The 57,671-nt window shown below is 51.7% G+C and carries 52 protein-coding genes and 1 tRNA gene (1 of these 53 running past the window's edge); 44 read left to right on the top strand and 9 right to left on the bottom strand.

Going from position 1 to position 57,671, the window contains the following annotated elements; all coding sequences use genetic code 11:
* From gltB to VMW30_06110, 5 genes are all read left to right on the top strand, one after another.
* A protein-coding gene (gene gltB, locus VMW30_06130) for a glutamate synthase large subunit (protein HUW87933.1) crosses the window boundary here: on the top strand, positions 1–4,018 show its 3' portion. It extends 497 nt beyond the left edge of the window; 4,018 of the gene's 4,515 nt are visible here — the last part of the coding sequence; its start codon lies off the left edge, out of view; the stop codon is at positions 4,016–4,018.
* The gene (locus VMW30_06125) at positions 4,011–5,459 is read left to right on the top strand and encodes a glutamate synthase subunit beta (protein ID HUW87932.1); all 1,449 of its coding nucleotides are present in this window, start codon (positions 4,011–4,013) and stop codon (positions 5,457–5,459) included. The genes gltB and VMW30_06125 overlap by 8 nt, the downstream gene beginning before the upstream one ends.
* Before the next feature lie 9 nt (positions 5,460–5,468).
* Positions 5,469–6,908, top strand: a complete 1,440-nt coding sequence (gene pyk / locus VMW30_06120) for a pyruvate kinase (GenBank protein HUW87931.1) — start codon at positions 5,469–5,471, stop codon at positions 6,906–6,908.
* Positions 6,909–6,956: 48 nt separating this feature from the next.
* Positions 6,957–7,029, top strand: a tRNA-Leu gene (locus VMW30_06115).
* Between the two features lies 1 nt (position 7,030).
* Positions 7,031–7,639: a response regulator gene (locus VMW30_06110; GenBank protein HUW87930.1), complete on the top strand. Its 609-nt coding sequence runs from the start codon at positions 7,031–7,033 to the stop codon at positions 7,637–7,639.
* Between the two features lie 19 nt (positions 7,640–7,658).
* Here the strand turns inward: VMW30_06110 and VMW30_06105 are convergent, their stop codons facing one another.
* Positions 7,659–8,078: a hotdog fold thioesterase gene (locus tag VMW30_06105; GenBank protein ID HUW87929.1), complete on the bottom strand. Its 420-nt coding sequence runs from the start codon at positions 8,076–8,078 to the stop codon at positions 7,659–7,661.
* Between the two features lie 34 nt (positions 8,079–8,112).
* Here VMW30_06105 and polA point away from each other — a divergent pair, with 34 nt between their 5' ends.
* Positions 8,113–10,704 (top strand): DNA polymerase I, encoded by a 2,592-nt coding sequence (polA, locus tag VMW30_06100; GenBank protein HUW87928.1) that lies wholly within the window; start codon positions 8,113–8,115, stop codon positions 10,702–10,704.
* On the opposite strand, the gene VMW30_06095 is transcribed toward polA, so the two are convergent.
* A complete protein-coding gene (locus VMW30_06095) occupies positions 10,705–11,931 on the bottom strand; it encodes an MFS transporter (GenBank protein ID HUW87927.1) in 1,227 nt (408 codons plus the stop codon).
* A gap of 121 nt (positions 11,932–12,052) precedes the next feature.
* Between VMW30_06095 and rpsA the strand changes: the two genes are divergently transcribed.
* From rpsA to VMW30_06030, 13 genes are all read left to right on the top strand, one after another.
* A complete protein-coding gene (rpsA, locus tag VMW30_06090; GenBank protein ID HUW87926.1) occupies positions 12,053–13,423 on the top strand; it encodes a 30S ribosomal protein S1 in 1,371 nt (456 codons plus the stop codon).
* A gap of 90 nt (positions 13,424–13,513) precedes the next feature.
* On the top strand, positions 13,514–14,116 hold the full coding sequence (gene coaE, locus VMW30_06085) for a dephospho-CoA kinase (protein HUW87925.1): 603 nt from the start codon (positions 13,514–13,516) through the stop codon (positions 14,114–14,116).
* A 19-nt stretch (positions 14,117–14,135) separates the two neighbouring features.
* Complete coding sequence (gene uvrB, locus VMW30_06080) at positions 14,136–16,220, top strand: excinuclease ABC subunit UvrB (GenBank protein HUW87924.1); 2,085 nt, start codon at positions 14,136–14,138, stop codon at positions 16,218–16,220.
* 4 nt (positions 16,221–16,224) lie between these two features.
* Positions 16,225–19,086: an excinuclease ABC subunit UvrA gene (gene uvrA / locus VMW30_06075; GenBank protein ID HUW87923.1), complete on the top strand. Its 2,862-nt coding sequence runs from the start codon at positions 16,225–16,227 to the stop codon at positions 19,084–19,086.
* A complete protein-coding gene (uvrC, locus tag VMW30_06070) occupies positions 19,083–21,020 on the top strand; it encodes an excinuclease ABC subunit UvrC (GenBank protein HUW87922.1) in 1,938 nt (645 codons plus the stop codon). The genes uvrA and uvrC overlap by 4 nt, the downstream gene beginning before the upstream one ends.
* A gap of 24 nt (positions 21,021–21,044) precedes the next feature.
* Positions 21,045–21,917, top strand: coding sequence for an RNase adapter RapZ (gene rapZ / locus VMW30_06065; protein HUW87921.1), 873 nt, complete (start codon positions 21,045–21,047; stop codon positions 21,915–21,917).
* Positions 21,917–22,864 (top strand): uridine diphosphate-N-acetylglucosamine-binding protein YvcK, encoded by a 948-nt coding sequence (gene yvcK, locus VMW30_06060; GenBank protein HUW87920.1) that lies wholly within the window; start codon positions 21,917–21,919, stop codon positions 22,862–22,864. The genes rapZ and yvcK overlap by 1 nt, the downstream gene beginning before the upstream one ends.
* Before the next feature lie 4 nt (positions 22,865–22,868).
* Entirely contained in the window at positions 22,869–23,846 is a 978-nt protein-coding gene (gene whiA, locus VMW30_06055) for a DNA-binding protein WhiA (protein HUW87919.1), read from the top strand.
* Positions 23,847–24,069: 223 nt separating this feature from the next.
* The gene (gap, locus tag VMW30_06050) at positions 24,070–25,068 is read left to right on the top strand and encodes a type I glyceraldehyde-3-phosphate dehydrogenase (GenBank protein ID HUW87918.1); all 999 of its coding nucleotides are present in this window, start codon (positions 24,070–24,072) and stop codon (positions 25,066–25,068) included.
* Complete coding sequence (locus VMW30_06045) at positions 25,068–26,252, top strand: phosphoglycerate kinase (protein HUW87917.1); 1,185 nt, start codon at positions 25,068–25,070, stop codon at positions 26,250–26,252. Before gap ends, VMW30_06045 begins: the two co-directional genes overlap by 1 nt.
* 36 nt (positions 26,253–26,288) lie before the next feature.
* Positions 26,289–27,062, top strand: a complete 774-nt coding sequence (tpiA, locus tag VMW30_06040) for a triose-phosphate isomerase (GenBank protein HUW87916.1) — start codon at positions 26,289–26,291, stop codon at positions 27,060–27,062.
* A 59-nt stretch (positions 27,063–27,121) separates the two neighbouring features.
* Complete coding sequence (gene secG / locus VMW30_06035; GenBank protein HUW87915.1) at positions 27,122–27,349, top strand: preprotein translocase subunit SecG; 228 nt, start codon at positions 27,122–27,124, stop codon at positions 27,347–27,349.
* 62 nt (positions 27,350–27,411) lie between these two features.
* On the top strand, positions 27,412–27,756 hold the full coding sequence (locus VMW30_06030; GenBank protein HUW87914.1) for an RNA polymerase-binding protein RbpA: 345 nt from the start codon (positions 27,412–27,414) through the stop codon (positions 27,754–27,756).
* On the opposite strand, the gene VMW30_06025 is transcribed toward VMW30_06030, so the two are convergent.
* Genes VMW30_06025 through VMW30_06010 form a run of 4 tightly spaced genes read right to left on the bottom strand, consistent with a single transcriptional unit; the run spans position 27,753 to position 33,334 of the window.
* The gene (locus VMW30_06025) at positions 27,753–29,291 is read right to left on the bottom strand and encodes a hypothetical protein (GenBank protein HUW87913.1); all 1,539 of its coding nucleotides are present in this window, start codon (positions 29,289–29,291) and stop codon (positions 27,753–27,755) included. The two genes, VMW30_06030 and VMW30_06025, sit on opposite strands and share 4 nt — an antisense overlap.
* A complete protein-coding gene (gene tal, locus VMW30_06020) occupies positions 29,288–30,385 on the bottom strand; it encodes a transaldolase (protein ID HUW87912.1) in 1,098 nt (365 codons plus the stop codon). Before tal ends, VMW30_06025 begins: the two co-directional genes overlap by 4 nt.
* Positions 30,382–32,436 (bottom strand): transketolase, encoded by a 2,055-nt coding sequence (tkt, locus tag VMW30_06015; protein HUW87911.1) that lies wholly within the window; start codon positions 32,434–32,436, stop codon positions 30,382–30,384. Before tkt ends, tal begins: the two co-directional genes overlap by 4 nt.
* A 7-nt stretch (positions 32,437–32,443) precedes the next feature.
* Positions 32,444–33,334: a COX15/CtaA family protein gene (locus tag VMW30_06010; GenBank protein HUW87910.1), complete on the bottom strand. Its 891-nt coding sequence runs from the start codon at positions 33,332–33,334 to the stop codon at positions 32,444–32,446.
* 127 nt (positions 33,335–33,461) lie between these two features.
* Here VMW30_06010 and VMW30_06005 point away from each other — a divergent pair, with 127 nt between their 5' ends.
* The 9 genes from VMW30_06005 to VMW30_05965 are packed head-to-tail and all read left to right on the top strand — an operon-like array spanning position 33,462 to position 41,662.
* Positions 33,462–34,160 (top strand): metalloregulator ArsR/SmtB family transcription factor, encoded by a 699-nt coding sequence (locus tag VMW30_06005; protein HUW87909.1) that lies wholly within the window; start codon positions 33,462–33,464, stop codon positions 34,158–34,160.
* A complete protein-coding gene (gene sufB / locus VMW30_06000; GenBank protein ID HUW87908.1) occupies positions 34,157–35,566 on the top strand; it encodes a Fe-S cluster assembly protein SufB in 1,410 nt (469 codons plus the stop codon). The genes VMW30_06005 and sufB overlap by 4 nt, the downstream gene beginning before the upstream one ends.
* On the top strand, positions 35,566–36,657 hold the full coding sequence (sufD, locus tag VMW30_05995; GenBank protein HUW87907.1) for a Fe-S cluster assembly protein SufD: 1,092 nt from the start codon (positions 35,566–35,568) through the stop codon (positions 36,655–36,657). Before sufB ends, sufD begins: the two co-directional genes overlap by 1 nt.
* Positions 36,658–36,660: 3 nt before the next feature.
* On the top strand, positions 36,661–36,957 hold the full coding sequence (locus tag VMW30_05990; GenBank protein HUW87906.1) for a non-heme iron oxygenase ferredoxin subunit: 297 nt from the start codon (positions 36,661–36,663) through the stop codon (positions 36,955–36,957).
* A gap of 27 nt (positions 36,958–36,984) precedes the next feature.
* Positions 36,985–37,737, top strand: a complete 753-nt coding sequence (gene sufC, locus VMW30_05985) for a Fe-S cluster assembly ATPase SufC (GenBank protein ID HUW87905.1) — start codon at positions 36,985–36,987, stop codon at positions 37,735–37,737.
* The gene (locus tag VMW30_05980) at positions 37,738–39,006 is read left to right on the top strand and encodes a cysteine desulfurase (protein ID HUW87904.1); all 1,269 of its coding nucleotides are present in this window, start codon (positions 37,738–37,740) and stop codon (positions 39,004–39,006) included. It begins immediately after the preceding gene.
* Positions 39,006–39,440, top strand: coding sequence for an SUF system NifU family Fe-S cluster assembly protein (locus tag VMW30_05975; protein ID HUW87903.1), 435 nt, complete (start codon positions 39,006–39,008; stop codon positions 39,438–39,440). Before VMW30_05980 ends, VMW30_05975 begins: the two co-directional genes overlap by 1 nt.
* A gap of 32 nt (positions 39,441–39,472) precedes the next feature.
* On the top strand, positions 39,473–39,784 hold the full coding sequence (locus VMW30_05970; GenBank protein ID HUW87902.1) for a metal-sulfur cluster assembly factor: 312 nt from the start codon (positions 39,473–39,475) through the stop codon (positions 39,782–39,784).
* A gap of 3 nt (positions 39,785–39,787) precedes the next feature.
* Positions 39,788–41,662, top strand: coding sequence for an ABC transporter ATP-binding protein (locus VMW30_05965; protein HUW87901.1), 1,875 nt, complete (start codon positions 39,788–39,790; stop codon positions 41,660–41,662).
* Here VMW30_05965 and VMW30_05960 read toward each other — a convergent pair.
* Both VMW30_05960 and VMW30_05955 read right to left on the bottom strand, forming a co-directional pair.
* On the bottom strand, positions 41,639–42,364 hold the full coding sequence (locus VMW30_05960) for an SURF1 family protein (protein ID HUW87900.1): 726 nt from the start codon (positions 42,362–42,364) through the stop codon (positions 41,639–41,641). The two genes, VMW30_05965 and VMW30_05960, sit on opposite strands and share 24 nt — an antisense overlap.
* On the bottom strand, positions 42,339–42,605 hold the full coding sequence (locus VMW30_05955; GenBank protein HUW87899.1) for a DUF3099 domain-containing protein: 267 nt from the start codon (positions 42,603–42,605) through the stop codon (positions 42,339–42,341). The genes VMW30_05960 and VMW30_05955 overlap by 26 nt, the downstream gene beginning before the upstream one ends.
* A gap of 68 nt (positions 42,606–42,673) precedes the next feature.
* Here VMW30_05955 and fabG point away from each other — a divergent pair, with 68 nt between their 5' ends.
* Both fabG and fabI read left to right on the top strand, forming a co-directional pair.
* Positions 42,674–43,381, top strand: coding sequence for a 3-oxoacyl-ACP reductase FabG (gene fabG, locus VMW30_05950; GenBank protein HUW87898.1), 708 nt, complete (start codon positions 42,674–42,676; stop codon positions 43,379–43,381).
* A 1-nt stretch (position 43,382) separates the two neighbouring features.
* Positions 43,383–44,150 carry an enoyl-ACP reductase FabI gene (gene fabI, locus VMW30_05945; protein HUW87897.1) on the top strand — a complete coding sequence of 256 codons (768 nt, stop codon included), beginning with the start codon at positions 43,383–43,385 and terminating at the stop codon, positions 44,148–44,150.
* Between the two features lie 40 nt (positions 44,151–44,190).
* Here the strand turns inward: fabI and VMW30_05940 are convergent, their stop codons facing one another.
* On the bottom strand, positions 44,191–44,400 hold the full coding sequence (locus VMW30_05940) for a hypothetical protein (GenBank protein HUW87896.1): 210 nt from the start codon (positions 44,398–44,400) through the stop codon (positions 44,191–44,193).
* Between VMW30_05940 and infC the strand changes: the two genes are divergently transcribed.
* Genes infC through tyrS form a run of 14 tightly spaced genes read left to right on the top strand, consistent with a single transcriptional unit; the run spans position 44,356 to position 57,656 of the window.
* Positions 44,356–44,940: a translation initiation factor IF-3 gene (gene infC / locus VMW30_05935; GenBank protein HUW87895.1), complete on the top strand. Its 585-nt coding sequence runs from the start codon at positions 44,356–44,358 to the stop codon at positions 44,938–44,940. The genes VMW30_05940 and infC overlap by 45 nt on opposite strands.
* A 40-nt stretch (positions 44,941–44,980) precedes the next feature.
* Positions 44,981–45,178 carry a 50S ribosomal protein L35 gene (gene rpmI / locus VMW30_05930; GenBank protein ID HUW87894.1) on the top strand — a complete coding sequence of 66 codons (198 nt, stop codon included), beginning with the start codon at positions 44,981–44,983 and terminating at the stop codon, positions 45,176–45,178.
* A gap of 14 nt (positions 45,179–45,192) precedes the next feature.
* Positions 45,193–45,549: a 50S ribosomal protein L20 gene (rplT, locus tag VMW30_05925; GenBank protein ID HUW87893.1), complete on the top strand. Its 357-nt coding sequence runs from the start codon at positions 45,193–45,195 to the stop codon at positions 45,547–45,549.
* Between the two features lie 18 nt (positions 45,550–45,567).
* Positions 45,568–46,374, top strand: a complete 807-nt coding sequence (locus VMW30_05920) for an RNA methyltransferase (GenBank protein ID HUW87892.1) — start codon at positions 45,568–45,570, stop codon at positions 46,372–46,374.
* Between the two features lie 48 nt (positions 46,375–46,422).
* Positions 46,423–47,451: a phenylalanine--tRNA ligase subunit alpha gene (pheS, locus tag VMW30_05915; GenBank protein ID HUW87891.1), complete on the top strand. Its 1,029-nt coding sequence runs from the start codon at positions 46,423–46,425 to the stop codon at positions 47,449–47,451.
* Positions 47,451–49,928 carry a phenylalanine--tRNA ligase subunit beta gene (gene pheT, locus VMW30_05910; protein HUW87890.1) on the top strand — a complete coding sequence of 826 codons (2,478 nt, stop codon included), beginning with the start codon at positions 47,451–47,453 and terminating at the stop codon, positions 49,926–49,928. Before pheS ends, pheT begins: the two co-directional genes overlap by 1 nt.
* Positions 49,929–49,984: 56 nt before the next feature.
* Positions 49,985–51,004: an N-acetyl-gamma-glutamyl-phosphate reductase gene (gene argC / locus VMW30_05905; protein ID HUW87889.1), complete on the top strand. Its 1,020-nt coding sequence runs from the start codon at positions 49,985–49,987 to the stop codon at positions 51,002–51,004.
* The gene (gene argJ / locus VMW30_05900) at positions 51,001–52,146 is read left to right on the top strand and encodes a bifunctional glutamate N-acetyltransferase/amino-acid acetyltransferase ArgJ (protein HUW87888.1); all 1,146 of its coding nucleotides are present in this window, start codon (positions 51,001–51,003) and stop codon (positions 52,144–52,146) included. The genes argC and argJ overlap by 4 nt, the downstream gene beginning before the upstream one ends.
* Positions 52,143–52,943: an acetylglutamate kinase gene (argB, locus tag VMW30_05895; protein ID HUW87887.1), complete on the top strand. Its 801-nt coding sequence runs from the start codon at positions 52,143–52,145 to the stop codon at positions 52,941–52,943. Before argJ ends, argB begins: the two co-directional genes overlap by 4 nt.
* The gene (locus VMW30_05890; GenBank protein ID HUW87886.1) at positions 52,940–54,121 is read left to right on the top strand and encodes an acetylornithine transaminase; all 1,182 of its coding nucleotides are present in this window, start codon (positions 52,940–52,942) and stop codon (positions 54,119–54,121) included. Before argB ends, VMW30_05890 begins: the two co-directional genes overlap by 4 nt.
* The gene (locus VMW30_05885) at positions 54,114–54,638 is read left to right on the top strand and encodes an arginine repressor (GenBank protein HUW87885.1); all 525 of its coding nucleotides are present in this window, start codon (positions 54,114–54,116) and stop codon (positions 54,636–54,638) included. Before VMW30_05890 ends, VMW30_05885 begins: the two co-directional genes overlap by 8 nt.
* Positions 54,638–54,952 carry an argininosuccinate synthase domain-containing protein gene (locus VMW30_05880; GenBank protein HUW87884.1) on the top strand — a complete coding sequence of 105 codons (315 nt, stop codon included), beginning with the start codon at positions 54,638–54,640 and terminating at the stop codon, positions 54,950–54,952. The genes VMW30_05885 and VMW30_05880 overlap by 1 nt, the downstream gene beginning before the upstream one ends.
* A 2-nt stretch (positions 54,953–54,954) precedes the next feature.
* Entirely contained in the window at positions 54,955–56,382 is a 1,428-nt protein-coding gene (gene argH / locus VMW30_05875) for an argininosuccinate lyase (protein ID HUW87883.1), read from the top strand.
* Positions 56,379–57,656 carry a tyrosine--tRNA ligase gene (gene tyrS, locus VMW30_05870; GenBank protein ID HUW87882.1) on the top strand — a complete coding sequence of 426 codons (1,278 nt, stop codon included), beginning with the start codon at positions 56,379–56,381 and terminating at the stop codon, positions 57,654–57,656. Before argH ends, tyrS begins: the two co-directional genes overlap by 4 nt.
* Positions 57,657–57,671 lie beyond the last annotated feature (15 nt).

Here is a 57,671-nt window from a genome sequence, read left to right as displayed (position 1 = left end):
TCGCAAAAGGGCCGAACACTCTCTCAAAATTTATTTTCCGTCGCTGTCCTCTCAGACAATCGTTTACAAAGGCATGCTGACCACGGGTCAACTTGAAGTATTTTTCCCAGATCTTTCTGACCAACGGGTGGTTTCTCCGCTCGCCGTGGTCCACTCTCGTTTTTCGACAAACACTTTTCCATCGTGGCCATTGGCCCACCCATACCGCTTCATTGCGCATAACGGTGAAATTAATACCGTCAAGGGAAACAGAAATTGGATGCGCGCACGCGAAGCCTTGCTCGCGAGCGATCTCTTTAAAGGTGATATTTCAAGAATTTTCCCCATTGTCGATATGCATGGAAGTGATTCAGCCTCATTTGATGAAGTTCTCGAACTCCTCTATCTGGGCGGACGCTCACTCCCGCACTCTATTTTGATGATGATTCCGGAAGCATGGGAGAATCATGCATCCATGTCGGAAAGCAGGAAAGATTTCTATGCTTTTCATGCCTCACTGATGGAGGCCTGGGATGGCCCTGCCTGTGTGACGTTTACGGATGGTAATCAGGTTGGTGCGGTACTTGATCGAAATGGATTGCGTCCATCTCGCTTCTGGGTGACAGAAGACGGTCTAGTAGTTCTTGCTAGCGAAGTCGGAGTTCTTGATATCGCAACCGAGCGAATCGTCCGTAAGGGTCGACTACAACCTGGCAAAATGTTCTTGGTAGATATTGAAGCGGGCCGAATTATCGAAGATGAAGAGATTAAAGAGGAATTGGCAACCGCTGCGCCATATAGTGAGTGGTTGCACGCGGGCATGGTTCGACTTGTTGACCTGCCTGCGCGCGAGCACATTGTCTATCCACATTCCTCCGTCATCCGTCGCCAACGTGCATTTGGGTACACCGAAGAAGAACTTCGCATCCTCATTTCACCCATGGCAAGAAATGGCGCTGAACCACTCGGATCCATGGGTACAGACTCTCCAATTGCTGCCCTCTCTGAGCGTCCTCGGCTTCTCTTTGACTACTTTTCGCAATTATTTGCGCAAGTGACCAATCCACCACTTGATGCGATTCGAGAAGAGTTGGTCACTTCCCTGGGTGGTGCGATCGGCCCAGAACACAACCTTCTTGATCCTGGCCCTGCCTCCTGTCGACAGATTGCATTGGACTTCCCGATTATTGACAATGACGAATTGGCAAAGATCATTCATGTGAACGCGGACGGAGATCATCCCGGATTTGCAGCGCACATCGTGCGTGGTCTCTTCCCTATTGCAGGTGATGGAGAATCGCTTCGAAAGAGACTCGATGAGATTCGCGCCGAAGTCTCCCAGGCTATCGCCGAAGGTGCGCACCTCATCATTCTGTCAGATCGAGATGGAGATGCCGACAACGCACCCATTCCCTCACTTCTACTGACCGCCGCGGTCCATCACCATTTGATTCGCGAGAAGACTCGTACCAAAGTCGGTTTAATTGTTGAAGCGGGTGATGTCCGTGAAGTTCACCATGCTGCCGTGTTGGTGGGCTATGGCGCGGCCGCCATTAATCCATATCTTGCGATGGAGAGTGCGGAAGATTTAGTCATCCAGGGAGTGATCACTGGAATTACGCCAGAGAAGGCGGTACGCAATCTCATTAAGGCCTTAGGAAAAGGCGTCCTTAAAGTAATGTCTAAGATGGGGATCTCTACTATTGCCTCGTATACGGGTGCCCAAGTATTCGAAGCAATTGGACTTTCTCATGAATTGGTAGATGAGTATTTTGTTGGTACGACCTCGCGCCTCGGCGGAGTTGGACTTAATGTGATTGCAGAAGAAACGATTGCACGCCATCACATTGCCTATCCACCCGGGGGGGAAGTTCCGGGAACGAAGCGATTGCCAATCGGCGGGGAGTATCAGTGGCGGCGGGAAGGAGAACCGCATCTTTTCAATCCCGAAACAGTTTTCACCCTCCAGCATTCGACGCGCAATAAGAGATTTGATGTTTTCAAACGTTATACACGTCAGGTAGATGATCAGAGCAAGGCTCTGATGACCTTGCGAGGGCTTTTCGATTTTAAAGAGGACGTTCGTTCGCCGATTTCAATTGATGACGTGGAACCTATCGAAAGCATTGTGAAGCGATTCTCTACCGGTGCCATGTCCTACGGTTCAATTTCACAAGAAGCGCACGAAACCATGGCTATCGCGATGAACCGGTTAGGTGGAAAGTCGAATACAGGTGAAGGTGGCGAAGATCCTGAACGCTATATCACAATGCCTAACGGCGATTCCAAGCGTTCCGCAATCAAGCAAGTTGCTAGTGGTCGGTTTGGTGTAACGAGTGAGTACTTGGTTAATGCTGATGACATTCAGATAAAGATTGCCCAAGGAGCAAAGCCGGGCGAGGGCGGACAATTGCCTGGCGGCAAGGTCTACCCATGGATTGCAAAGGTGCGATATTCGACACCCGGGGTTGGATTAATTTCACCGCCTCCTCACCATGATATTTATTCCATTGAAGATCTTGCTCAGTTGATTCATGATCTTAAGAACGCAAATAGGAATGCTCGAATCCACGTCAAGTTGGTTGCCGAAGTGGGAGTCGGAACTGTCGCAGCAGGGGTGAGTAAAGCGCATGCTGACGTAGTGCTCATTTCCGGCCATGATGGTGGAACTGGTGCATCGCCGCTCACATCCTTGAAACATGCGGGCGCGCCGTGGGAACTCGGTTTGGCCGAGACCCAGCAAACTCTCCTTCTCAACGGTCTACGAGACCGAATTGTCGTTCAAACGGATGGTCAACTGAAAACTGGTCGAGATGTCATGATCGCTGCCCTGTTGGGTGCTGAAGAATTTGGCTTTGCGACTGCTCCGCTCGTTGTTTCGGGTTGCATCATGATGCGGGTGTGCCACTTGGACACATGCCCAGTGGGAGTCGCCACTCAGAATCCAGAACTTCGTAAGCGGTTCTCTGGCAAGCCTGAGTTTGTTGAAACATTCTTCCAATACATCGCCCAAGAAGTGCGCGAGTACTTGGCGCAACTTGGCTTTCGTACCCTGGAAGAAGCGGTTGGACACATTGAGATGCTGGAAACTCAAGATGCAGTCAATTATTGGAAGGCGAGCGGGTTGGATCTTTCTCCACTGCTCACTCGCCCGGCAGGAGATGGCCCGTTTCATCAGACTATTAACCAAGATCACGGTTTAGATGCCGCCTTGGACAATCAACTCATCGAACTATCGCAACCCGCGCTCGATAATCGCGAACAGGTGAAGATTGATCTTCCTGTCCGCAATGTCAACCGAACGGTGGGAACCATGCTTGGTTCAGAGATCACTCGACGATTTGGGAGTGCGGGATTGCCCGCGGATTGCATTGACATCACCCTGCGCGGTTCGGCGGGACAATCCTTAGGCGCTTTTATTCCGCAAGGACTTACATTGCGGCTAGTCGGCGATTCCAATGACTATGTTGCAAAGGGAATCTCGGGTGGGCGCGTCATTCTTTCTCCGAGCGCAGATGCCAATTTCGCATCGCACGAAAACGTGATTGCAGGAAACGTGATTGGTTATGGCGCAACATCGGGTGAGATCTTTATCCGCGGTGTTGTCGGGGAGAGGTTCTGTGTGCGCAATTCAGGCGCAACGGCCGTGGTTGAAGGTATCGGTGACCACGGGTGCGAATACATGACGGGCGGGCTCGTCGTCATACTCGGACAGATCGGGCGTAACTTTGCCGCTGGCATGTCAGGGGGAAGGGCATTCGCCCTCGACTTGGATCACGCCCTGGTCAATACCGAGATGGTAGATATCGTCTCAGTGCCACACGACCAACGTGATTTGCTCTACTTAATAGTCTCCAATTTCTACGCTGAAACTGGTTCTCAAGTTGCTTCTGAATTGCTTGCAGACTGGGAATCCACGCTGCCTCGAATTTCGATGGTTATGCCCCGAGATTATGCGCGCGTCCTGGAGGCAATGAAGAGAGCCTTTGAAGAAGGTGCTCCATCCGACAAATATGTAATGGAGGTTGCACATGGCTGATCCCAAGGGTTTTATGACTACACCACGAGAGTTGCCTACCCGGCGTCCAGTGGATGTGCGCATTCAAGATTGGAAAGAGGTGTATGAGCCTCAACCTTTCGATCAGTTGCAGAAGCAAGCCGGGCGATGCATGGATTGTGGAATTCCGTTCTGCCACCAGGGCTGCCCACTAGGAAATTTAATTCCGGAATGGAACGATCTGATCTGGCGCGGCGATAAGAGGGAAGCGCTCGCCCGCTTGCATGCAACGAATAATTTCCCAGAATTTACCGGCAGGCTTTGTCCGGCTCCCTGCGAAACTGCCTGTGTTGTCGCAATAAATTCAACTGCAGTCACGATAAAGCAGGTGGAACTTCGAACTATTGAAGAGGCATTCGAAGCAGGAGAGGTCCAGCCACTTCCACCTGATCGGCTCACGGGTAAGACAATTGCAGTCATTGGCTCTGGGCCTGCTGGCCTTGCGGCAGCTCAACAACTCACACGTGCTGGTCATACGGTGGCTGTATATGAGCGCGCTCCAAAGATTGGCGGACTACTTCGTTTTGGAATTCCTGAGTTCAAGATGGAGAAATCAGTTCTTGATCGACGACTGGCTCAAATGGAAGCAGAAGGTACTCGCTTTCGCCCCGGTGTGGATGTTGGAAAAGAAATAAGTGGCCAGCAGTTGCGCACTCGCTATGACGCAGTCGTACTTGCCGTTGGCGCAACTCAGGCCCGCGATCTTCCGATCGAGGGTCGCGAACTTACCGGGATATTCCAAGCCATGGAGTACCTACCGTGGGGAAATTTGCAATCGCAAGATGTCGAACCCGCAATCAATGTTCATGGTAAACACGTGGTTATTCTCGGGGGAGGAGATACAGGGGCCGACTGTCTCGGAACTGCTATCCGCCAAGGCGCGGCCAGCATTACTCAATTGGAAATCATGCCTCGACCAACAACTGAGCGTCCAAGCTCCCAACCCTGGCCGACCTACCCCATGATTTTTAGAGTTTCGAGTGCGCACGAAGAGCTCGATAATCGAGTTTTCTCTGTGTTGACACAGAAATTTCTAGGTGACGAGGATGGGAATCTCCGTGCACTCTCTCTTGTAGAGACAGAATTTATCGATGGGAAGTTCCAGCCGATAGCAGGGACTGAGTGGGAATTACATGCAGATTTTGCCTTCCTCGCTATGGGATTTGTAGGACCCGAGAAGAACGAATTGCTCACTCAACTTGAAGTGACCTTTGACGAACGTGGGAATGTAGAACGCAGTGATGACTATCAAACGGCCACTGAGGGAGTTTTTGTTTGCGGTGATGCGGGTCGGGGTCAATCCCTGATTGTCTGGGCGATCGCTGAAGGGCGAAGCGCAGCCGCATCGGTAGATGCATTTCTCGTAGGTCGAACTCAACTTCTTTCGCCAATACTTCCAACTGTACGCCCCATGATGGTTTAAGGTAGATATATGCGTAGAGCAAAGATAGTTTGCACGATGGGTCCTGCTGTTGAGTCTCCGGAGAAAGTTCGTGCATTAATCTCCGCCGGAATGAACATGGCGCGGCTCAATCTTTCTCACGGTAGTTATGAGGAGCACCAAGCCCGCCTTGACATGGTCAGAATGGCCGCGTTGGAGCATGGCGAAGCCGTGGCCATATTGGTGGACTTGCAGGGACCGAAAATTCGCCTGGCTCGCTTTTTAGACGGACCACACGAACTTTCCCGGGGAGACCTCTTTACGATTACAACGGATGAAGTTGATGGGACAAAGGAGCGAGTCGGTACGACCTATAAGGGCCTTTCAGGAGATTGCAAGCCGGGAGACCGGATTCTCATTGATGACGGGAAAGTCACTGTGGAGGTTGTGGAAGTAAAAGGCAATGACGTTGTGACCAGAGTCATCGAACCGGGGATGGTGAGTAATAATAAAGGTATCAATCTGCCTGGTGTGGCGGTCTCCGTGCCTGCGCTTTCCGAGAAAGACAAGGATGACCTGCGCTGGGGATTGAAGGCTGGAGCAGATTTCATTGCTCTCTCATTTGTTCGAAGTGCCGACGACATTGTCGGAGTCCACAAGATCATGGACGAAGTTGGGATACGCGTTCCGGTCATCGCAAAAATTGAAAAGCCACAAGCGGTTGCAAATCTTGAGGCCATTATTGACGCCTTCGATGGAATTATGGTTGCACGTGGCGATTTGGGAGTCGAACTTCCAATCGAGGATGTACCACTCGTTCAGAAGCGCTGTGTCGAACTTGCCCGCGAATCAGCCAAGCCGGTCATCGTTGCTACCCAGATGCTCGATTCTATGATTTCCAATTCCCGTCCGACGCGCGCCGAAGCCACCGATTGCGCTAACGCAGTTTTAGACGGTGCTGATGCGCTCATGCTCTCTGGTGAGACAAGTGTGGGGGAATTTCCCATTGAGGCAGTTCAAACAATGGCACGCATTATTGAAAGGACTGAGGAAGGCGGTCTTGACCGGATTCACGGACTCCTTCATTCTCCAAAGACAAAGGGCGGAGCGATCACTCGCGCAGCGGCCGAAGTGGGCGAAACTCTGAACGCAAAATTCTTAGTGGCTTTTACCAAGAGCGGCGATTCGGCACGACGTATGGCGAGACTGCGGTCTCGAATTCCGATTTTGGCTGTAACACCAGATATCGGTACTTATAATCGCATGGCTCTCACGTGGGGTGTTGAGTCGCTCCTTGCCCCAATCGTCAGCACGACCGATGAAATGGTGAAGCAGATTGACGCAGTATTGCTTGATTCTGGACGAGCCCAATCCGGAGAGTTTGTCATGATTGTGGCAGGAGCACCGCCGGGAATTCCGGGATCCACTAATGCGATGCGCGTACACCGCGTAGGCGATGCGGTTGGTGGAATTGCCCCGGCATATCGCTAATTCTTATTGATTCGTAGTAATCGCACTTTTCGCTAGACTATGGGGCGCGCCTCGGTACTCCAACGGTAGAGAGGGCAGTCTCAAACACTGCATAGTGTCGGTTCGAATCCGACTCGGGGCACATGACATTTTCGCAGGCCACATCTTCAGAAGTTAAGGGTGCACGCATTGTCGTCGCTGAAGACGAGGCCATTATCCGAATGGATCTTGTCGAAATGCTCACCGAAGCGGGTTACCAGGTTGTTGGTCAAGCATGTAACGGTCAAGAGGCAATTGACCTGGTCAAGGAGAACCGACCTGACCTGGCCATCCTGGACGTGAAAATGCCGGTGCTGGATGGAATCTCGGCTGCAGAAGAGATCATCGCCATCGCGCCAGTTCTGATGCTCACCGCCTTTAGTCAGAAGGAGTTGGTGGAGCGCGCTCGCGATGCTGGTGTCATGGCCTATGTCGTGAAACCATTTTCAGTCACAGACCTCATACCGGCGATGGAAATTGCGATGAGTCGGCATAAGCAGATGACGTCGCTGGCAAGTGAAGTGGCAGATTTACAGGAGCGCTTGGAAACGCGCAAACTCATTGATCGGGCAAAGGGAATTCTGATGGCAGCACTTAACCTGAGCGAACCGGAAGCTTTCTCTTGGATTCAACGGGCCGCCATGGATCGGCGGATGAGCATGAAGGAAGTGGCCCTGGCCGTCATTTCACCAAGCGCTGTGCCTGAGCGTTAAGACCGCATTACAACTCTGTCTAACGTTGAGCCAAGATCAAGCAAGTAATGCGAGCTGTGCATATGCGCTGGCCCTCTTCATTGGTAATGATGATCTCGTAACTGCACATGGTTTTACCCAATGAGATCGCGGTCGCAACTCCCTTCACAATTCCGGAAGTGGCAGAACGGTGATGAGTCGCGTTGATGTCTACTCCAACGATCCGTCGGTCAAGCCCGGCGTGAAGCGCAGTTCCGATGGATCCCAAACTCTCAGCCAAGACAACACTTGCCCCACCGTGAAGCAGTCCGACCGCTTGGGTATTTCCCTCCACCGGCATGGTCGCTACCAATCGCTGGGGAGAGGCTTCAAGGATCACAATGCCCATCTTCTTATCTAGCGCTCCCGTACCGCGAATCTGCAGTTGCTCCAAGTAATCAATTTTTGATTCATCGCTCATAACCACAGAGTATAACTGCCGTAGGATGCCCAACATGAGTTCGCGGTTATTGCTTATTGACGGACATTCCATGGCATATAGAGCATTTTTTGCTTTACCCGCCGAGAATTTCACCACGGCAAATGGGCAGCACACCAATGCCATATATGGATTTGCCACGATGCTGATCTCCCTTTTGAAGGAGGAAAAGCCGACACATATTGCCGTTGCTTTTGATGTTTCCAGAAAAACCTTTAGGGCGCAGATTTTTCCGGAGTACAAAGCCAACCGTGCCGCCACGCCAGATGAATTTCGGTCACAAATGTCTTACTTACATGAATTGGTAAGCGCATTTGGCCTGGCACAGTTTGAACAGGAAGGGTTTGAAGCCGATGACATTCTCGCCACGTTGGCCACTCACGCGGAGCGAGAAGGGATGGACGTCCTTCTTTGTTCGGGGGACAGAGATACCTTTCAACTAGTTACCGAGAAGATCACCGTTCTATACCCAAAGAAGGGCGTCAGCGATCTCGCCCGAATGACTCCAGAGGCAGTCTTTGAGAAATACGGTATGGAGCCGCAGAGTTATCCTGAGTTTGCTGCCCTTCGTGGTGATCCGAGCGATAATCTTCCTTCGATTCCTGGAGTTGGTGAGAAGACCGCTGCAAGGTGGGTCGTCGAATACGGAACACTTTCCAATCTCATTGCTAATGTAGAGAAAATCACCGGCAAGGTGGGTGATTCGCTACGGAGTAATATTGATGTCGCGCTGCGAAATAGAGAGCTCACGCAGTTAGTCCACGACGTCCCCCTTGGAGTTGAAATCGAGGATCTCGCGTGGAGAGGGTTGGATGAAAGCAAACTATCCGCCCTCTTTGATGAACTTGAATTCCGCACCCTGAAAGAGCGCATGAAGAGTCTGCTCCCCAAGCGTGAGACACCGGTGAAGGAAACGATCGAGCCACTCATGATGCTTGGATTTGATGAGCATCTCGATGTCATTTCTCCTGATGAAGCCAGTAGAAGAATTGATGGCCACAGTGGATCGCTGGGAATAACTTATGAAATAAGAGAAGAAAAGTTGCACCGATATGCAGTCGCTCTTTCACCAACTGAGTCTTTTCTGGTTCACTCCTCGAAGTTGGGAAATTGGATTTCAAATCCAAAGATCCCCAAGATTCTCCATGATGCCAAGGCTTTTGCCCGAATCGTTCCGATTGAGGGAATTGAATTCGACACCTCCCTTGCTGCCTACCTGGTGAATCCTGGAAGTCGGGCGCAAGAACTCCCGGATCTGGTGCAACGTTGGGGTGATGGCGAGTCTCTGGACGAGACCACGTCAGAAGAGGGTTTTCTCAAGGGAGCACGCGCTCTCTTCGGATTGAAAAAATCACTTACGACCGAGATGTCCCAGCGCGGTGTTCTGGGGCTATTTACAGATCTCGAATTACCCATTGCAAAACTTCTCGCCAAAATGGAGAGAATCGGTATAGCCGTCGATCGTAAAAAACTTGAATCACTCCAACTCTTCTTTGCTGGAGAGGTCGAGCGGGAGACTGCCGCGGCTTTTAAAGTTGTGGGTCATGAATTCAATATTGCATCGCCTAAGCAACTTCAGGTAGTTCTATTCGACGAATTGAAATTACCAAAGACCAAGAAAATCAAAACTGGCTATACAACCGATGCCGAATCTCTTGAATGGCTTTCCCAAACCACTAACCATCCCGTGCTGACACAACTTCTTCGAATCAGAGAGACAAATAAGTTGCGAACAACTATTGAGGGACTGCTCGCTGAAATATCGGCGGATGGAAGAATCCACACACATTTCCAACAGACTGTCGCCGCTACCGGACGACTCTCCTCGACCGGGCCAAATCTTCAAAATATTCCGGTTCGTACCGAAGAAGGTCGCAAAATCCGTGACTGTTTTATTGCCGCGGATGGTTATGAAACTTTTCTGACGGCTGATTACAGCCAAATTGAAATGCGGATCATGGCTCATCTCTCAAATGACGAGCATCTGCTCGCGGCCTTTGAATCCGGAGAGGATTTGCACTCGAGTGTTGCAAGTGAAGTTTTTGGCACCGCGCCTTCAGAAACTACTCCTGAAATGCGTCGCCAGATCAAGGCAATGTCTTATGGTCTGGCCTATGGACTTTCCTCTTTTGGTCTCTCGGCACAACTCGGCATATCACCACCTGAAGCCCAAGGGTTGATGGATAAGTATTTTGAGCGCTTCGGTGGCATTCGTGACTACCTAAAGACCGTCGTCGATGAAGCTCGCAAAGTCGGATATACCGAAACGATCTTGGGCCGGCGTCGCTATCTTCCAGATCTTACGAATGAGAATCGACAGAGGCGTGAAGTTGCCGAACGGATGGCTCTCAACGCCCCGATACAGGGATCTGCTGCAGACATAATCAAGCAGGCAATGCTTAATGTTGAAAGTGCGATCACGGCGAAGAAGTTGAAATCTCGTTTACTCCTGCAAGTTCACGACGAACTCATTTTCGAAGTCGTTGCTGGCGAGACAGAAACTTTGAGCGAACTCGTTCGCAAGGAAATGGGCGCTGCGTACCCGCTAAAAGCACCGCTCGAAGTAAGTATTGGACTGGGTAAGAGTTGGAACCAGGCTGCTCATTAGTTATTGTGCCGGCGAAGCGTTGTCTTCCATTGCTTGAAGATCTTCGTCTTCGGTAGGAATCCGATTTGCTGCACTCAATCGTTTCCGTCCGATTGTCAGAATTAACAATCCGAATCCGACTGAAACTGTGGTAATTCCGAAACACATTCGTGGAGATATTTCTTTAGCGATCCAGCCTCCAACTGCAGATCCGAAAGCCATGAGCGATCCTTCAACCGTCCAGAGCCATCCCATGGCAGATGTCGCACTACCGAGCGGGCGAACCGCCTCCATGACTTCCCAATAGAACACTTGGATGGCGCCGCCGCAGAGGCCAAGAAAGGCACCCGTAATTGCAAGCGACCATCCCGGGTACGTGAAAGCCAGGGGAAGAGAGAATACAAACCAGAACGCATAAGCCTTTAGCAGTGAATTCAAGGATGATGATTTCTTTGAAACCAATCCGCCAAGTAGTCCACCGATAATATTGAAGACGCCCATCGTTCCAAGAATCCATGCAGTTCGATGAGGGACATGTTCTAAAGTTGAAAATGCCGGCACCCCAACATTAAAAGCACCCCAGCCGAAACCAATAAAGCATCCTTCCAACATCAAAAGTTGCATGGCGGGATTGCGCCAGAGTGGTCGACTTCCTTCCTCTTTCACCTCTGGTATCCAACTTTTCGACACTGTCGTGAGTGCGAGAGAGCCTCCGCCAATGAGCATCAGTGCAGAACAGACTAAGAGTGCGGCTCCAGGGTGGGAAGAGAGTGAGAGCATCGTTGCGAAGATTGGTCCAAGTACACCAGCTGCATTGATAAATGAGGTATCGAGGGCATATGCAGTTCGCAGGAGACGATCATCGATGATCGACCTCCATAGAGGCCGGACGGAGAGGTTGATCGGCGGCGCAGTCATTCCGAGAAGAAATGCGATGAGGAGGATGGACTGCCGACCATGCATGAGATTGAGCAAGATGAGCATCGCCGAATAGGCCGGCACTTGGATCCGAAGTGGCCATTTCTGTCCGTATGTGTCCATGACCGAGCCCCGCACCCCAGCGGTAACTGCCCCAGCCAGGGAGTTGAGCCCGATGGCCAGTCCGGCCAGAGGGATGGAGTTGGTCTCAAGGTTTGCCTTAAAAAAAATGGAAAGCGAGACCATCCCATATGCGATCCGCGCGGGTAATGCACTCATAACCAGAATTTTGACCTGTGGTACGCCTAGGAGTTCCTGATACCGATTCATAGGAGAGAAAGTCTAGTGGGGAGAGATTCAGGCTTGAGGGGTAGCGAAATTGACCCCAATCATGCCCAAACCGTACCCTTAGCCGCCCTATCCCTACTATTTTCTATCCCTACGGAGCAACTTGAGTACTTCACCAGTAATTGCATTAAATGATATTGGAACAGCAGCGGACTTTATGGCCGCCATCGAAGGAACCATCCGAAACTTCAATGATGGAGATCTCGTAGAAGGCATCGTCGTCCAGGTCGATCGCGACGAAGTCCTCGTAGATATTGGATACAAGACCGAAGGAGTTATTCCTTCCCGTGAGCTTTCCATTCGTCACGATGTAGATCCAAGTGAAATCGTTAAGGTCGGCGAAAAAATTGAGGCACTCGTTCTTCAAAAGGAAGATAAAGAAGGCCGTCTCATTCTCTCCAAGAAGCGTGCACAGTACGAACGCGCCTGGGGCGATATCGAAGGCAAGAAGGAACGCGACGAAGTCGTTGTCGGAACCGTCATTGAAGTTGTTAAGGGCGGTCTTATTGTTGACATCGGACTTCGCGGATTCTTGCCTGCATCTCTCGTTGAAATGCGCCGTGTCCGTGACCTCACTCCATACATTGGCAAGCAGGTTGAAGCTCGCATCATCGAACTTGATAAGAACCGAAACAACGTAGTTCTTTCACGCCGTGCCTACCTCGAGCAGACACAATCTGAATCACGTACAACTTTCCTCAATCAACTTCAAAAGGGCCAAGTTCGCACGGGTGTTGTTTCATCCATCGTTAACTTCGGTGCTTTCGTTGATCTTGGTGGAGTGGATGGCTTGGTACACGTTTCCGAACTTTCCTGGAAGCACATTGACCATCCTGGTGAAGTTGTTGAAGTGGGCGATGAAGTGACGGTTGAAGTTCTTGAAGTTGACTTCGAGCGCGAGCGTGTTTCACTTTCACTCAAGGCAACACAAGAGGATCCTTGGCAGGCCTTTGCCCGTACCCACACAATCAACCAGGTTGTTCCTGGTGTTGTGACAAAACTGGTTCCATTCGGTGCGTTCATCCGCGTCCACGAAGGAATTGAAGGTTTGGTCCATATCTCCGAATTGGCGGAGCGTCACGTCGAGATTCCAGAACAGGTCGTTCAGGTCGATGACGAGCTTTTCGTAAAGATCATTGATATCGATCTTGAAAGACGACGTATCTCACTCTCTCTTAAGCAGGCCAATGAAGGACATGAAGTTGAGATTGAAGCATTCGATCCAACTCAATACGGCATGGCTGCTCGTTATGACGCAGAAGGAAACTTCATTTACCCGGAAGGTTTCGACGCTGATTCGCAAGAGTGGAAACCAGGATATGAAACCCAACGTGAAGAGTGGGAGCGTCAGTACGCTGAAGCCCAAGCTCGCTTTATTGCGCATAAGAAGCAGAAGGAAATGGCCCAAGCAGCCGATGCTGCCGCCGCAACTGACGAGGTTCCAGTAGAAACCCCAGTGGAGTCTGCTGAGTAAGTTCCGCGTACCACTAGTAGTGAAACCGACTCCGATACTTTTCGGAGTCGGTTTCTTTATTCCTTGTAAAAGAAAGGCTAAGGTCACTCTGTGCTAGTCGTTGGATTGACAGGTGGAATCGGCTCTGGCAAATCCCACGTTGCCGGCTATTTCGCTGACCTAGGGGCACGTGTGATTGATGCCGATCAGTTAGCGCGCGATGTCGTCGAACGCGGTACTGATGGATTTGATGAGGTCGTTTCCACTTTTGGAGATTCAGTCTTGCGAAATGGCGATTTGGATCGTCGCGCTCTCGCCGAGATTGTCTTTGCAGACGAGAATGCAAAGCGCAAGCTTGAGGGGATCATCCATCCTCGAGTACGACATGCACTCGAAGAGAGCGTTAACAAACTGAAAGGGGACGAGATACTGATCTATGAAATCCCTCTCTTAGTAGAGACGGGTGCAGCTGGAATATTTGATTTTGTAATAACCGTTGAATCCGACATTGAATCGCGAAGAGAGCGGCTGCGGAAACGAGGAATGCTGGCATCAGAGATTGACGCACGGATGCAAGCGCAAGCAAGCTCGCAGGCTCGTACGGCGGTGGCAAACTATGTCATTCTCAACAATTCTACGGAAGATTTCCTCCTGCGGGAGGTTGAGCATCTCTGGGAAGATGTTCTTCCAAAATGGCAGCGCGAGAAAAGCTGACCAAGACTAGAGTTGACTGGTGCGTCCAAAATCAGAGATTCAGCGGCGCGTTGAACCATTCCGTGTAGAAAGTGATTATGTTCCAGCTGGGGATCAACCGGAGGCGATCGCGGAAATAGTTCGTCGTATCGAGCGTGGTGACCAGGATGTGGTACTTCTCGGAGCCACCGGCACAGGAAAGTCTGCAACGACCGCCTGGCTGATTGAGAAATTGCAACGCCCGACATTGGTGATCGCCCCAAACAAAACTCTTGCTGCTCAACTGGCAAATGAGTTCAAGGAATTGATGCCCAATAATGCAGTCGAATACTTCGTTTCCTACTATGACTATTACCAACCCGAGGCATATGTCCCGCAGACGGATACTTTTATTGAGAAGGACTCAAGCGTCAATGACGAGGTAGAAAGATTGCGCCACTCCGCAACTAATTCCCTCCTCACTCGTCGCGATGTCATCGTTGTCGCCACCGTCTCGTGTATTTACGGCCTTGGGACTCCGCAGGAGTATGTGGACCGTATGGTCACTTTAAAGGTGGGGGATCAGATCGACCGAAATGTTCTACTCCGCAAATTTGTGGATATTCAATACAAGCGAAACGACGTTGCTTTCGAGCGCGGAACCTTCCGAGTTCGTGGTGATACTGTCGAAATTATCCCGATGTATGAGGAGCTCGCTCTTCGAATAGAGATGTTCGGGGATGAAATCGAGCGGATCACGACTCTGCATCCGCTGACCGGCGAAATCGTTAGGGACGAAGAAGAGATGTACATCTTCCCCGCGACCCACTATGCAGCCGGTCCTGAGACGATGAAACGGGCTATTGCGGAGATTGAAGAAGAACTTGAGGACCAACTGGAGAATTTCGAGCGGCAGGGGAAATTACTTGAAGCCCAACGTCTGCGGATGCGCACCTCCTTTGATATCGAAATGATGCAGAATCTGGGTTTCTGTTCTGGTATTGAGAATTACTCCCGCCACATTGACGGACGAGCTGCCGGGTCGGGACCGAACTGCCTGCTCGATTATTTTCCGGATGATTTCCTTCTCGTCATTGACGAGTCCCACGTGACGGTCCCGCAAATTGGGGCCATGTTCGAGGGTGATGCATCCCGAAAGCGAACGTTAGTAGAACATGGGTTTCGACTTCCTAGCGCAATGGATAACAGACCGCTTCGTTGGGACGAGTTCCTAGAGCGGGTTGGTCAGAAAGTTTATTTATCGGCAACTCCAGGACCATACGAACTTGGCAAAGTAGATGGGGACGTTGTTGAGCAAGTTATTCGCCCGACGGGTCTGGTGGATCCAAAGATTGTTGTAAAACCGATCAAGGGACAGATTGATGATCTCCTCAATGAAATTGAAATTCGTGCGGCGAAGAATGAACGTGTGCTAGTTACCACTCTCACGAAGAAGATGTCTGAAGACCTTACCGATTATCTGCAAGAACGCGGCGTCCGAGTTCGATACCTTCACTCCGAAGTGGACACTTTAAGACGGGTAGAACTTCTGCGTGAACTGCGTTCGGGGGAGTACGACGTACTTATTGGTATCAACCTGCTTCGTGAAGGTCTGGACTTGCCCGAAGTTTCCCTGGTTTCAATTTTAGATGCGGACAAAGAAGGATTCTTGCGGTCGGCGACTTCACTCATTCAAACCATTGGGCGTGCGGCACGAAATGTCTCAGGTGAAGTGCATATGTACGCAGACAACATTACGAAATCTATGGCTAAAGCTATCGATGAAACCAACCGTCGGCGCGCAAAGCAAGTGGCGTACAACCTAGAACGGGGGGTCGACCCACAACCCCTGCGGAAGAAAATAGCCGATATAACTGATCTAATCAACAAAGAGAGCGCGGATACCGAGCAATTACTTTCCAGTGCTGGCAAAAAAGTAGCGCGCTCACCTGTACCAGCTATTGGATTGTATACAAAGAGTCTGGGCTCCCTGCCAAGACAGGAGTTATTGGCCTTGATAGAGTCGCTGACGGAGCAGATGAGAGGCGCGGCGGCGGACCTGCATTTTGAATTGGCGGCCAGACTCCGCGATGAAATTAAGGACCTCAAGCGAGAACTTCGCGACATGGAAACGGCGGGGGTTTAGGCAGATGGCAGAGCACCTCATTGTCCGCGGCGCGCGAGAGCACAACCTCAAAAATATTTCAATTGAATTACCACGCAATTCTCTGGTCGTTTTCACCGGACTTTCCGGATCTGGCAAGTCGAGTCTTGCCTTCGACACAATTTTTGCCGAAGGCCAGCGCAGGTATGTTGAATCCCTCTCCGCTTACGCCCGGCAGTTCTTGGGTCAGATGGATAAGCCAGATGTGGATTTCATTGAGGGGCTCTCGCCAGCGGTTTCCATCGACCAAAAATCGACTAACAGGAACCCTCGCTCGACGGTTGGGACAATTACCGAGGTTTACGATTACCTCCGTCTTCTCTTTGCGCGTGCCGGAAGGCCCCACTGTCCCAATTGTGGCCAGCCGGTAAGCCGTCAGAGCCCGCAACAGATCGTTGATCAAATTTTGACAATGCCCACAACCACCAAATTCCAAGTACTCGCTCCCATGATCCGTGCGCGCAAGGGAGAATTTGTTGATCTATTTCAGGAGTTGGTGAGTCAGGGTTATTCGAGAGCCCGTGTTGATGGCGAAGTCATTCAACTTGCTGCGCCACCCAAACTCAAGAAGCAAGAGAAGCACACCATCGAGGTTGTCATTGACCGTCTGACTGCCAAAGCAGAGTCAAAGAATCGATTGACGGATTCCATAGAGACGGCTTTGAGATTGGCAAATGGCATTGTTCTTCTCGATTTCGTCGATGTTAAAGGCTCTGAAAAGGAGCGGACATTCAGCGAGCACTTAGCATGCCATGACTGCGAACTCTCCTTTGAAGAACTCGAACCGCGTTCTTTCTCTTTCAACTCCCCATTCGGAGCATGTCCGGCCTGTACGGGAATCGGCACGAAGCTTGAGGTTGATTTCGACCTAATCATCCCCGATGATTCGATCTCCATACACGAAGGCGCGATTGCTCCGTGGTCGACGGGACAGACTTCAGAGTATTTCTTGCGACTTCTTGAGGCGCTTTCGGCAGAAGTGAAGTTCTCCCTTGATAACCCGTGGAAGAAGTTATCTGTCAAGGCGAAGGAAGCGATCCTGCATGGCTTCGAATATGAAGTCCACGTAAAGTATAAAAACCGCTATGGAAGAGTACGAAACTATTCAACGGGTTTCGAAGGTGTCATTCCATTTATTCACCGTAGGCACAGCGAAACAGATAGTGATTACAGCAGAGATAAATATGAGGCCTACATGCGCCAAATTCCCTGCCCCGTTTGTAAGGGTGCGCGACTCAAGCCTGAGGTGTTGGCAGTACTTGTCGGCGGGAAAAATATTGCCCAGATCTGCGAACTTTCCATCGGAGAGTGCGCCGAATTCCTTAGAGATATCGAACTGAATGCGCGAGAGAGTCAGATCGCCGAAAGAGTGATGAAGGAAGTACATGCTCGTCTCGGGTTCTTGCTCAATGTTGGCTTGGACTACCTCTCTTTGGATAGACCCGCCGCCACACTTTCTGGTGGTGAAGCACAGCGCATCCGGTTGGCAACGCAGATCGGTTCTGGATTGGTGGGAGTTCTTTATGTATTGGATGAGCCGAGTATCGGGCTGCATCAGAGGGATAATCGCAGACTTATTGAGACTCTTACGCGGTTGCGTGATTTAGGAAATACCCTCATTGTGGTTGAACACGATGAAGAGACAATTCGTGCAGCTGACTGGATTGTAGATATTGGCCCAGGGGCTGGCGAACACGGGGGAAGAGTTGTTGTTTCTGGTGATTATCAAGCGCTTATTGATTCTGAAGAGTCGATTACTGGGGCTTATCTTTCAGGAAAGCGTGCAATTGAGATCCCGGCAGTTCGTAGACCCATCGATCCGAAACGAAAACTGGTGGTCAAAGGCGCTCGCGAGAATAACTTAAAAGATATCGACGTCTCGATTCCGTTAGGCGCCTTTGTTGCAGTCACCGGGGTAAGCGGTTCCGGCAAATCCACTCTGATAAATGACATTGTTTATATGACGCTTGCCAACAAACTCAACGGTGCGCGTCTGGTGCCTGGTCGCCATCGGAGTGTCACGGGCGTGGATTTGCTGGACAAGGTTGTTCATGTTGACCAATCACCGATCGGTCGTACGCCACGTTCAAATCCTGCTACCTACACGGGCGTATTCGACAAAGTACGCGCATTATTTGCTGAGACATCAGAGGCAAAAGTTCGTGGCTATCTCCAAGGTCGCTTCTCCTTCAACGTGAAGGGTGGTCGTTGTGAGAATTGCGCGGGTGATGGCACGATCACAATCGAAATGAACTTTCTACCCGATGTTTATGTTCCCTGTGAGGTCTGCCATGGCGCGCGCTACAACCGCGAGACCCTCGAAGTCCACTATAAAGGCAGAACCATTGCCGAAGTGCTCGGAATGCCAATTGAAGAGGCGAGAGATTTCTTCGAAGCTGTTCCAACCATCGCCCGATATCTAAAAACGCTCTGCGATGTTGGTTTAGGCTATGTCCGCCTCGGTCAATCTGCGCCAACACTCTCCGGCGGAGAGGCGCAGCGCGTAAAATTGGCGACAGAATTGCAGAGGCGTTCTACGGGCCGCACCATTTATGTCCTTGATGAACCAACCACGGGACTTCACTTTGAGGACGTCAACAAACTCCTCGGAGTTCTCAATCGTCTCGTTGACACCGGCAACACGGTGGTCGTCATCGAACATAATTTGGATGTCATTAAATCCGCCGACTGGGTGATAGACATGGGTCCAGAAGGAGGATTCCGCGGCGGCACTATCGTGGCCGAAGGATCGCCAGAGGACGTTGCTCTCAACAAAAAGAGCTACACCGGGGCTTACTTAGCGGAAATTTTGGAAAGTAACCGAGCGAGCATTTCTGCCAGACGATGATGGCTAATCCCGAGTCGTATCGTCCGAAGGACGTTCCTGTACTTCCGGGCGTGTATCGATTTTTCGACGACCACGATCGAGTGATCTATGTGGGCAAGGCACTTAGTTTAAAGTCACGTCTGAGTAATTACTTTCAAAATAATCTTCCAGAGCGTACCTACCGGATGGTTCATGAAGCGGTTCGCGTCGACTGGACCATCGTGGATTCCGAGGTTGAAGCGCTGCAGTTGGAATTCTCGTGGATTAAGCAGTACAACCCGATTTACAATGTTCAATTTCGCGACGATAAGTCCTACCCGTATTTGGCGCTCTCTGTGGGAGATGATTTTCCGCGAGTATTCATAACTCGAAAACAGAAGCGTCCGGGAATCAAGTATTTCGGACCCTTTACTCAAGCCTGGGCACTGCGAAATACTTTTGATGTCGTACTGAAAGTATTTCCGGTGCGCTCGTGCACGGATGGGATTTTCCAGAAAGCCCATAAGAATCAGCGGCAGTGTCTCCTGGGTGATATTGGAAAGTGTTCTGCACCATGCGTAGGGTGGATATCGCCCGCAGAGCACAAAGAGTTGGCCAATCGCCTGGTTGCTTTTATGGATGCTGGCCAGGGTGAAATGCTCCCGACTCTTCGCAAAGAGATGGATACTGCGGCGCATAATCAAGAGTATGAGCGCGCGGCCAAAATTCGAGACCAGATCACATCAATGGAACATGTTCTTGAATCTGCCGATGCCGCCTTACCAGAAAATCTCTTTGCTGACGTTATTGCTATTCATCGGGAAGGAGTGCATGCAGCCGGATCGCTATTCATGATTCGTGGAGGCACCATTAAAGGGTCAAGGTCTTGGCTCCTGGATCAGAAGCAATCCCTTGAGGATGAAGATGATATCTCGGCACTCTTCGCTTCGATTTATGGCGAGAGTCAACCATCAATCGTCGGAGGAGATGTCCCGCCCCAGATATTGATTAATGAGATGCCGGCAGATGCTGCCACTTTGCAGGAATGGCTCACTGGATTGCGTGGTTCCAAGGTTGAAATCAAAGTGCCTCACAGAGGTGAAAAGGTCGAAATTATGAACACCGTCGAAAGAAATGCTCGGTATGCCCTTATCCAATTTGTTAACAAGCGGTCCACCGACAGCGCCATTAGCGGTAAAGCCCTGGTTGAAATTCAAGAAGCTCTTGATTTGGATCGACCGCCTTTGCGTATTGAATGTTTTGATATTTCCAATATTTCCGGAACCACCGTTGTGGCTTCTATGGTGGTTTTTGAAGACGGCCTGCCTAAGAAAAGTGAATACAGACGTTTCATTATCGACACCGACACGGCATGGGATGATACGCGAGCAATTCACCAAGTTATCGCACGGCGAGTAAAGCGGCTTCTTGATGAACGCAGCGTGGACCTCAACGAAGTACGGGAAAGTGGTGGTAAGCAGGGCAAATTCGCCTACCCACCCTCTCTCATCGTGGTAGATGGAGGCGCGCCACAAGTGCAGGCGGCCTTGCGTGCGCTAGATGAAGCTGGTCTTGCCGACATTCCGCTCTGTGGCTTGGCCAAGAGAATGGAAGAAGTCTGGTTACCGGGGTCGAAAGATCCAATGATTCTTCCCAGAACAAGTGAAGGTCTCTACCTTCTGCAAAGAGTTCGAGACGAAGCCCATAGGTTCGCAATTACCTTTCACCGTTCAAGGCGATCGGCTGCGATGCTGGAGTCATTATTGGACGAAATTCCCAGCCTGGGCCAAGTACGCCGCGCTGCACTTTTGCAGAATTTTGGCTCCGTGGCTGCCATCCGAAAGGCGTCAGCGGTGGAAATCGCCCAAGTCCCCGGAATCGGACCGACAATTGCCCACCTCATTTACGCACATCTCCAAAAGGGAGTCGAACGTAGTTTTGACGCCCAAACGGGTGAAATTCTTGCAGGTTCTTGACACATGCAGGAGGATGAAGAAGTTATGAATCAACCTCGAGAAATATTAATACTCACCGGCATGTCGGGTGCCGGGCGCTCGACGGTCGCTCACTCCTTGGAGGATCTGGGTTGGTATGTGGTCGACAACGTCCCAGCAGCCCTTTTGCCGGCGTTGGTTGCGCAAACAGATGGGGCACAAATTTCGATGATGGCGGTCGTTGTAGATGTAAGAAGCGGTCGTTTTTTTGATGATTTAAACAATTCTTTGTTGACCCTTAAGGCGGATGGAGTGCCATTTCGCCTACTTTTTCTTGATGCTACAGATCAAGCTCTTGTCCAACGTTTCGAGTCGACTCGACGTCCTCACCCACTGCAAGATGCCGACCGAATTGTGGATGGAATCGCACGCGAACGGGTGCGTCTTGAAGACTTACGTTCGAGAGCAGATGTCGTCATTGATACGAGCAATCTCAACGTACACGAGCTTGATAAGCGAGTAGGAGAGATCTTCTCGTCCGGTCATAATCACGGAGTTCGTTTCAACGTCCTTTCATTCGGCTACAAGTATGGGATTCCGGTCGATGCAGACCTTGTTCTTGATTGCCGATTCATTCCCAATCCACATTGGATACCCGAGCTTCGCGCTCTCAACGGGTTAAGCGAACCCGTAAGCAAGAACGTCCTCTCATCACCTGGTGTTAACGAATTTATTGACAATTATGTATCTCTTTTACATCAAATGGTTGAAGGATATTTACGAGAAGGCAAGAAGTACGTCACTCTTGCAGTGGGGTGCACCGGCGGGAAACATCGAAGTGTTGCCATTTCTGAAGCGATTGCTTCTCGCCTGAATCAAGTTAAGGGTCCGGTAGATATAGAGGCTCATGCACTACACCGAGACGTGGGACGCGAGTAGTGCATCAGAAGGTTGTAGCCCTTGGAGGAGGACATGGATTGGCGGCAGTCCTCACATCTCTGCGAAAAGTCACACCTGAGATAACTGCGATTGTCACCGTCGCAGATAACGGTGGTTCCAGCGGAAGATTGAGACAGGAATATCCCATTCTTCCGCCAGGGGATCTACGGATGGCACTCGCTGCGCTCTGCGCTGATGATGAGTGGGGGCGCGAGTGGGCCAGAATCATGCAGCATCGTTTTACGGGGGATGGACCATTGAATGGTCATGCGGTCGGCAATTTGTTACTCGCCGCGCTGTGGGATCGAGATGCTGATCCAGTCGTTGGATTAGATCGGGTTGGATCTTTGCTCAAAGTCATCGGTCGGGTTCTTCCGATGGCATCGCAACCATTAGATATCGAGGGCACCTTCACAACGTCGCAGGGGAGTGAAGTGATCCGCGGACAGGCCGAGGTGGCGACGGCGCAAGGAAAGCTTGAGTCTTTGAGAATTATTCCGCATGATCCTCCAGCGCGCAGTGAAGCACTTGCTGCGATTGCAGAAGCGGATTGGATAACCATGGGACCGGGCTCGTGGTTTTCGTCGGTACTTCCTCACCTTCTTGTCCCCATGCAGAGGAAAGCACTCAGTGATAGCCGTGCAAAAAAAATCATCGTCCTTAATTTAGACGCCACTCCTGAATTGTCGGGCAAAGAATTTGCGGGATATTCTCCGGAAGAACACCTCGGCCTCATTTCTGAATATGCACCCGATCTGAGAACGGACTTCGTTCTTGCCGATAACTCTCTAGTAAAAAACGAGTCTTCCCTGGTGAGACAAGTAGAGAATATGGGTGGGAAACTCCTGGTAGCCGACCTTCGGCAGGGCCGAGGCAGCGTGCATCACGATGTAGATAAATTGGCTCTTCATTTTGGTCACATCATGATGAATAGCCTGGTTGGATAAGCACATGGCGATGACCTCTGCAGTTAAAGATGAATTGTCTCGTCTCTCCGTCACCAAGCCTTGTTGCCGTAAAGCAGAAGTATCTGCACTCCTTCGTTTTGCTGGAGGTTTGCATCTTGTAGCCGGCAAAATAGTCATAGAAGTAGAACTTGATGCGGCGCAAAGCGCACGCCGACTTCGCAAAGATATTGCCGATGTTTACGGGCATGAAAGCGATCTAGCAGTTCTTTCATCAAGTGGTCTTCGAAAAGGCAATCGATATGTTGTCCGAGTCATCAAAGATGGTGAGGCGCTTGCCCGTCAGACTGGATTGGTCGATGCCAACGGTCGTCCTGTGAGAGGCCTGCCTCCGCAGGTAGTCTCGGCCGCAATTTGCGATGCTGAAGCGGCTTGGCGCGGTGCCTTTATCGCCCACGGTTCTCTCACCGAACCCGGAAGGTCCTCATCCTTGGAAATCACTTGCCCCGGACCTGAAGCGGCCCTGGCCCTGGTTGGATCGGCTCGCCGACTTGGAATTGCAGCTAAGGCACGTGAAGTGCGCGGAGTTGATCGGGTGGTGATCCGTGATGGAGATGCCATTGGTGTTCTGCTGACTCGCCTGGGCGCTCACGAAAGTGTTCTTGCCTGGGAAGAGCGCCGGATGCGTCGTGAAGTTCGGGCAACGGCCAATCGTTTAGCCAATTTTGACGATGCCAATTTGCGTCGATCCGCACGAGCCGCGGTTGCGGCATCTGCTCGAGTCCAGCGGGCGATGGAGATTCTGGGCCCACAAATTCCTGATCACCTTAAAGAGGCTGGTGAGCTGCGAATTACCCATGGGCAGGCGAGCCTGGAAGAACTGGGCTCCCTTGCCAACCCGCCCATGACAAAAGATGCAATCGCCGGGAGAATTCGCCGTCTGCTGGCGATGGCGGATAAGCGGGCCGGCGAACTGGGAATAGCCGACACTGAAGCTGGCCTTTCGCCGGATCTTCTCAATTAACGCTATTTCTCCGCTTTTCCTCCCTTCCTGTTTTCGCGCCTTTAAGGGCGAGAGTCGTACGAGTCACGCTCAGAGATCGTCTCTGCGCCCGACGCCGATGATAAGGTTACGGAGATACCCCGGCGCTGTGGTTTTTCTGCCGCCCACCCTTTCATGGTCCTTCTAAGTCTCTTAAGAGATTTTAAGAGATCTAGAAGGACCGATAACTAAGCGAGGTTTTACTGTGACTGCTGTTGGAATTAATGGATTTGGACGAATTGGCCGTAACTTCTTCCGCGCCGCTCTTGATAATCCGAATATTGAGATTGTGGGCATCAACGATCTGACTGATAATGCGACTCTGGCCCACCTCCTCAAGTACGACTCAATTCTGGGCCGGCTTGGTCGTGAGGTCACCTATACGGAAGACACCATCACCGTGGACGGCAAGACCATCCAGGTTTTTGCGCAGCGCGACCCTGCCGCCCTCCCGTGGGCTGAGGTGGGAGCGCAGGTTGTCCTTGAATCTACCGGACATTTCACCAAGGCTGCTGATGCAGGTAAGCACATCGCCGCCGGTGCAAAGAAGGTAATCATCTCTGCACCCGCAAGTGATGAAGACATCACCATCGTGATGGGCGTCAATGACGATAAGTACGACCCAGCAAAGCACCACATAATTTCAAATGCCTCATGTACCACCAACTGCCTGGCTCCAATGGCGAAGGTTCTCAATGATCAGTTCGGAATTGTCCGTGGACTTATGACCACAATCCACGCCTACACAAATGACCAAGTAATCCTGGATTTCCCACATAAGGACCTGCGCCGCGCACGCGCCGCAGCCACAAATATCATCCCAACCTCAACCGGTGCAGCCAAGGCGATCAGCCTGGTTCTGCCGGAGTTGAAGGGAAAGTTGGACGGTTATGCCCTGCGGGTTCCAGTCCCAACCGGCTCGGTCACCGATCTCACGGTTGAGTTGGCCAAGGAAGTTTCCGCCGCCGAGATCAATGCCGCGATGAAGGCTGCATCCGTTGGTTCATTGAAGGGTTACCTTTCCTACACCGTCGATCCAATCGTTTCTTCAGATATCGTGACCGACCCCTCCTCATGCATATTTGACTCTGGGCTCACTAAAGTTGTCGGAACAACCGCGAAGGTCGTTGGTTGGTATGACAATGAGTGGGGTTACTCAAACCGCCTCGTTGACCTGATCACCATGGTAGGTCGCACTCTCTAATGTCACTGGCATCCTTGGAAATCGCTGGAAAGCGGATCTTTCTTCGATGCGATCTCAATGTTCCTCTGAAGGATGAAGCCATCACAGATGATGGTCGAATTCGCGCGTCGTTGCCCACCATCAGATACCTGCTAGATGGTGGAGCAGCGATCGTCATTGGGGCGCATCTGGGCCGTCCAAAAGGAGAAGTAAAGCCCGAACTCTCTCTCGCCCCCGTCGCTAAGCGATTGGGCGAACTCCTGGGCAGAGATATTCAATTTTCAGGGGCGGTGACTGGAAGTTCAGTTACCGAAGCTGCTAAAAATCTAAAGCCGGGTGAGATTCTCCTGTTGGAAAATCTTCGCTTTGATGCTGCCGAAACTAGCAAAGATGACAAAGTACGCGTCGAGTTCGCGCGCTCGCTCGCATCCCTGGTCGATGGATATGTAGGTGATGGCTTTGGCGCTGTGCATCGCAAACATGCATCGGTCTTTGACTTGCCACAACTTCTTCCGCACGCGGCGGGATACTTAGTTGCTGCCGAAGTCGAGGTATTAAAAAAGCTCACCCATGACCCGCTTCGTCCATACGGCGTCGTGCTTGGAGGCGCAAAAGTTTCTGACAAGATCGGCGTGATCTCAAACCTCATAGAGAAAGTCGACGTTCTCGCCATTGGCGGTGGAATGCTCTTTACCTTTCTCGCGGCCCAAGGCAAAGAGATCGGGACATCCCTGGTCGAAACCGATTTAATCCCTACTGTCAAAGAATTGATCGCGCGCGCCGCAAAGCACGGTGTTCAACTTCTTCTTCCCACAGATATAGTTGTTGCGCCCGCGTTCTCTGCAGATGCACCGGCCACTCTGGTTGGCGCGGCAAGCATGCCGAAAGATCAGATGGGCCTTGATATAGGACCAGAGACTGCACAAGCATTTGCGGCGGCAATAAAGCGCTGTAAAACTGTTTTCTGGAATGGCCCCATGGGCGTTTTCGAATTTCCGGCATTTGCGGCTGGGACAAAAGTTGTTGCAGAGGCTCTCACCAAAGTTTCGGGGATTTCTGTAGTGGGTGGAGGAGATTCGGCTGCGGCTGTGCGTGCTTTGGGATTCTCGGATTCTGATTTTGGGTATATCTCCACTGGTGGTGGCGCATCACTGGAATATCTAGAAGGAAAAGAACTTCCAGGGCTCCAAGCTCTCGGTCTATAGACCTTTTCATACGTGCACGGCAACCAAGGAGAACTCATGCGCAAGCCACTTATGGCAGGTAACTGGAAAATGAATCTCAATCACCTTGAGGCGATTGCGGTTACTCAGAAACTCGTTTATAGCCTTGATGACAAGGATTACGACGCGGTCGATGTTGCAGTCCTTCCTCCCTTCACGGATATCCGATCGGTACAGACTCTGGTGGATGGAGATCGACTCCGTCTGCTTTACGGCGCGCAGGATCTTTCACCAGAATTGTCAGGAGCATTCACTGGCGACATTTCTGGATCCATGCTCTCGAAGTTGGGATGCACCTTCGTAGTCGTCGGTCACAGTGAACGACGCGCGATACACCGCGAAGACGATGCTCTTGTCAATCGAAAGGTCAAAGCAGCCCTTGCCAATGAGCTCACTCCTATCTTCTGTGTGGGCGAAGATCTTTCGGTTCGCGAAGCGGGCACTCATGTCTCTTTTGTTATTCGTCAGTTGCGAGCCGGACTGGCGCAGTTGAGCAAGCCAGAATTGAAGAAGATTGTGATTGCCTACGAACCCATCTGGGCTATCGGCACCGGAAAGACGGCAACTGCGCAAGACGCACAAGAGGTATGTAGTGCGATTCGCCATGAAATCGAAGAGATTGGCGCCCCGGAAATTGCGCAGGCTATGCGCATCCTCTACGGGGGCTCGGTCAAATCCTCAAATATCGCTCAGATAATGGGTGAATCCGATGTCGACGGAGCCCTGATCGGGGGAGCCAGTCTGGATCCTGAGGAATTGGCCAAAATAGTGAAGTTCTATAAGCAATCGTAATTACAGTATCCTTATCCTCTGCCACCTGATGGTGCCAGTAGAACCTGTAAGGGGTATCAATGAAGCTCGCTCTCTCTATCTTGCTCGTGCTCACGAGCGTTCTGATGATTCTCCTGGTGCTGCTCCATAAGGGCAAAGGCAGCGGGCTTTCTGATCTCTTCGGAGGCGGCGTCTCCTCTAACTATGGTGGATCCTCTGTTGTAGAGAAGAACCTGGACCGAATTACCATCGTTGTCGGTGGACTCTGGTTTGCGGGAGTGGTGGCACTGAGTTTGGCGCTCAAGTAGAGAAACTTGGCCGCGTCTACTAAGCAGGTTTATTGCAGGGCTTGATCTAACAGGGAGTAAATATGGCAGGCGGAAGTGCAATTCGAGGCAGTCGTGTCGGTGCTGGTCCAATGGGCGAAGCCGAACGCGGTGAATCTATTGGTCGTTTCCAGATTTCTTACTGGTGCTCAAATGGGCACGAGACCCGTCCCTCATTTGCCGAGGACGACACTGTCGTTATTCCTGATGAGTGGGACTGTCCGCGCTGTGGTTACCCGGCCGGTCGGGACAAGACAAACCCACCTAGCCCTGTCAAAAATGAGCCTTACAAGACCCACTTGGCATACGTGAAAGAGCGACGTAGCGACGCGGAAGGTTCGAAGATTCTCGAGGATGCGCTTAAGAAATTACGCGGAGACGACGACTAAATAATTGCTCGCGCAGCGGAGAGAATGTGCGCAATGCCTTGAGCTCTATTTTTTAAGTGCAACCGCACCACTGGCAACTGTCGCGATGAAAGTGCTTCACCGTCGCCCAGTGCTTGGGCGGTAATGAGGGTTGCAAAAGTAAAATCCCTTCCAGGGATCATGATGTCATTTTCGATAGCCCCAGTGATCTGAAGAAATACTCCATTTTGTTGACCACCTTTATGGAACTGACCGGTGGAGTGCAGAAATCTAGGACCCCAGCCGAAGGTAACTGGTCGGGAACTCTTCTGCGCCAAAATACTTCGAAGTTCTCCTAACTCCACGTCAGCAAAGCGATCTAAATAAGCCATGATCGATATGTATCCATCAGATGGAACGAGATCGACTAGTTGAGTCAGCGCCGCTTGAACGTTTGTTGCGTTGGAGAAGATTTCAACGAAGTCTTCCGTGTGCAAAGGAGTGAAAAGAGGCAAACCACCTGACCACGTTTTCAGAAGTGCAGACGTTCGCTCTTTCGCTTCAGTCACATTCGGTTGGTTAAAAGGGTCGATCTCTAGGGCGAAACCAATAAGTGCTGTGACCCATTCCCAGAAAATGAACTGCGCACCGAGATCCGCTTCCACAATAATGTCGCCTTTGCCGGCAAAGGCAATCGTCAGTTGTTTAGATCCAATTGGAGAATTAGGATTTTCAATAACGATAGGAAGTCGACCAGTCTCATTCTTACCTGTCGATTCGGCAATGAGTTGTTCGATCCAATCCGAGAGTCCCGGCATACCAGATTGGTAATCGCTCAAGGCGAAGTACTGACCACACTCGTATGCGATGAGATATGCCAGGGCGACGGCAGGGGATTGCGGACCTTGGAGATGTACGAGTGCATCATCAGCACTGTCCAGCAGAGTGGAGACATCTATTCCAAGGAGTGCCGCTGGCACTAAACCAAAAGCGGAAAGCGCGCTAAACCTGCCACCGACATTCGGATCGGCATTCACAACCGCGAAATTCCTGGAACGCGCATCTTTATCGAGAGGTGATCCCGGATCCGTCACGATGACCATGTGATCTGTGGGATTGAGGCCAGAGTCTCTGAGTCTTGATTCAATAAACGCGCGCTGCGAGGCCGTTTCAATTGTTGAGCCGGATTTTGAACTGACTACAAAGACAGATTTTGCCAGGTCGCCTTTGAGCGCCCGGGAAATGTAATTAGGGTCAGTGCTGTCAATGACCGTAAGTGATTTCTTAAAGGTTGCCGCAATGACTTCGGGCGCCAGGGACGAACCTCCCATACCGCAGAGAATTACCCGCTCGAAGTTTTTAAATCTTGCCGCCAGTGCATCTAATTCAGGTAGAAGTGCCCGCGAAGTACTGGGCAGGTCCACCCAATTGAGTCTGACTTTTGCCTCTGCCTGTGCATCCGGACCCCAAAGGGTCACGTCCTTCTTGGCTAGGCGTGCACTTGCCTCAACAATCTTGGTGAATCGAGGATCTAATGGGTCGATCTTCGAGGTAAGGGGTCCGTGGATGGAAATCATGCGTTGCGTGATTTTTCAACATTTGAAAGGAGTTCTATCCATGCGGCTGCGAACTTCGAAACGCCATCAATTTCAAGGTCGGTCGTTACTTGCGCTATTGAGATCCCCAGTTTTTCTAGACTCTCAAAGACGTCATGTGATTCTTGGTAGATATCTACAACAGTGGAATCAGATAGCACGCCGTGATCCAAGACTGCGTCAAGGGTAGCCTGCGGCATGGTGTTGACGGTGTCGGGGCCAACGAGGTTCATGACATATCGAGTGTCATCATATGCAAGATCTTTCACGCCAGTCGATGCCCACAGTGGCCTTTGAATCCGTGCTCCGTGCCCCTCAAGATTTCTCCACCGATCTGAATTGCGCAGATTCCCAAAACCCTCGTATGCGAGTGCCGCATTAGCGATGGCAGCACGACCCAGAAGAGCCGAATGAGCGGGGGAGCGTCCAGCCTTGAGTAAGGAGTCCACGGATGCATCGATTCGACTGACAAAGACTGATGCCACTGAAGTAATCCCGGAGATTTCCTTGCCAGCACGTAAGCGCTCTTCAAGTCCTTGCATGAATGCTTCGAAAGATTGGAGATATCTCTCGATAGAGAATATGAGCGTGACGTTGACACTTATACCTGCGGCGGTGAGTTCGGTAATTGCGCCGAGCCCCTCAACTGTTGCCGGAACTTTTATTAAAACATTGGGCCGATCTACAATCGCCCAGAGTTCCTTTCCCTGTTCGACGGTGGTTTTCGCATCTCGTGCCAATCGCGGATCGACCTCGATACTCACGCGACCGTCGACACCTCCACTTTTCTTGAAAGTTGGAGAGAATAGATCGCAAGCATCGCGGACATCATCGGTTGTGAGTATTCGCACGACGTCATCTACTGATTTTCCTTTAAGGGCCGCAATTGCGTCGGCATACTCAGTCCCCTGCGAAATTGCCGAATTGAAAATACTTGGATTAGTGGTTACCCCAACAATTCCATCATTCTCAATTCGGTGGGGAAGACTGTGGCGATCCTTCCCGGTCAACTTTGCACGGGATAGATCATCCAGCCAGATAGAGGTTCCTGCTTGAGAGATCTGATCAATGATCATGAGAGCTTCTTTACTACTTCTTCAACGACATGCTCTGGGGTGAAACCGAACTCCTCGAAAAGTACCGGCGCAGCAGCGGAAGCGCCAAAGTGTTCAAGTGACACTGAGGAGCCTGCATCACCAACGTATTCGCGCCAGCCCTGAGAGATTCCGGCCTCGATACTCACTCGAATGCGAATATCTGGAGGCAGAACTAATTCCCTATAACTCTTCGGCTGTAGGGCAAACCATTCAAAGCATGGAGCGCTTACTACTCGGGTTGGAATACCGCGGGATTCGAGGATTGTTTGGGCCGCCACAGCGAGGGAAACTTCAGAACCCGTCGCGATGAGAATTGCTTGGGGAGTCGAGGTGGCTTCTTTCAAAATATAAAGACCTTGAGCAACTCCGGATGCAGGTGCAAAAACCGTGCGATCGAAGACCGGAAGATTCTGACGCGAAAGGAGAAGTGCTGATGGCTCATCGCGCGAAATTATGTTCTTCCAGGCCTCTGCGACTTCGTTGGCATCTGCAGGTCTGATAACCGAAAGACCAGGGATGGCGCGCAGAGCTGCTATATGTTCGACCGGCTGATGCGTGGGGCCATCTTCGCCCAGCCCTATGGAGTCGTGCGACCAGACAAAAGTAACGCCCAAGTTCATGAGCGAGGCGAGTCGTGCGGCCGGGCGCATGTAATCGCTAAAAACGAGGAAGGTTCCACCAAAAGCACGAGTGAGACCATGCAGGGTTATTCCATTAAGGATTGAACCCATTGCATGTTCACGGATTCCAAAGTGGATGATACGTCCGTACGGGTCGGCTCCCTGCATCGCACTATCGGCTGGGAGGAAAGAGCCACCACCTTCAATGGTGGTGTTATTGCTATCAGCAAGATCCGCAGAGCCACCCCAGAATTCGGGGAGCACCTTGGCAATTTCTTGAATGACGTCACCTGATGCTTTGCGAGTAGAGACTTCCTTATCGGAAGCAAACTCTGGAATGACACTCTCCCAGTTGGTAGGCAGGGCGCGAGTACGCAGGCGAGTCAGCATCTGGGCACGGTCAGAATTATTCTTTTCCCAGTTGGAGAACTTCTCGTTCCATTGCGAATGAAGTGCGGCGCCGCGCGTTTTCACTTCACGCACGTGAGCTAGTAACTCCGACGGCATCGCAAAAAATTCTTCGGGGTTAAGTCCAAGTTTCTTTTTGGTTTCTGCAATTTCACTTTCACCCAGCGCCGATCCGTGGGATTTCGCTGTGCCTTGTGCTTTGGGAGCGGGCCAAGCGATCACTGACTTCATACGGATAAAAGTTGGTTTTGTTATCTCCGCGTTTGCGGAAAGAATCGCAGCATTGATCCCAGCTCGGTCAATATTTCCATCACTTGCTGCGTCAACGTCAATGACGTGCCATCCATACGCCCGGTATCGCGCTGATACATCCTCCGTAAATGCCAGATGGGTGTCGCCCTCAATTGAAATTCTATTGTCGTCATAGATGACATTGAGAGAACCGAGTCCTTGGGTTCCGGCTAGTGAAGACGCTTCCGCACTCACTCCTTCTTGCATGTCGCCGTCAGAACAAATAACCCAGATCTTGTGGTCGAAAATACTTTGCCCGGCGGGAGTGTCCGGATCCAACAACCCTCGTTCGTAACGAGCAGCCATTGCCATGCCCACACCATTGGCCACGCCTTGTCCAAGCGGGCCGGTTGTTGTTTCAACTCCTGCCGTGTGACCGTATTCAGGATGTCCCGGAGTAAGCGATCCCCAGGTTCGAAATGCTTTGAGGTCGTCCAGTTCGAGGCCGTACCCGCTGAAGAATAACTGGGTGTAGAGCGTGAGAGATGAATGCCCACACGAAAGGATGAAGCGATCACGGCCAAGCCATTGTGGATCTGCCGGATCGTGAACGAGATGCTTTTGGAAGAGTAGGTACGCAACCGGGGCAAGTGCCATGGCTGTTCCGGGATGACCGTTGCCTACCTTCTGCACGGCATCCATTGCGAGCGCACGAGCGTGGGCCACCGCATCGTCATCGAGATTGGTCCACTCTGCGTTCTGGGTATTCATGTATTCCTCACTTTGCTGCTAGTCGAATTCGCCATGCACTGATCCAAACCAATGTCACACCAAGCAAGTGAGCGCCGACCAATAACTCGGGCAGACCCTGGTAGTACTGAAGAAACCCTATGGCTCCTTGCAGGAGACTGATTATTCCAAATATTGCAATTCTTCTGCGGAGAAAGGGCGAACTGCCCGTCGCAAAATAGAAGATGATTGTGACGAGCAGGAGCGCGATCGCGAGATCACCGTGAATTCGTGCGATTGTTTCCAGGCGAATATGAAAACGCGGAGCAGAATAATCTCCCGCATTCGGTCCGCTTCCCGTCACAATGGTTCCGACGATCACGACCAACGCAGAAAGTATTAGGTGGGCTGGTGCGAGAATTGGGAACTTCTTGGTTGCCCGCGGAAGCCCAGAAGGCGTCGATTTCCGCCTTTCGTACAAGGAGGTACATGCGGCGATCAAAATAATGGAGAGCATGAAGTGCGAAGCCACTGCGATTGGATTGAGATGCGTTAAGACCGTGATTCCCCCGAGGGGAATTTGAGCCAAAATTCCCACCACTTGACCAATCGCTAGCGCTTTAATGTCGTGACGCTTGAGAAGGATGACTGCGATCATCGATATGAGCGCCACGAGAAGGAGAGCGAAGGTGAGAAGCCGGTTCCCGAATTCGATCCAGACGTGGAGTTGGCCCTGCGGTTGGTGAGGAACCGGCGTGTATGAAAGATCGGTGCACTTTGGCCAGGTTGGACAGCCAAGGCCTGAGCCGGTGATCCGAACTGCGCCACCCGTCACGATCAATCCAGATTGGAGGACTAGGAGGAGCCCTAAGAGTCGGGAGAGCCGGCGGGAGAGAAGGGCTTCTAAGCGACTTCTCACGCGGACAAAGCGACTTCTCATGCGGGTAGCCTAGGACGTTGGCGCGGCGGAATTGAGCACCGCCTTGGGTGTGCGGTGTGGCGCCCGCCACTAGCGCTCAATCGGGCTTGAACTGGCAGAAAAGCAAGAATTACGACACACTTATGTTGTGAAAAAGACCGGTTTCGAGGAGGGTGCTCCGGAAGATGCGCGCACCCGGGATCTGGTTGCGCGCTCTATCCTGGAAAATGGGCCGACCAGTGCGGTTATTTTAGCCAAACGGCTGGGTTTTACTCCCGCTGGTATCCGTCGCCACCTAGATGCACTGGTTTCCGAGGGACTTTTAGAGGCGCGCGAACCACACGTTCTCGTGCGCCGAGGGCGAGGGCGTCCATCGAAGGTTTTCGTTATGACGGATGGGGGCCGGGAGAAGTTTGAACACTCGTATGACGATCTGGCTGTCTCTGCTCTCAAGTTTCTGGCTTTGCGGGTGGGGGAGGAGTCTCTCATGGACTTCGCTCAGTCGCGCGCGGCAGATATCGAACGCGCTCTGATTCCAGTAATTAAGAAAGCAAAAAACTCGCGCCAACGAATTGATGCGCTCGCAAATTTTCTCACTGCAGAAGGTTACGCCGCAAATGTTTTACCACGTGCACAGGGGGAAGAACTTTGCCAACATCACTGTCCAATTGCGCATGTGGCAGCAGAGTTTCCACAACTGTGTGAGGCCGAGACGCAAGCATTTTCACGCTTACTTGGGACGCACGTCCAACGCCTCGCCACCATCGCCCACGGTGATGGTGTCTGCACTACTTACATTCCAGAGATTTCACATCCGCAACATGCATCTATAGGAGGAAACCGATGAGCATCGCGCATCCAGAGCTAGAAGGCTTGGGAAGATATGAGTACGGCTGGTCGGATAAGGATGATGCGGGTACAAACTCGCGCAGAGGCATTAACGAAGAAGTCGTGCGCGATATTTCAAGTAAGAAATCCGAACCAGAGTGGATGCTCGAGATGCGACTCAAGGGACTGACTCTCTTTGAGAAAAAGCCCATGCCAACCTGGGGATCAGACCTTTCAGGAATTTTCTTTGACACGATCAAATACTTCGTACGCTCAACGGAGAAGCAAGCAACTACGTGGGATGATTTGCCCGATGAGATCAAAAATACTTACGATCGTCTAGGTATTCCTGAAGCAGAGAAGCAGCGGTTGGTCTCAGGAGTTGCAGCACAATACGAGTCAGAAGTTGTGTATCACTCAATCCGAGAAGATCTTGAAAAGCAGGGTGTCCTCTTTCTCGACACGGACACGGCACTGAAAAAACACCCGGATCTCTTTAGAGAGTATTTCGGCACCGTTATCCCGGTTGGAGATAATAAGTTTGCTGCGCTCAATACTTCGGTTTGGTCGGGTGGCTCGTTTATCTATGTGCCCAAGGGTGTCCACGTGGATATTCCGTTACAGGCGTATTTCAGAATCAACACGGAGAACATGGGCCAGTTTGAAAGGACGCTCATCATTGCTGATGAGGATTCCTACATTCACTATGTTGAAGGTTGCACTGCTCCGATCTACTCCTCTGACTCACTTCACTCTGCAGTCGTCGAAATCATTGTCAAGAAGGGCGCCCGCGTCCGTTACACAACGATTCAAAACTGGTCTAACAACGTCTACAACTTGGTGACCAAGCGCGCCACGTGTGCAGAAGGTGCGACCATGGAATGGATCGATGGAAATATCGGCTCCAAGGTGACGATGAAGTACCCAGCGGTATTTCTTTTGGGGCCTCACTCAAAGGGAGAGACGCTGTCGATTGCCTTTGCCGGCGAAGGCCAGCACCAAGATGCCGGCGCGAAGATGGTTCATGCTGCTCCGTATACGTCCTCAACGATCATTTCAAAATCTGTAGCTCGTGGTGGGGGACGAACTTCTTACCGTGGGCTCGTGCAGATTCAAGAGGGCGCGCATCATTCAAAGAGCACGGTGAAATGTGATGCTCTGCTCGTCGACACAATTTCTCGTTCAGATACTTACCCGTACGTGGATATTCGCGAAGACGATGTCTCCATGGGTCATGAAGCGACTGTTTCAAAGATCAGCGATGATCAACTCTTTTATCTAATGTCGCGCGGCCTGGCAGAAGATGAAGCAATGGCAATGATCGTGCGCGGCTTCATCGAGCCAATCGCTCGCGAACTTCCAATGGAGTACGCCCTCGAACTCAATCGTCTGATCGAACTCCAGATGGAAGGTGCTGTCGGCTAATGTCTGTCCTGACTACAAATTATTTAACTCCAACTGGACGCGAAGAGGCGTGGAGATTTACTCCGCTGAAACGTTTAGCGGGAATGCATGATGGCACCTGCACGGTGAATAACCGGAAGTCCCTGGCGCTCTCGGGGGTTGCCCCAGCAGGAGTAAGAGTCTCCAGAATTTCGCGCGAATTGATCGCTCCTGCATCTCACTCAGATGACGTGATCGTTGCGCGAGTTCATGCTGAAAGTGAAGATGTCTTCGTTGTAGATATCGCGCCGAATACAGAAGTTAGCGAAGTAATTCATTTGAATCGCTCATTCAGCGGATTGGATGGAGCCGAACTCTCGCGAGTTCAGATTTCTATCGGCGCTCATTCGCAAGCGACCATCATCGTTGAAAATAGCGTGTCAGCAATCCTGGCTGAAGATGTTGAAATCTTGCTCGCACCAGGTTCGAATCTGACCTTCATCACTTTGCAAGAGTGGGGCGAAGAATCAGTACACGCAGCTCGACATCATGCGATTATCGACCGAGATGCCACTTTCAAATCGATTACGGTCACTGTTGGTGGTTCGTTAGTTCGGATACTCCCAACTGTTGAATTCGCGGCACCGGGAGCTTCTGCCAATCTCTCAGGAGTTTATTTTGCTACTGCGGGACAACACTTAGAGCATCGCATTCATATTGAGCATGGAGTCCCTAAGGCGAAATCGCGCGTTAACTTCAAAGGGGCGCTTGCGGGCGACAAGGCGCATACCGTCTGGATTGGTGATGTCTTTATCGGAGCCGCTGCAGAAGGCACGGACACATACGAACTCAATCGCAACTTGCTGCTGAGTGATGGAGCCCGGGCCGACTCGGTTCCCAATCTGGAAATCGAGACAGGTGAGATTGTCGGAGCGGGTCATGCCAGCACCACCGGTCGCTTTGATGACGAGCAGCTCTTTTACTTAATGAGCAGAGGCATACCGATGGATGAGGCTCGTCGCCTTGTCGTGCGTGGATTCTTCTCGGATGTGATCTCTCAGATCCATGACGAAATGATCGAAGAACGGTTAATGACCCGGATTGATGGCGAACTAGCAAAGGCAGGCCACTAGCAAATGTCTGATTTATTGCTCTCCAATTTAGGAGAGGGAAAACCGGTTCGATTGGAGAAAAACGGCCAATCTATCTGTGTGACAAGAATTGGCAGAGAAGTTTTTGCTATCGACGATACCTGCACACATTCAGATGCATCTCTTTCAGAAGGTGATGTCTCTGGGACGAAGATTGAGTGCTGGTTGCATGGCGCTGAATTTGATCTCCGCACGGGCAAGGCGCTGACTCTTCCCGCAGTTGAAAGCGTGAAGACTTACGAAGTGCAGATCGTCGACGACTCCGTCACCATTGAAATTTAACGAATACGCAAACCGAAAGAGGAGAAAATGAGCACACTGGAGATCCGCGGACTGGAAGTTTCGGTAATCACGGAAAAGGGCGCTATTGAAATTTTGAAGGGCGTCGATCTGACAATTCGATCGGGTGAAACTCACGCCATCATGGGACCGAACGGGTCGGGCAAGTCCACCCTTGCATATTCCATTGCCGGTCATCCCAAATACACAGTCACTGGTGGCACCGTCACTCTTGATGGTGCGAATGTGCTGGCTATGAAGGTTGATGAACGCGCCAAGGCCGGTCTCTTTTTAGCGATGCAGTATCCGGTTGAAGTTCCAGGAGTTTCCGTTTCAAACTTCCTCCGTACGGCAGCTACCGCTCTTCGAGGAGAAGCTCCCAAGTTGCGTACCTGGGTCGGTGAGGTGAAGGCCGCCATGAACGCCCTCAATATGGATCCCGCCTTCTCTGAGCGGAACGTGAATGAGGGATTCTCCGGTGGCGAGAAGAAGCGTCACGAAATCATGCAGTTGGAATTGCTGCGGCCAAAGATTGCCATCCTTGATGAGACTGATTCGGGGCTCGATGTAGATGCACTTCGCATCGTCTCCGAAGGTGTTAATCGGGCGAAGGAAGCCAACAACCTGGGAGTCCTTCTCATCACCCACTACACCCGCATTTTGCGCTACATCAAGCCAGATTTCGTTCACGTCTTTGCCAATGGCCACATCGTTGAAGAAGGCGGACCCGAACTGGCAGATAAGTTGGAAGAGAACGGATATGCAGAGTACGTCGTTAGCTAAATGACCTCTCTTACAACTATGACTCTCAACGGCGTTCTGATCCGCAAAGATTTTCCCATCTTCGAGCGGTTGATCCGCGGGGACAAGCGGCTGATCTATTTAGATAGTGGCGCCACTAGTCAAAAACCGCTAGAGGTAATTCAAGCTGAATCAAATTTCTATCGCAGAAATAACGCAGCGGTACACCGAGGTGCTCATCAGCTGGCCGAAGAGGCAACCGATGCCTATGAAGGTGCCCGTTCCATCGTCGCCAAATTCCTAGGTGCAGATGTTGATGAGATTATTTTTACAAAGAGCGCTACGGAGAGTCTGAATCTTCTCGCATATTCCTTCGGTAATGCAGATAAGAGCAATCGCTTTCACCTTACGAGCAATGATCGAATTGTTGTCACTGAGATGGAACATCACGCGAATCTGATCCCTTGGCAAGAATTGGCTAAACGTACAGGTGCCGAACTCGCCTGGTTCAATGTGGACGCGAATGGACGGTTGGATCTTTCAAATATTGAGTCCGTTATAACTGCGAACACCAAGGTGGTTGCCGTTACGCACCAATCAAATGTACTGGGGACGATCAATCCGCTGGATGCAATTGTCGCGCGCGCGCACGATGTAGGTGCAGTTGTTGTTTTGGATGCTTGTCAATCGGTTCCCCACATGAAAGTTGATGTTGTTGCTCTCGGGATTGATTTTCTCGCGTTTTCTGGTCATAAGAGTTTGGGTCCAACTGGCGTCGGCGTTCTCTGGGGCAAAAGCGAATTGCTCGATGAATTGCCTCCATTCCTCTTCGGTGGATCGATGATCGAGTCAGTGACGATGACGGATTCAACCTGGGCATCTGCGCCCCGTAAGTTTGAAGCGGGAGTGCCCAATATGGCCCAGGCGGTCGGTCTTGGAGCGGCGTTGAATTACCTAACCACAATCGGCTTGGAGAAAATTCACGATCACGAAGTTGCTTTAACGAGTCGGTTACTTCGCGGGTTCGAGTCAAACCAGGACGTTCAAATCTTCGGTCCGCGCGATCTGGATATGCGCGGTGGAGTTGTCTCCTTCGCAGTTAAAGATATTCATCCCCATGATGTTGGGCAGTTTCTTGATAGCCAAGGAATCGCGGTGCGGACGGGGCATCATTGTGCCTGGCCCCTGAATCGCAAGTTGGGTGTTAATTCCACAACCCGCGCCTCTGTGTACCTCTATAACGATGCGGCGGATATTGATGCACTGATCGCTGGCGTCTCGAACGCCCAAGAATATTTTGGCAGCCGCTGATGCAACTCGATAGCTTGTATCAAGAGGTAATTCTTGATCATTACAAGAGACCAGAACATAAGGGACTTTCGGCCAATCCTGACGTCCAGGTTCATCATGTCAATCCCAGTTGCGGTGACGAACTCACTCTCAATCTCTCCTTGAAAGATGGTTGCGCTGAAATTTCGTGGGATGGCATGGGATGTTCAATTTCCATGGCGAGCGCATCCATGATGGCCGGACTTTTGAACGGCAAGACCCTCATCGATGCAACTCCGATTTTGGACTCGTTTGTAGCACTTATGCAGAGCAAGGGAACCGAGAAAGGCGATGAGAGCGTTTTGGAAGACGCAGTGGCATTTGCGGGCGTCTCCAAGTACCCAGCCCGAATTAAGTGTGCCCTTTTAGGGTGGATGGCTTTCAAGGACGCAGCAGTGCAAATTCAAGGTAAATAGATCGCTAAAGTAGGCACCTGGAGGAGAGAAGAATGGTCGCAAAGATAGATGATGTGACAGAGGCAATGAAGGATGTTGTCGACCCAGAATTGGGTATCAACGTGGTGGACCTCGGTCTCATCTACGACATCATGGTCGATGAGAGCAATATTGCGATTCTCAACATGACCTTGACCTCTGCTGCCTGTCCCTTACAAGACGTGATTGAAGACCAGACACGCGCTGCTCTTGCGCCATTGACCGAGGATGTTCGGATCAACTGGGTGTGGATGCCGCCCTGGGGACCAGACAAAATTACAGATGACGGACGGGAGCAATTACGCGCTCTGGGCTTTACCGTTTAATTAATGTCCAATCACGCGGCTTGGATGTCTTTTCGGTCGATGCTGGCAGATCCATCCGTTAAGAACCAGAAATTAAAGCCCGGAACGATCCGTCGGATCGCCTCGTTTGCGAAACCTTACCAATGGCAGATCATTTTCTTTCTCGTAACCGTCGTCATAGATGCCGTACTGGTGATCGCGACTCCGCTTCTTCTCCGCCAACTAATTGATGAGGGAGTGATCCCTCGTAACGGTGCATTGGTCACTCGTCTGGCAATCTTGGTGGGACTCCTTGCGATTGCAGATTCGCTGATGAGCATTGTTGGGCGTTGGTTCTCATCACGTATTGGAGAGGGCTTGATTTATGATCTGCGTTCACTTGTCTTTGCGCATGTACAGCGTCAGTCCATTGCTTTCTTTACCCGTGCGCAAACCGGCGCACTTATTTCGCGCATTAACTCCGATGTCATAGGAGCGCAGCAAGCATTTACTGCAACGCTCTCAGGGGTCGTGAGCAATGTGGTGAGCTTGGTACTCGTACTCGTAACGATGCTTGTTCTCTCCTGGCAGATTACGGCCGTCTCTCTGGTACTTCTCCCTCTTTTTCTGCTTCCAACTAAATGGGTGGGAAAAAAATTGCAAGGTCTTACTCGGCAGTCCTTCCAACTCAATGCCGAGATGTCCAGCACCATGACCGAGCGCTTTAACGTCTCAGGAGCAATGCTGGTTGCTCTTTATGGAGAACCAAAGCGGGAGCATGAGTTTTTCTCGACTAAAGCTCGGCGGGTGGCAGATATAGGAATTTCCATTGCCCTCCTTAATCGACTCTTCTTTGTCGCTCTCACAAGCGTCGCTGCGGTTGCGACAGCCTTTGCCTACGGAATTGGCGGTCACCTCGCTATTTCTGGTGGAGTCACTGTGGGGACGTTGCTGGCGATCACTGCACTTCTCGGACGGCTCTATGGTCCATTGACGGCACTCTCGAATGTCCGTGTCGACGTAATGACCGCACTCGTTTCCTTCGAACGAGTTTTTGAAGTTCTTGATCTCGCCCCCATGGTGCAAAATCGCGTGGATGCTCAGCCACTCCATGAGGGCAAACTTTCAGTTGAATTCAGAGATGTTGATTTCTCCTATCCGCAGGCCCACGAAATATCTCTTGCTTCGTTGGAGTCCGTATCGAAACCAGAGACGGTCCCGAGCGGCCAAATTCTCAAGGGAATTTCTTTCGTGGCGGCACCGGGCACAATGACTGCATTGGTGGGTCCCTCCGGGGCGGGTAAGACAACGATCAGCGCACTCATCCCAAGACTTTATGATGTGACTTCAGGTGCAGTACTCGTTGGCGATGTTGATGTCCGAAGTTTGACTCTTGAAAGTTTGCGCACTTCCATCGGTGTCGTCATGCAAGATGCCCATTTATTTCACGACACGATTGCCGAAAATCTCCGATATGCGAAACCTGATGCGACTCATGAAGAGATGAGAGCCGCATGCGAAGCGGCACGTATCTGGTCTCTCATTGAGAGTCTGCCCAATGGCCTGGATACAATGGTGGGAGAGCGGGGCCATCGACTCTCCGGCGGCGAGAAACAACGCCTGGCAATTGCGCGGTTACTTTTGAAATCACCATCCATCGTCATCCTGGATGAGGCCACCGCACATTTAGATTCTGAGAATGAGTCGATGGTTCATGAAGCCCTGCGTACCGCGCTGCAAGGAAGGACCAGCATTGTGATTGCACACAGGTTGAGCACTGTCATGGAAGCCGATCAGATTCTTGTCTTAGATAATGGTGCGATTGCCGAGCGCGGCACCCACGAAGAGTTGGTGGCATCCAACGGTTTGTATAGTGAGTTATACGCGAGACAGGATTTATCGAGCGCGACGCAAGAGTAATCGTCCATACACGACTAGGCCTGCAAAGAAAATCCACTGCAATGCATAAGCCATATGTGGGCCATCGGAGAGTTCTGGCAGTTCGACGGGCACCTTAGGCGTCATTTCCGGATTGGATGATGAGAGCAGGTCTACATAGAAGGTCTCTGTCTGTACGCGACTACCGCTGCGCGCATTCCATTTCTCAATGAGATTCTCACTTCCAGGCGAGACTGCAAAGAACGAACCTTGCGGAAGGGAGCGATCCAATCTAATTCTTCCAGTTATTGTCACTGGAGTAGTAACTGTCGGCGGAAGTTCTGGTGTGACGGTTGCAGATTTCCCGGGTGCGATCCAACCGCGGTCGACCCAGAATGATCGATCTCTGGTGTCGGTAAAGAGAGTTAACAAATCAAACCCATACGCCCCTTGCGAATATCTATTGCGCAGCAGGATTTGGTGAGTCGGATCAAAAACGCCGATCACTTCGACCTGGCGCCATTCTGCTGAAGTAATCTCTCTTTCGACTTGGTCGAGAGTCGTCGCAGGCAGGATGGACTGGGATGCAATCAGTGCATTTCGCTGATGGCGCGCAACTCCCCGCTCATACTGCCATTGGCTGGCCCAGAGACAGAGCCCAATGAGAGCAAGGGCGATGAGGGTTGAAAGAAAGGCATGGGACTCTTTCCCACGCTTTTCAGGTGATGCTTTTAGTTGAGTCATCAATAACAGCAGATCCAGGTGCGATCGTCTCCCTACCGGCGTTGGCCATGACCACCGCTACATAGGGCAGGATCAATGCCCCGCCTAAAGCGAACCACCGATAGGGGCTGGGGAGAAGGACGGTTGCGATAAAGCAGGCAGTGCGGATCATCATGGAAATGAAATATCGTCGTTGACGGCTCGGCAGATCGCTACTGAGCCCTTTTTGAGCGCTGGTAATGTCGTGAATTTCCTCGCCCATGGCATAACCCTACGCGCCTGCGGCGTGGAAATTCTTACTTACGCCTAGGTAGCCAGTAGGTTTTAGCCATGACTCTTCCGATTGCTCTCATAACCGGTGGGAATCGTGGGATCGGCCTTGCTATCGCCTCCGAGTTGAAGGCTGCCGGTTTTGAAGCCGTGATTACCTACCGCTCCGGAACTCCACCCGCAGGATTTTCGTCAGTTCAGATGGACGTGACCTCGACTCAGAGCGTTGAGGAGGCCTTTACCTGGATTGAAAGAGAGTTGGGCGTGCCCGAGGTGATAGTGGCAAACGCGGGAATCACCAAGGACACCTTGGTGATGCGGATGAGCGATGAAGATTTCATTGACGTCATCGATGCCAACCTCACAGGCGCTTTCAGAGTTGCCCGGCGGGCAACTCGCGGAATGCTCAAGCTCAAGCGGGGTCGCATCATCTTCGTTGGCTCGGTGGTGGGAAGTATCGGATCTGCCGGACAAGTGAACTACGCGGCCAGCAAATCTGGGCTGGTTGGAATGGCGCGTTCGTTTGCGCGCGAACTTGGTAGTCGTGGCATCACCGCAAATGTGGTTGCACCGGGTTTTGTTGAGACGGATATGACCGCAGAACTCGATACTAAACGTCGCGACGAAATTGCAGCATCCATACCTCTGGGCAGATTCTGTTCGGCGCAGGAGATTGCAGGTGTCGTTGCATTTATCGCTTCCGCTAAGGCTTCGTATATAACAGGTGCGGTAATACCAATTGATGGTGGACTAGGAATGGGGCATTGAGATGGGAATTCTGAACGGAAAAAATATATTGGTTACAGGAGTGCTCACTGAGGCTTCCATTGCTTTCCATGTTGCGCGTTTGGCGCAAGAAGAGGGCGCCAATGTCGTTCTGAGTTCTTACGGACGCGTTTTTCGAATTACTGAACGGATCGCTGGTCGACTTCCAAAGCCCGCCCCAGTTATCGAGCTCGATGTCACCAATGATGAAGATCTGGCGGCCCTTGCCAATCGAGTGGGCCAGTACGTTCCCACCCTCGATGGGGTAGTGCATTCGATCGCTTTTGCCCCCGAGGCAGCCCTGGGTGGAAATTTCCTGCACACCGCCTGGCCCGATGTGGCGACGGCCATACATGTGTCGGCTTTCTCGCTTAAATCCTTAACAATGGCCGCCAAACCAATGTTCTCCGGTGGCGCATCTGTGGTAGGGCTGGACTTTGATGCCACGGTGGCCTGGCCAAAATATGACTGGATGGGAGTAGCCAAGGCTGCCCTCGAATCAACGACGCGCTACCTGGCGCGCGACCTTGGTCCGGATAATGTGAGAGTCAATCTGGTGGCCGCTGGCCCGCTGCGGACCATCGCCGCGAAGTCGATCCCGGGGTTTGAGCAGTTTGAGGCGCTCTGGAACCAACGATCAGCGCTCACCTGGGATTTCAATGACCCTGTACCTGCGGCACAGGCGACGGTCGTCCTGCTCTCCGACTGGATGCCCAAGACCACCGGGGAGATCATCCACGTCGACGGCGGCGTTCACGCCATTGGTGGATGATTGGGGCTCGATTTCTTCCTTTGCCCGCTCTCTAGTACCCTTACGCCCAGACCAGTGGATTGTTCACTGCAAGAGGAGTTTCCGCTCCCACCTTCATCGCTTCGGCGAGATGGTACGTCGTGGTCCGTATACGGACACTTCGATCGCGGGCGCTCTCATTGCAGGATATTTCAACTGACAAGCGAGCAACCAAGAAGGAGTAAGTATCAGCACTGAAGCCCGCATCAACGATCGCATTCGCGTACCGCAAGTTCGTCTCATCGGTCCAACCGCTGAACAAATAGGCGTCGTGGATATCGATACCGCATTGCGAATGGCAGATGAAATCGGTCTCGACCTCGTCGAAATCGCCCCAGATGCCAATCCGCCCGTGTGCAAGATCATGGATTTCGGAAAATATAAGTACGAGATCGCACAGAAGGCACGCGAAGCGCGGCAGAACCAGACCCATATCGTGGTCAAAGAGGTTCGGATGCGTCCCAAGATTGAAAGTCACGACTATGAGACCAAGCGGGCTCATATCGAGAAATTCCTTCGCGGTGGCGACAAAGTGAAGATCACTATGCAATTTCGAGGTCGCGAACAGACCAGACCGGAGTTGGGCTACAAACTTTTGCAGAAGCTTGCTCAAGATATTAGCGAATTCGGTTTCGTGGAATTCGCGCCCAAGCAAGAGGGTCGCAATATGACCATGGTGCTGGGGCCGACAAAGCGAAAGACCGAAGCAGTGGCCGAACAGAAGGCAGCTCGCAAAGCGAAAGCCGATGCGAAGGCACAGGAAGTCGAGTAGTAGTTAGTTTTACAGGAGCACGAACGAGAGGATCGCGAATATGCCAAAGATGAAAACGCACAGTGGCGCCAAGAAGACCTTCCGCGTCACTGGATCTGGAAAGATCATGCACGAGCGAGCTGGCAGACGCCACCTTCTTGAGCACAAGTCTTCGCGACTTACCCGTCGCTTGGGCAAAGATGCCACGGCCAATACAACAGTAACTTTTACGGCCAAGCGCATGCTTGGCTTGAAGTAAGGAGCGCGAGTTAAATGGCAAGAGTTAAGCGTGGCGTACATGCCGCAAAGAAACGCCGTACCACTCTGGAGCGCGCCAGCGGATACCGCGGACAGCGTTCACGGCTTTATGCAAAGGCAAAAGAGCAAGTTACTCACTCCATGGTCTATGCGTTCAACGATCGCAAAGACAAGAAAGGTGACTTCCGCCAGTTGTGGATTCAACGAATTAATGCGGCAAGCCGTGCAAATGGTCTGACCTACAACCGTTTCATCCAAGGTTTGAAGGCTGCCGGAGTCGAAGTTGATCGTCGTGTTCTCTCAGAACTCGCAACCAACGAACCAGAGACTTTCAAGACCCTAGTTGAAGTTGCTCGCAAGAGCCTCGTTTAACTTCTATCGCTCCAGCCAATGATTGAGAGCCTTCATTCGCCGCATATCGCGCGAGTGAAGGCTCTTCTTGGTTCGCGGGGTAAAAAGGAGCGGAAAGAATCCGGGCTCTTCCTGGCAGAGGGCATGCAATTTCTGCGCGAAGCATCTGTCACCGGTGCCATACCGCGCATTGAAACCTTGTACCTCACAAGCAGCGCGCGAAGAAAAATAGAAACCGAAGGAATCTCCATTGATCATATCCACATCTTGGATGTGAGTGATGATGTGATGACTGCGATGGGGGAGACGGTTACCCCGCAAGGCGTCATTGGGCTCTGTGAGTTACCTCAGTTATCTTTGGGTCAGCTCGTGTTCGATCCAACTTCGAAGTACATCTACTTGAATGAAATCCAAGATCCGGGAAACGCCGGCACGATTTTAAGAAGCGCAGATGCCACGGGATTCTCTGGAGTTATCACCTCACCAAATAGCGTCGACCTTTTCTCGCCGAAAGTTGTCCGCGCCAGCGCTGGATCACTCTGGCACCTACCGGTTGTAGAGCGAGTCCAGTTTGCCGATCTCCTCCCACTCTGGCCCAATGATTCAATATTTGCACTTGAGGCGAATGCCCAGAGTTCGCTTCTTGAAGTACAGGCGGAAGGACCGTCGTTATGGATTTTCGGAAATGAGGCACGCGGTCTATCAGATTGGGTAGGACATTCTCGCGTCAGAGAAATCTCAATTCCTATGGCTGGAAATGCGGAAAGTCTTAATTTAGCTGCTGCGGCATCTATCGTGATGTTTCATGTGAGTACTGCAAAAAAATCCAATGCGAACGAGACCTAAAAGTAAATGTCCGACGAGTTACCAGGAGCGAACAGTAGACTCAACGCCATGAGTTTGGGGACTTCGGGGACTTCGGGAGACGATCTCAATCTTTGGGTCAGCGCTGCGCTTAGCGCGATTGCTGAAACTACGAATCTCGATGATCTGAAAAGCGCCCGGATTGCGCATGCAGGAGATAAATCACCGATTGCACTGGCTAGCCGATCATTGGGTGGGCTTGCCGCCGATGAACGCGCACGTATGGGCAAACTCATTGGGGAGGCGCGCGGACAAGTCTCTGCGGCAATTGAACAGCAGAAGGAAATTCTCGAGGCGCAGCGCGATGCGCGCGTCTTGCTGGAGGAAGTGGTCGACGTAACCCTTCCCGCAACTAGAGGCCACCGGGGCGCGCTGCATCCCATCACGATATTGAAAAATGAAATCAGTGATTACTTCATTGCGCAAGGGTATGGCGTGGCTGAAGGGCCCGAACTTGAAGCAGAATGGCTTAACTTCGATGCCCTCAATATGCCAGAGGATCACCCAGCACGCTCGATGCAGGATACTTTTTTCGTAGAACCTCTGGATGCGCGGCTAGTTCTGCGAACTCATACTTCACCGGTTCAAATTCGTACCATGTTGGAGAACGATCCACCAATTCACGTCATTTGTCCGGGCCGAACCTTTCGGGCCGATGAATTGGATGCAACCCATACGCCGGTCTTTCATCAAGTCGAAGGACTCGTAGTAGATCGTGGAATTACCATGGCACACCTTAAAGGCACCTTGGATTTGTTCGCCCGAGAGATGTTCGGAGAGGAAGCCTTGACCCGGCTGCGTCCATCGTTCTTCCCCTTCACCGAGCCCAGCGCGGAAGTCGATATCTTCTTTAATGGTCGATGGATTGAATGGGGCGGCTGTGGGATGGTCAATCCCCGGGTACTTGCCGCATGTGGTGTCGATACCAAAGAATTCTCGGGCTTCGCATTTGGAATGGGACTGGAGCGCACCTTGATGGTCCGCCATGGGATTACGGATATGCACGACCTGGTCGAAGGCGATATCCGATTCAGCAGAGCGTTTGGGGTGGGCATTTAATGCGCGTACCACTTTCTTGGATCCGTGAATTTACCGATGTTCCTGAATCTCTTTCCAACGAAGAAATCTCGGATGCCTTCGTCCGTGTCGGTTTTGAAGTTGAGCAAATTTATGTGACTGGCGCTGACATTTCCGGTCCGTTGAAAGTCGGACGCGTTGTAAATGTGGAGACAATTACCGAATTCAAAAAGCCAATCCGTTGGGTAGAACTTGATTGTGGCGAAGACGCCACGCGCTTTGTTATTTGTGGCGCAGATAATTTTGTGGCAGGCGACTTGGTCGTCGTGGCTCTTCCGGGCGCAACCCTTCCCGGCGGTTTTGCGATTTCGCAACGCGAGACTTATGGCAAGACGAGCAATGGAATGATCTGCTCTTCCCGTGAATTGGGACTAAGTGACGAGCATTCTGGAATATTGGTCCTGCCCGCAGGTTCGGCCAGTATCGGAGATGATGCGCTCACACTCTTAGATATTGCCGACGTGGTTTTTGATATCGCGGTTAATCCCGATCGTGGCTACGCACTTTCCATGCGTGGCATGGCTCGTGAAATAGCCGCATCTCTAGGTGTTGGTTATCGTGATCCGGTTTCTTCGATAAATGTGAGCGCATTCCCAATTTCAAAATCAGGCTCAAACGGTGGAGTAGAAGTAGCGATCGACGATCCTACGGGGGCTTCGGTGATCTACATCCGAACTCTCAATAATTTTGATCCGAGCGCGTCTTCACCATTATGGATGAGCCGGCGACTTGAGAAGTGTGGCATGCGCTCTATCTCCTTGGCGGTTGATGTTACAAATTATGTAATGCTCGAACTAGGACAGCCACTCCACGCTTTCGACAGCAAGCGGATCAATGGGTCGTTGCATATTCGCCGGGCAGGTACTCCAATTCAGTTCACCACGTTGGATGGCCAAGAAAGAGTGCTCGCGCCTGAAGATTTACTTGTGGCGGACGATATCCACCCTCTCGCGATTGCCGGAACTATGGGCGGTCTGGATTCGGAAGTCACGCTTTCCACCACGACGTTAGCCATTGAAGCGGCTCGATTTGATCCGATCTCAATTGCCAAGAACTCAAGACAGCATCGGATTTCATCGGAGGCATCGCGACGTTTTGAGCGGGGAGTGGACCCATCCTTGGCCGAATTTGCATCGGCTCGCGCATCACAACTGCTCATTGATTTGGGCGGTGCGGCCCACGTTGCATCACAGAAAGCGGGGGAGCCGCGCTACAGTCCCATCGTTGATTTTGATCCAGCCTACGTCGCCACTTTAACTGGCGCGGAGATTTCGATCGCCGACGTAGAGAAGATGCTCTTAATTGTCGGTTGCGATATCGAAAAATCGAGTGAGAAACTCTGGAAAATTGATCCGCCATCCTGGCGCAGTGATCTTAAAGCCCCTGCCGATCTCGTAGAAGAAGTGGCTCGGATGGTGGGTTATGACACTATTCCATCCGTACTGCCTCCCCCTTCGGTAAGTCCGGGGCTCACTCATATGCAACTTCGCCGCCGCGCAATCTCTCAGTTGATGGCCGATCGCGGTCTGGTTGAGATTCAGACTTATCCGTTTACGTCCGAATCTGTCATGAAATCCCTTGGATTCACAGGAGTGCGCGGGAAGGCATTTCGACTCTCAAATCCAATGTCCGAAGACGCGCCGCTGTTGCGAACCCATTTGATCCCCGGATTGATTGAAGCAGCGCAGCGCAATCTTGGGCGTGGAAATCGTAACTTCGGAATTTTCGAAATCGGATTGATCTTCCAAAATGCTACTGAGTTGGCATCTATCGAAAACCCTTCGACCGAACAGAGGCCCACGAGAGAGCAGATCGATGCAATCTATGCGGGTGTCCCAAACCAGCCACTGCACCTGGGTGGACTTTTGGTTGGACTGGCAGAGAAAGAGGATTGGCGGGGCAAGGGCCGCGCGTACGACTGGACCGATGCGATAGAACTTGCCGGATCAGTTCTCTCTGCATGCAACCTCGAATGGAGCATTGGTAGATCAGATTTCGCGCCTTGGCACCCGGGACGGTGCGCGGAAATTCTTGTTGCTGGGAAAATAGTCGCGCATGCGGGAGAGTTGCATCCGCGAGTTGTCGCCGAATTTGGCTTACCCGCCCGCACCTGCGCCTTCGTGGTAAACCTTTCTGCCCTTCCTGCTCCACACATCACGCGCGCCCCGATGCTTGGTACCTTGCCGGTCGCAGTCCAAGACATTGCCCTGATAGTCGATGAATCAATTCCGAGCGCAGCGGTGGTGGCAGCTCTGGTGAGCGGCGCTGGGCAGATGTTGGAATCGATCGAACTCTTTGACCGATACTCACAAATCGGTGCAGGCAAGGTCTCTCTGGCTTTCACTCTCACCTTTCGAGCCCCTGATCGGACTTTAACTGGCGCCGAAGTCGCGCAGATGCGCGAAGCTGCGGTTGATGCCGCGCGGAATCAACTAGGAGCCGTACTCCGATCCTCCTGAGCGTATAAGTATGCAGAGAATTGCATAATTAGTGAATAGTGCTGTACCCTACTTCCATGAAAACGGCCGTGGTGGGCGCAAGTGGGTACGCGGGCGGCGAGTTACTTCGTCTGCTACAGATCCATCCGACCTTTAATCCGAGCCACCTAACCGCGCATGCAAATGCCGGAGAGCTCATCAATTCACTCCATCCCCACCTGAGTGGCTATGAGGGTCAAACTTTTTCTGCGTTAGATATCTCCGAATTGAGATCTGCGGAGTTGATTTTCCTGGCTCTTCCGCATGGAGAGTCCGCCCAAGTTGTTAATCAATTAAACGATGATCAACTCGTTGTCGATCTAGGCGCTGATTACAGATTGCAAAGTTCGCAATCCTGGAATAGATATTACGATGGCGATCATGCTGGCACCTGGACATATGGACTGCCGGAGTTGCCCGGCGCACGTGCAGAGATTTTGAAGTCGAAACGAATTGCCAACCCAGGTTGCTATGCAACTGCGATAGCCCTTGGCATAGCGCCAGTGCTCTCTGTGATTGATTACTCTGATGTGGTTGTGGTTGCTGCCTCTGGTACGACAGGTGCAGGTAGGAGTTCAAAGTCATCCCTCTCGGCCAGTGAAGTAATGGGTTCGCTTAGTTCATACAAATTTGGCGGAGTCCACCAGCACACTCCGGAGATCGAAGAGTCGCTCACCCGTGTCATCAATAAACCAGTGAATATTTCGTTCACACCCATACTTGCGCCGATGCCCAGGGGGATTCTCGCCACGATAACTGCGAAATTAAGTGCAGTTATAGACGAGGACCACTTACGTTCTCTTTACTCTAACCAGTATGGATTAGAGGAGTTCATTACATTTCTGCCACATGGTGTGCTGCCCAAGACGGCGAGTGTGACAGGTAGCAACCGAGCACAAATCCAAGTTGCTATAGATGCCCATACCAATCGGGTCGTCATTTCGGTAGCAATAGATAACTTAGGAAAGGGTGCTGCCGGTCAGGCGATTCAGAACGCAAATCTCATCGCAGGACTGCCGGAATCGACTGGACTTGAAACAGGTGGGCTAGGCGTATGAAGTTTCCCAGCGGGTTTAGGGCGGGTGCCACCGCCGCCGGGCTGAAGAGTTCGGGTCTGCTGGACCTGACCATTATTGAGAACCAGGGACCGGAGTTTCTCTGTGCCGGAGTTCTTACTACCAATAAGGTGGTTGCCGCACCAGTTATTTGGACGAAGCAGATCGTAAGTGGTGGTGCGATTAGGGCGGTATTGCTCAACTCGGGTGGAGCCAACGCGTGCACCGGTCCGCAGGGCTTTGCTGATACCCACAAGAGTGCTGAACACGTTGCAGAGGCACTTGATATTTCATCCTCTGAAGTAGCAGTGTGTTCGACGGGACTCATCGGTGAACTTTTGCCGATGGGAAAAGTACTTGCGGGTATCGATTCGATTGCTCTCGACATGAGCAATGATCATTTGGAATTAGCTGCGCGAGCCATCATGACCACGGATTCAGTACCGAAAATGGCGACTAGTGAGAAATTTGGTGTCCGCACTACAGGAATAGCAAAGGGTGCCGGCATGCTGGCACCATCGCTGGCCACGATGCTCTCAGTAGTAATGACGGACGCGCTGGTTGACCCACTTGCCATGCAGGTCATTTTCTCCCGAGTTTGTGACCGTACCTACAATCGCCTTGACTCAGATGGATGCACTTCAACCAATGACACTGTTCTTCTACTTTCTTCGGGGGCTTCGGGCGTATCGATCTCAGAGGCGGAATTAGAAGAAGTGCTGATGGACGTTTGTGGAGACTTGGCTACTCAACTCGTTGGCGATGCGGAGGGTCATACCAAAGTTGTTTTCATCAAAGTGATAAATGCACAATCGGAAGAGGATGCGGTAAGCGTTGGACGTGCGTGCGCCCGAAATAATTTACTTAAGTGCGCGCTCTTTGGCGGCGACCCCAATTGGGGGAGGATCCTGGCTGCCGTTGGCACAGCCGATGCAGAGTTCGATGCATTTGACTTGGATGTCACTCTCAATGGAATTCTCGTCTCCCGTTCGAGTGGACCTGGAGAAGATCGAACTCTGGTTGATCTTTCTGGTCCAAGGGTGGAAATTATTATTGATCTCAAGTCTGGACATGAGAGCGCGACGGTGATGACCAATGATTTGAGTCATGATTATGTTCACGAGAATTCGGCGTATGCAACATGATCGTGATTAAGTTTGGCGGTCATGCCATGACAGATGAGGAAGGCCTATTCGCAAAGGCGGTCCAGGGTGCCCTCGACATAGGCGAAGAGTGCATCATTGTGCATGGCGGAGGGCCACAGATTGATGCTGCTCTTAAAGAAGCACATATCACTCCGTCCTACCTGGGCGGCTTTCGAGTTACGACCCCGGAAGTTTTTGAAATTGTTCAGAAAGTCTTGAGTGGCGTCGTCCTCAGAAATGTGGTTGCTCAGTTGCGAGATGCAGGTATTAATGCAGTGGGTATTTCTGGTCGCGACGGAGGCCTGCTGGTGGCAAAGAAGTTGAGCCAATTGGTGGATGGATCGCCCGTTGATTTGGGTCAGGTGGGTGAGGTCGTGCGCGTCGATACTTCGATTTTGGAGACTTTGATTTCATCAGGCTTCCTGCCTGTTATCTCATCAGTTGCCGTAGAAGGCGATGACACGTATGAGAATTCGAAAGTTGGATTGAATGTCAATGCAGACCTTGCTGCCGGTGCGATAGCCGGTGCGGTGCACGCATCGACGCTGATTTTTATGACCGATGTGGCGGGAATTTACCGAAATTGGCCAGATAGCTCCTCTTTGATTACGACGATTTCTGCTCCTGAGTTGAGATTGATAAAGGGTGAATTCGCAGAGGGTATGGCTCCTAAGGTCCTGGCCTGTCTCAACGCCATCGAGGCTGGCGCATTAAGTGTGCGAATTATTGACGGTAAGGATCCGCAGGCATTCGCCCTGGCTCTGCGCGGAATAGGTGGAACGGTAGTGACGCCATGACAATTCCTGCGAAGGATTTTTCCGCTCGTTGGGATAACTCAATTCAATCTAACTATGGACAACCCGAGTTGACTCTGGTTAGCGGTAAGGGCGCAAAGGTCACAGACAGCGAAGGAAGAACTTACTTGGATTTCCTGGGTGGAATTGCCACCAATATTTTAGGACATGCTCACCCAGCAATCGTGAAAGCCGTGACCGCGCAGATTTCCACCTTGGGACATGTCAGTAATTTTTACAGCCATCCTGGCGTCCTAGCCCTGGCGGAGAAATTGCAAGGGTTGGTCGGAGATCCTTCTGCCCGGGTTTTCTTCTGCAACTCCGGTGCGGAGGCGAATGAGGCAGCCCTTAAACTTTCGCGCAAGACTGGAAGAAAACGAATTGTTGCAACGGAAGGAGCATTCCATGGGCGAACCATGGGCGCCCTTTCCTTAACTGGTCAACCATCCAAGCGAGACCCATTTAAGCCACTTCTTCCCGGAATTGTCCACGTGCCATATGGCGATCTTGCGGCGATGCGAAGGAGAGTGAGTCGCAGAACCGCGATGGTCATTATTGAACCGATCTTGGGCGAAGCCGGAGTTGTCATGCCTCCACCTGGTTATCTGGCGGGGATTCGGGCACTTTGCAACACGACTGGAACATTAATGGTTGTTGATGCAGTCCAAACGGGGATGGGAAGAACTGGACAGTGGTTTGGCTACGAGCACGAAGGCGTCATACCTGATGTCATTACTTTGGCCAAAGGACTCGGCGGCGGACTTCCGCTTGGGGCGATGATTGCGCTGGGCGGGAGTGCTCATTTATTCCAACCAGGGGATCACGGAACGACATTTGGAGGAAATCCAGTCGCATGTGCGAGTGCGTTGGCGGCGATTGATGTGCTTGAAAAGAAAGCACTCCTCAAACGAACCCGCGATCACGAATTCACTATCAAGTCATCACTCTCGCATCTACCCGGAGTGAAAGAAGTCCGTGGGATGGGATTGCTTCTTGGGATTGTTTTGGAAAGGGAGATTGCGACGGCTATGAAGCACGCGCTTCAAAAAGCTGGCGTGCTAGTTAATGCACCAACGCCAAATGTGCTTCGAATCGCACCCGCACTTATCGTCACTTCTTCCGAAGTGAACAAATTCATTTCCATATTTTCCAAGGTTCTAGGAGAGGTGAATCATGGTTGAACCTAAGAGAACCAGCGCTTCTGCGCGCAGAGCTAAGGTCATATCGTTCGTGCAGGCGGGTCTGGTGCGTTCACAGTCCGATCTCGTCCGTCTGCTTGAGAAGTCTGGCTTTGAAGTGACGCAAGCAACTGCAAGTCGCGATCTGGTAGATATAGGTGCGATCCGCAGTCGCGATAGGGAAGGAAATTCTGTATACCAACTACAGGTTGATGAAGCCCAGAGTCGCTCTCGCGTCATCTCACTGCCATGGGAGTTGATTCTTTCAGTTGAATCCAGCGGCAATCTTGCAGTTGTACGAACGCCTCCGGGAGGTGCCCAATTGCTCGCTTGCGCTCTCGATGTGGCCCTTGCGCATGGACTGCTAAATTCCTTCATCGGAACCATAGCGGGGGATGACACTGTTCTTCTTGTTTCCAAGAAGAGCGCAGGTGGAGCAGCCTTAGCTAAAGAATTGCGAAAAATCGCGGAACCAATGAAGATTTCTCACAGGGGGACAAATATCCGAGGAGTGCGCTGATGAGAGAGAAGATTGTTCTGGCTTATTCAGGCGGGTTGGATAGCTCTGTCGCAATTGGCTGGATCGAACGCGAAACTGGCGCGGAAGTGATCGCCGTTGCCAATGAATATGTCACTGGTGATGTTCGATTGAAAATGCATGCGGGTCGATGCTGGGTTACTGGTCGTCGTAGCGAAGCCTCTTTGTATGATTTCGATATGGCGACATACGATGAGGGGGATACCTTTGATCAATCCTTGGCAAAGGGATTTGTCGATCTCTGGGGCCTTCCTTCCCGTATCGCTTCCGCGCGAAATTTAAGAATGAAGGCATAGTCATGGCGCTCTGGGGAGGAAGATTTTCGCATGGACCGGCGGATGCGGTTTTCGCCCTGTCGCGGAGTATTGAGTTTGATTGGAGATTGGCGCCTTACGATCTGAGATCCTCGCTTGCTCATTTACAGGGACTTGCGGATGGGGGACTGGTGAGTACTGCCGATGCGTCTCTCATTCGTGGCGCCCTCCGGCAATTGCAAAGTGAAGTTGGCTCTGGTGCATTCGCTCCGAACGATACCGATGAAGATGTTCACAGTGCACTCGAACGTGGACTCACTGAGAAGTTAGGCGAACTTGGCGGTGCACTTCGCGCGGGTCGATCGCGAAATGACCAAGTTGCAACCGATCTGCGGTTGTACGCCATTGATCACATGCTCCATGTCGCTGGACTTGTTTGCGATCTGCAGTCGACAATCCTAAAAAAGGCGACGGAGTATGCAGATGCTCCTGCGCCAGGTTTCACCCATCTTCAGCATGCACAGCCAGTGATCTTCGGCCACGAACTTGCCAAGCATGCGCACGCATTGGGAAGAGATGTTGATCGAATTCATGATTGGTACGAACGAACATCGTTCTCGCCGCTGGGTGCGGGAGCCCTGGCGGGATCATCCCTTCCGATCAGCCCCGCCGCGAGTGCAGCAGAGCTGGGATTCAAAGCGCCGATTGCCAACAGTATTGATGCAGTGAGTGATAGAGATTTTGTCGCAGAGGCATTATTTGCAATCACTATGGTTGGACTTCATCTTTCTCGAATGGGAGAGGAGTGGTGTTTGTGGACCTCGACTGAATTTGGATGGGCGAAACTTGATGACGCATACGCGACGGGGTCTTCCATCATGCCCCAGAAGAAGAACCCTGATATTGCCGAACTTGCGCGCGGAAAAGCCGGAAGGGTTATTGGAAACCTCACGACCGTCCTGACCATGCTCAAGGGCTTGCCCTTTGCATACAACCGTGATCTACAAGAAGACAAAGAGCCACTCTTCGACTCAATCGACACGATGAGCCTCGTGATCCCGGCATTTTCCGGAATGATTGATACGACAGTTTTCAATCGGGAGAAGATGGCGCTGTCAGCCTCAACTGGATTTTCACTGGCCACTGAAATTGCTGATTTCCTGGTACGTGCTGGTATTCCATTCGCGACGGCCCATGAAGCCGCCGGAGAGTGCGTGCGTGAGTGTGAGGCGACCGGTCGCGAATTGCACGAACTAAGGGATGATGAATTCATAGCGATTCACCCGGCCCTGACAGCCGCAGTTCGCGGCGTACTTACCGTCGCCGGGGCGCTTGCTTCGCGCAGCACATTTGGTGGCACGGCACCTGCTCAGTTAACTTCTCAAATCGCTACTCTCGAATCGCAGATCGCCCAGAACCATTCGTGGATTACCAGCGAGAGTCAACGCTTTTCGGGCATGATGGGGCAATGAACTTACTCGATGACCTGAAGTGGCGTGGTTTGTTCGCGCAGTCAACGGATGAAGCAGCGCTGAGAGAGGCTTTGAAAAAGCCCCTTACGCTTTACATTGGTTTTGATCCCACTGCTCCAAGTATGGGGATAGGCAATCTGGTAGTTCTGCTGGTGCTGCGCCGTTTTCAGTTGGCAGGGCACCATCCGATCGCCCTCGTCGGCGGCGCAACTGGGTTAGTAGGGGATCCGGGCGGAAGAAACGAAGAGCGAACTCTAAACAGCGAAGAGGTAGTGGAGCAATGGGCGAGCAGATTTCGCGAGCAACTTTCTCAGTACTTGGATTTTGAAGCGCCAACCAATCCTGCGCGCATTGTCAATAACCTTGATTGGACCGCTCCAATGTCGGCCATCGAATTTCTTCGTGACATCGGAAAGCATTTCAGCGTCAATCAAATGTTGGCAAAGGAATCTGTCTCTGCCCGTTTGGAAAGCGGAGGGATTTCCTACACGGAATTTTCTTACCAAGTACTGCAGTCTTTAGATTTCCTCGAACTCTACCGTCGGTTTAATTGCACCTTGCAGGTCGGCGGTTCGGACCAGTGGGGCAATATCGTTGCCGGACTTGATTTAATCCGTCGCGTTGAGAGTGGAAGTGCTCATACGCTTACTGTTCCACTGTTGATGAAGGCCGACGGCACCAAGTTTGGTAAAACCGCTGCGGGAAATGTCTGGCTTGACCCGGCTATGACATCTCCGTACTCGTTCTACCAGTACTGGTTGGCATCCGATGACAGAGATGTCATTAAATTCCTCAAAGTTTTTTCATTTCTTTCACACGATGAAATTAATGAACTAGAAAAGTCCCATAATGAAAATCCTGGTGCACGCACGGCGCACCGCGCATTGGCCCGCGAACTCACGACGCTCGTACATGGGTCACAGGACTGCGAACGAGTTGAAGCCGCCGCGCGGGCGCTATTTGGCCAGGGCGAGCTCTCAGAGCTGGATGAGGCCACGCTGGAGAGCGCGCTAGCCGAACTTCCACACGTATTTGTGGCCTCCCGCCAGGAAATCCCAACCTGGGTGGACCTGGTGGCGGCATCCGGGGTCGTGGATTCAAAGTCTGCGGCTCGGCGGGTGGTGAAAGAGGGTGGCGCATATCTCAATAACGCGAAAATCGCCGGTGAGGACTTTGCGCCCGCGGAAAAAGACTTCTTTTTCGGCCGTTTTGCCATCCTGAGAAAAGGCAAGCGTGACCTCATTGCCGTGGAGATTTCGAAAAAAGCCTTATAAATCAAGGTTTTTCAA

This window comes from Candidatus Paceibacterota bacterium (assembly GCA_035530615.1).
Taxonomy (GTDB): domain Bacteria; phylum Actinomycetota; class Actinomycetes; order Nanopelagicales; family Nanopelagicaceae; genus QYPT01.
The sequence above is the reverse complement of the archived record's forward strand: the minus strand, read 5'-3'. Positions and strand labels throughout refer to the sequence as shown.

Coding starts and splice junctions, on each gene's coding strand:
- VMW30_06125 (HUW87932.1), top strand. CDS start 4,011: ATGGCTGATCCCAAGGGTTTTATGACTACACCACGAGAGTTGCCTACC.
- pyk (HUW87931.1), top strand. CDS start 5,469: ATGCGTAGAGCAAAGATAGTTTGCACGATGGGTCCTGCTGTTGAGTCT.
- VMW30_06110 (HUW87930.1), top strand. CDS start 7,031: ATGACATTTTCGCAGGCCACATCTTCAGAAGTTAAGGGTGCACGCATT.
- VMW30_06105 (HUW87929.1), bottom strand. CDS start 8,078: ATGAGCGATGAATCAAAAATTGATTACTTGGAGCAACTGCAGATTCGC.
- polA (HUW87928.1), top strand. CDS start 8,113: ATGAGTTCGCGGTTATTGCTTATTGACGGACATTCCATGGCATATAGA.
- VMW30_06095 (HUW87927.1), bottom strand. CDS start 11,931: ATGAATCGGTATCAGGAACTCCTAGGCGTACCACAGGTCAAAATTCTG.
- uvrA (HUW87923.1), top strand. CDS start 16,225: ATGGCAGAGCACCTCATTGTCCGCGGCGCGCGAGAGCACAACCTCAAA.
- uvrC (HUW87922.1), top strand. CDS start 19,083: ATGATGGCTAATCCCGAGTCGTATCGTCCGAAGGACGTTCCTGTACTT.
- rapZ (HUW87921.1), top strand. CDS start 21,045: ATGAATCAACCTCGAGAAATATTAATACTCACCGGCATGTCGGGTGCC.
- whiA (HUW87919.1), top strand. CDS start 22,869: ATGGCGATGACCTCTGCAGTTAAAGATGAATTGTCTCGTCTCTCCGTC.
- VMW30_06045 (HUW87917.1), top strand. CDS start 25,068: ATGTCACTGGCATCCTTGGAAATCGCTGGAAAGCGGATCTTTCTTCGA.
- tpiA (HUW87916.1), top strand. CDS start 26,289: ATGCGCAAGCCACTTATGGCAGGTAACTGGAAAATGAATCTCAATCAC.
- secG (HUW87915.1), top strand. CDS start 27,122: ATGAAGCTCGCTCTCTCTATCTTGCTCGTGCTCACGAGCGTTCTGATG.
- VMW30_06030 (HUW87914.1), top strand. CDS start 27,412: ATGGCAGGCGGAAGTGCAATTCGAGGCAGTCGTGTCGGTGCTGGTCCA.
- VMW30_06025 (HUW87913.1), bottom strand. CDS start 29,291: ATGATTTCCATCCACGGACCCCTTACCTCGAAGATCGACCCATTAGAT.
- tal (HUW87912.1), bottom strand. CDS start 30,385: ATGATCATTGATCAGATCTCTCAAGCAGGAACCTCTATCTGGCTGGAT.
- tkt (HUW87911.1), bottom strand. CDS start 32,436: ATGAATACCCAGAACGCAGAGTGGACCAATCTCGATGACGATGCGGTG.
- VMW30_06010 (HUW87910.1), bottom strand. CDS start 33,334: ATGAGAAGTCGCTTTGTCCGCGTGAGAAGTCGCTTAGAAGCCCTTCTC.
- sufB (HUW87908.1), top strand. CDS start 34,157: ATGAGCATCGCGCATCCAGAGCTAGAAGGCTTGGGAAGATATGAGTAC.
- sufD (HUW87907.1), top strand. CDS start 35,566: ATGTCTGTCCTGACTACAAATTATTTAACTCCAACTGGACGCGAAGAG.
- VMW30_05990 (HUW87906.1), top strand. CDS start 36,661: ATGTCTGATTTATTGCTCTCCAATTTAGGAGAGGGAAAACCGGTTCGA.
- sufC (HUW87905.1), top strand. CDS start 36,985: ATGAGCACACTGGAGATCCGCGGACTGGAAGTTTCGGTAATCACGGAA.
- VMW30_05980 (HUW87904.1), top strand. CDS start 37,738: ATGACCTCTCTTACAACTATGACTCTCAACGGCGTTCTGATCCGCAAA.
- VMW30_05975 (HUW87903.1), top strand. CDS start 39,006: ATGCAACTCGATAGCTTGTATCAAGAGGTAATTCTTGATCATTACAAG.
- VMW30_05970 (HUW87902.1), top strand. CDS start 39,473: ATGGTCGCAAAGATAGATGATGTGACAGAGGCAATGAAGGATGTTGTC.
- VMW30_05965 (HUW87901.1), top strand. CDS start 39,788: ATGTCCAATCACGCGGCTTGGATGTCTTTTCGGTCGATGCTGGCAGAT.
- VMW30_05960 (HUW87900.1), bottom strand. CDS start 42,364: ATGACTCAACTAAAAGCATCACCTGAAAAGCGTGGGAAAGAGTCCCAT.
- VMW30_05955 (HUW87899.1), bottom strand. CDS start 42,605: ATGGGCGAGGAAATTCACGACATTACCAGCGCTCAAAAAGGGCTCAGT.
- fabG (HUW87898.1), top strand. CDS start 42,674: ATGACTCTTCCGATTGCTCTCATAACCGGTGGGAATCGTGGGATCGGC.
- fabI (HUW87897.1), top strand. CDS start 43,383: ATGGGAATTCTGAACGGAAAAAATATATTGGTTACAGGAGTGCTCACT.
- rpmI (HUW87894.1), top strand. CDS start 44,981: ATGCCAAAGATGAAAACGCACAGTGGCGCCAAGAAGACCTTCCGCGTC.
- rplT (HUW87893.1), top strand. CDS start 45,193: ATGGCAAGAGTTAAGCGTGGCGTACATGCCGCAAAGAAACGCCGTACC.
- VMW30_05920 (HUW87892.1), top strand. CDS start 45,568: ATGATTGAGAGCCTTCATTCGCCGCATATCGCGCGAGTGAAGGCTCTT.
- pheS (HUW87891.1), top strand. CDS start 46,423: ATGAGTTTGGGGACTTCGGGGACTTCGGGAGACGATCTCAATCTTTGG.
- pheT (HUW87890.1), top strand. CDS start 47,451: ATGCGCGTACCACTTTCTTGGATCCGTGAATTTACCGATGTTCCTGAA.
- argC (HUW87889.1), top strand. CDS start 49,985: ATGAAAACGGCCGTGGTGGGCGCAAGTGGGTACGCGGGCGGCGAGTTA.
- argJ (HUW87888.1), top strand. CDS start 51,001: ATGAAGTTTCCCAGCGGGTTTAGGGCGGGTGCCACCGCCGCCGGGCTG.
- argB (HUW87887.1), top strand. CDS start 52,143: ATGATCGTGATTAAGTTTGGCGGTCATGCCATGACAGATGAGGAAGGC.
- VMW30_05890 (HUW87886.1), top strand. CDS start 52,940: ATGACAATTCCTGCGAAGGATTTTTCCGCTCGTTGGGATAACTCAATT.
- VMW30_05885 (HUW87885.1), top strand. CDS start 54,114: ATGGTTGAACCTAAGAGAACCAGCGCTTCTGCGCGCAGAGCTAAGGTC.
- VMW30_05880 (HUW87884.1), top strand. CDS start 54,638: ATGAGAGAGAAGATTGTTCTGGCTTATTCAGGCGGGTTGGATAGCTCT.
- argH (HUW87883.1), top strand. CDS start 54,955: ATGGCGCTCTGGGGAGGAAGATTTTCGCATGGACCGGCGGATGCGGTT.
- tyrS (HUW87882.1), top strand. CDS start 56,379: ATGAACTTACTCGATGACCTGAAGTGGCGTGGTTTGTTCGCGCAGTCA.